The 57,671-nt window shown below is 56.1% G+C and carries 57 protein-coding genes, 3 tRNA genes and 1 riboswitch (2 of these 61 cut by a window edge); of the genes, 50 read left to right on the top strand and 10 right to left on the bottom strand.

Features of this window, described 5'->3' with window-relative positions; genetic code table 11:
• The 4 genes from fdhF to TPH_RS13520 form a co-directional block, all read right to left on the bottom strand.
• Positions 1 to 91 carry the start of a formate dehydrogenase subunit alpha gene (gene fdhF / locus TPH_RS14935; protein ID WP_081578693.1) on the bottom strand. It extends 2,594 nt beyond the left edge of the window, so 91 of the gene's 2,685 nt are visible here — the first part of the coding sequence; it begins with the start codon at positions 89 to 91; the stop codon falls past the left edge of the window.
• Positions 92 to 935: 844 nt separating this feature from the next.
• A riboswitch (molybdenum cofactor riboswitch) is annotated at positions 936 to 1,055 on the bottom strand.
• A 291-nt stretch (positions 1,056 to 1,346) separates the two neighbouring features.
• A complete protein-coding gene (locus tag TPH_RS13530; protein ID WP_015051750.1) occupies positions 1,347 to 2,543 on the bottom strand; it encodes an MFS transporter in 1,197 nt (398 codons plus the stop codon).
• 252 nt (positions 2,544 to 2,795) lie between these two features.
• On the bottom strand, positions 2,796 to 3,650 hold the full coding sequence (locus tag TPH_RS13525; protein ID WP_015051749.1) for a translation initiation factor eIF-2B: 855 nt from the start codon (positions 3,648 to 3,650) through the stop codon (positions 2,796 to 2,798).
• Positions 3,647 to 4,051, bottom strand: a complete 405-nt coding sequence (locus tag TPH_RS13520; protein ID WP_015051748.1) for an NUDIX domain-containing protein — start codon at positions 4,049 to 4,051, stop codon at positions 3,647 to 3,649. The genes TPH_RS13525 and TPH_RS13520 overlap by 4 nt, the downstream gene beginning before the upstream one ends.
• Positions 4,052 to 4,285: 234 nt before the next feature.
• Between TPH_RS13520 and TPH_RS13515 the strand changes: the two genes are divergently transcribed.
• A complete protein-coding gene (locus TPH_RS13515; RefSeq protein WP_028991270.1) occupies positions 4,286 to 5,152 on the top strand; it encodes a YwmB family TATA-box binding protein in 867 nt (288 codons plus the stop codon).
• On the opposite strand, the gene TPH_RS13510 is transcribed toward TPH_RS13515, so the two are convergent.
• Positions 5,149 to 5,715 carry a metal-dependent transcriptional regulator gene (locus TPH_RS13510; protein ID WP_015051746.1) on the bottom strand — a complete coding sequence of 189 codons (567 nt, stop codon included), beginning with the start codon at positions 5,713 to 5,715 and terminating at the stop codon, positions 5,149 to 5,151. The two genes, TPH_RS13515 and TPH_RS13510, sit on opposite strands and share 4 nt — an antisense overlap.
• Before the next feature lie 752 nt (positions 5,716 to 6,467).
• Here TPH_RS13510 and TPH_RS13505 point away from each other — a divergent pair.
• From TPH_RS13505 to spoIID, 4 genes are all read left to right on the top strand, one after another.
• On the top strand, positions 6,468 to 6,872 hold the full coding sequence (locus TPH_RS13505) for a GntR family transcriptional regulator (protein WP_015051745.1): 405 nt from the start codon (positions 6,468 to 6,470) through the stop codon (positions 6,870 to 6,872).
• Positions 6,872 to 7,033: a hypothetical protein gene (locus TPH_RS15500; protein WP_015051744.1), complete on the top strand. Its 162-nt coding sequence runs from the start codon at positions 6,872 to 6,874 to the stop codon at positions 7,031 to 7,033. Before TPH_RS13505 ends, TPH_RS15500 begins: the two co-directional genes overlap by 1 nt.
• Before the next feature lie 87 nt (positions 7,034 to 7,120).
• Entirely contained in the window at positions 7,121 to 8,161 is a 1,041-nt protein-coding gene (locus TPH_RS13500) for an ABC transporter permease subunit (protein ID WP_015051742.1), read from the top strand.
• A 255-nt stretch (positions 8,162 to 8,416) separates the two neighbouring features.
• Positions 8,417 to 9,418 carry a stage II sporulation protein D gene (spoIID, locus tag TPH_RS13495; RefSeq protein ID WP_037999155.1) on the top strand — a complete coding sequence of 334 codons (1,002 nt, stop codon included), beginning with the start codon at positions 8,417 to 8,419 and terminating at the stop codon, positions 9,416 to 9,418.
• Between the two features lie 103 nt (positions 9,419 to 9,521).
• Here the strand turns inward: spoIID and TPH_RS13490 are convergent, their stop codons facing one another.
• Positions 9,522 to 9,839, bottom strand: coding sequence for a spore coat protein (locus tag TPH_RS13490; RefSeq protein WP_015051740.1), 318 nt, complete (start codon positions 9,837 to 9,839; stop codon positions 9,522 to 9,524).
• Between the two features lie 26 nt (positions 9,840 to 9,865).
• Positions 9,866 to 10,069, bottom strand: a complete 204-nt coding sequence (locus tag TPH_RS13485) for a DUF3231 family protein (protein WP_015051739.1) — start codon at positions 10,067 to 10,069, stop codon at positions 9,866 to 9,868.
• Between the two features lie 155 nt (positions 10,070 to 10,224).
• On the opposite strand from TPH_RS13485, the gene spoIIID reads away from it, so the two are divergent.
• The 36 genes from spoIIID to ndk all read left to right on the top strand — a co-directional run bounded on the left by spoIIID (position 10,225) and on the right by ndk (position 47,121).
• On the top strand, positions 10,225 to 10,473 hold the full coding sequence (spoIIID, locus tag TPH_RS13480; RefSeq protein WP_015051738.1) for a sporulation transcriptional regulator SpoIIID: 249 nt from the start codon (positions 10,225 to 10,227) through the stop codon (positions 10,471 to 10,473).
• A gap of 110 nt (positions 10,474 to 10,583) precedes the next feature.
• Positions 10,584 to 11,612 (top strand): rod shape-determining protein, encoded by a 1,029-nt coding sequence (gene mreB / locus TPH_RS13475; RefSeq protein WP_330216597.1) that lies wholly within the window; start codon positions 10,584 to 10,586, stop codon positions 11,610 to 11,612.
• A 261-nt stretch (positions 11,613 to 11,873) separates the two neighbouring features.
• Entirely contained in the window at positions 11,874 to 12,635 is a 762-nt protein-coding gene (locus TPH_RS13470; protein WP_015051736.1) for a flagellar hook-basal body protein, read from the top strand.
• Positions 12,636 to 12,753: 118 nt separating this feature from the next.
• Positions 12,754 to 13,539: a flagellar basal-body rod protein FlgG gene (flgG, locus tag TPH_RS13465; RefSeq protein ID WP_015051735.1), complete on the top strand. Its 786-nt coding sequence runs from the start codon at positions 12,754 to 12,756 to the stop codon at positions 13,537 to 13,539.
• Positions 13,540 to 13,582: 43 nt separating this feature from the next.
• Positions 13,583 to 13,876, top strand: coding sequence for a rod-binding protein (locus TPH_RS13460; RefSeq protein WP_015051734.1), 294 nt, complete (start codon positions 13,583 to 13,585; stop codon positions 13,874 to 13,876).
• Positions 13,877 to 14,292: 416 nt separating this feature from the next.
• On the top strand, positions 14,293 to 15,525 hold the full coding sequence (locus tag TPH_RS13455; RefSeq protein ID WP_014162180.1) for an IS256 family transposase: 1,233 nt from the start codon (positions 14,293 to 14,295) through the stop codon (positions 15,523 to 15,525).
• 557 nt (positions 15,526 to 16,082) lie between these two features.
• Complete coding sequence (locus TPH_RS13445; protein WP_015051733.1) at positions 16,083 to 17,369, top strand: L-cysteine desulfidase family protein; 1,287 nt, start codon at positions 16,083 to 16,085, stop codon at positions 17,367 to 17,369.
• A 2-nt stretch (positions 17,370 to 17,371) separates the two neighbouring features.
• A complete protein-coding gene (locus TPH_RS16250; protein ID WP_269077472.1) occupies positions 17,372 to 17,506 on the top strand; it encodes a hypothetical protein in 135 nt (44 codons plus the stop codon).
• A 44-nt stretch (positions 17,507 to 17,550) separates the two neighbouring features.
• Positions 17,551 to 19,332 (top strand): sigma-54 interaction domain-containing protein, encoded by a 1,782-nt coding sequence (locus TPH_RS13440; protein ID WP_015051732.1) that lies wholly within the window; start codon positions 17,551 to 17,553, stop codon positions 19,330 to 19,332.
• Positions 19,333 to 19,853: 521 nt separating this feature from the next.
• Positions 19,854 to 21,041 (top strand): YgeY family selenium metabolism-linked hydrolase, encoded by a 1,188-nt coding sequence (locus tag TPH_RS13435; protein ID WP_015051731.1) that lies wholly within the window; start codon positions 19,854 to 19,856, stop codon positions 21,039 to 21,041.
• A gap of 323 nt (positions 21,042 to 21,364) precedes the next feature.
• The gene (gene hydA / locus TPH_RS13430) at positions 21,365 to 22,789 is read left to right on the top strand and encodes a dihydropyrimidinase (protein ID WP_015051730.1); all 1,425 of its coding nucleotides are present in this window, start codon (positions 21,365 to 21,367) and stop codon (positions 22,787 to 22,789) included.
• Between the two features lie 35 nt (positions 22,790 to 22,824).
• The gene (locus TPH_RS13425) at positions 22,825 to 24,246 is read left to right on the top strand and encodes a cytosine permease (protein WP_015051729.1); all 1,422 of its coding nucleotides are present in this window, start codon (positions 22,825 to 22,827) and stop codon (positions 24,244 to 24,246) included.
• An 86-nt stretch (positions 24,247 to 24,332) separates the two neighbouring features.
• Entirely contained in the window at positions 24,333 to 25,919 is a 1,587-nt protein-coding gene (locus TPH_RS13420; protein ID WP_015051728.1) for an N-acyl-D-amino-acid deacylase family protein, read from the top strand.
• A 533-nt stretch (positions 25,920 to 26,452) separates the two neighbouring features.
• Positions 26,453 to 27,712 (top strand): serine hydroxymethyltransferase, encoded by a 1,260-nt coding sequence (locus TPH_RS13415; RefSeq protein ID WP_015051727.1) that lies wholly within the window; start codon positions 26,453 to 26,455, stop codon positions 27,710 to 27,712.
• A gap of 48 nt (positions 27,713 to 27,760) precedes the next feature.
• Entirely contained in the window at positions 27,761 to 29,041 is a 1,281-nt protein-coding gene (locus TPH_RS13410; protein ID WP_015051726.1) for a threonine synthase, read from the top strand.
• A 60-nt stretch (positions 29,042 to 29,101) separates the two neighbouring features.
• The gene (locus TPH_RS13405; protein WP_015051725.1) at positions 29,102 to 30,463 is read left to right on the top strand and encodes a PLP-dependent cysteine synthase family protein; all 1,362 of its coding nucleotides are present in this window, start codon (positions 29,102 to 29,104) and stop codon (positions 30,461 to 30,463) included.
• Between the two features lie 315 nt (positions 30,464 to 30,778).
• Positions 30,779 to 31,081 carry a sporulation protein YabP gene (gene yabP, locus TPH_RS13400; RefSeq protein WP_201764459.1) on the top strand — a complete coding sequence of 101 codons (303 nt, stop codon included), beginning with the start codon at positions 30,779 to 30,781 and terminating at the stop codon, positions 31,079 to 31,081.
• On the top strand, positions 31,078 to 31,599 hold the full coding sequence (yabQ, locus tag TPH_RS13395; RefSeq protein WP_028991274.1) for a spore cortex biosynthesis protein YabQ: 522 nt from the start codon (positions 31,078 to 31,080) through the stop codon (positions 31,597 to 31,599). The genes yabP and yabQ overlap by 4 nt, the downstream gene beginning before the upstream one ends.
• Positions 31,600 to 31,775: 176 nt before the next feature.
• A complete protein-coding gene (locus tag TPH_RS13390) occupies positions 31,776 to 32,003 on the top strand; it encodes a sigma factor-like helix-turn-helix DNA-binding protein (protein ID WP_015051722.1) in 228 nt (75 codons plus the stop codon).
• Between the two features lie 7 nt (positions 32,004 to 32,010).
• Positions 32,011 to 32,367 carry an FtsB family cell division protein gene (locus TPH_RS13385; RefSeq protein ID WP_015051721.1) on the top strand — a complete coding sequence of 119 codons (357 nt, stop codon included), beginning with the start codon at positions 32,011 to 32,013 and terminating at the stop codon, positions 32,365 to 32,367.
• A complete protein-coding gene (locus TPH_RS13380) occupies positions 32,345 to 33,277 on the top strand; it encodes a Ppx/GppA phosphatase family protein (RefSeq protein WP_015051720.1) in 933 nt (310 codons plus the stop codon). Before TPH_RS13385 ends, TPH_RS13380 begins: the two co-directional genes overlap by 23 nt.
• Before the next feature lie 54 nt (positions 33,278 to 33,331).
• On the top strand, positions 33,332 to 33,772 hold the full coding sequence (locus TPH_RS13375) for a DMT family transporter (RefSeq protein ID WP_015051719.1): 441 nt from the start codon (positions 33,332 to 33,334) through the stop codon (positions 33,770 to 33,772).
• Between the two features lie 376 nt (positions 33,773 to 34,148).
• Positions 34,149 to 36,053, top strand: a complete 1,905-nt coding sequence (locus TPH_RS14930) for a 4Fe-4S dicluster domain-containing protein (protein ID WP_015051718.1) — start codon at positions 34,149 to 34,151, stop codon at positions 36,051 to 36,053.
• Between the two features lie 13 nt (positions 36,054 to 36,066).
• Entirely contained in the window at positions 36,067 to 36,837 is a 771-nt protein-coding gene (locus TPH_RS13365) for an NADH-quinone oxidoreductase subunit B family protein (RefSeq protein ID WP_015051717.1), read from the top strand.
• The gene (locus tag TPH_RS13360) at positions 36,834 to 38,147 is read left to right on the top strand and encodes a Ni/Fe hydrogenase subunit alpha (protein ID WP_015051716.1); all 1,314 of its coding nucleotides are present in this window, start codon (positions 36,834 to 36,836) and stop codon (positions 38,145 to 38,147) included. Before TPH_RS13365 ends, TPH_RS13360 begins: the two co-directional genes overlap by 4 nt.
• The gene (locus TPH_RS13355) at positions 38,148 to 38,615 is read left to right on the top strand and encodes a hydrogenase maturation protease (protein ID WP_015051715.1); all 468 of its coding nucleotides are present in this window, start codon (positions 38,148 to 38,150) and stop codon (positions 38,613 to 38,615) included.
• 269 nt (positions 38,616 to 38,884) lie between these two features.
• On the top strand, positions 38,885 to 39,226 hold the full coding sequence (gene hypA, locus TPH_RS13350) for a hydrogenase maturation nickel metallochaperone HypA (protein ID WP_015051714.1): 342 nt from the start codon (positions 38,885 to 38,887) through the stop codon (positions 39,224 to 39,226).
• 3 nt (positions 39,227 to 39,229) lie between these two features.
• Entirely contained in the window at positions 39,230 to 39,898 is a 669-nt protein-coding gene (hypB, locus tag TPH_RS13345; protein WP_037999159.1) for a hydrogenase nickel incorporation protein HypB, read from the top strand.
• Between the two features lie 222 nt (positions 39,899 to 40,120).
• Entirely contained in the window at positions 40,121 to 41,032 is a 912-nt protein-coding gene (locus TPH_RS13340) for a glycosyl hydrolase family 18 protein (protein WP_028991277.1), read from the top strand.
• Between the two features lie 273 nt (positions 41,033 to 41,305).
• A tRNA-Met gene (locus TPH_RS13335) sits at positions 41,306 to 41,380 on the top strand.
• 11 nt (positions 41,381 to 41,391) lie between these two features.
• A tRNA-Met gene (locus TPH_RS13330) sits at positions 41,392 to 41,468 on the top strand.
• A 4-nt stretch (positions 41,469 to 41,472) separates the two neighbouring features.
• A tRNA-Glu gene (locus TPH_RS13325) sits at positions 41,473 to 41,548 on the top strand.
• A 140-nt stretch (positions 41,549 to 41,688) separates the two neighbouring features.
• Positions 41,689 to 43,281, top strand: coding sequence for a SpoIIE family protein phosphatase (locus tag TPH_RS13320; RefSeq protein WP_015051711.1), 1,593 nt, complete (start codon positions 41,689 to 41,691; stop codon positions 43,279 to 43,281).
• 7 nt (positions 43,282 to 43,288) lie between these two features.
• Entirely contained in the window at positions 43,289 to 44,743 is a 1,455-nt protein-coding gene (tilS, locus tag TPH_RS13315) for a tRNA lysidine(34) synthetase TilS (RefSeq protein WP_015051710.1), read from the top strand.
• Positions 44,744 to 44,818: 75 nt separating this feature from the next.
• Positions 44,819 to 46,609: an ATP-dependent zinc metalloprotease FtsH gene (gene ftsH / locus TPH_RS13310; RefSeq protein ID WP_081578728.1), complete on the top strand. Its 1,791-nt coding sequence runs from the start codon at positions 44,819 to 44,821 to the stop codon at positions 46,607 to 46,609.
• A 62-nt stretch (positions 46,610 to 46,671) separates the two neighbouring features.
• On the top strand, positions 46,672 to 47,121 hold the full coding sequence (gene ndk / locus TPH_RS13305) for a nucleoside-diphosphate kinase (protein ID WP_015051708.1): 450 nt from the start codon (positions 46,672 to 46,674) through the stop codon (positions 47,119 to 47,121).
• Positions 47,122 to 47,124: 3 nt separating this feature from the next.
• Here the strand turns inward: ndk and TPH_RS15270 are convergent, their stop codons facing one another.
• The gene (locus TPH_RS15270) at positions 47,125 to 47,385 is read right to left on the bottom strand and encodes a hypothetical protein (RefSeq protein WP_015051707.1); all 261 of its coding nucleotides are present in this window, start codon (positions 47,383 to 47,385) and stop codon (positions 47,125 to 47,127) included.
• A 339-nt stretch (positions 47,386 to 47,724) separates the two neighbouring features.
• On the opposite strand from TPH_RS15270, the gene TPH_RS13300 reads away from it, so the two are divergent.
• The 9 genes from TPH_RS13300 (at position 47,725) to panD (ending at position 55,731) form a co-directional block, all read left to right on the top strand.
• A complete protein-coding gene (locus tag TPH_RS13300; protein ID WP_015051706.1) occupies positions 47,725 to 49,485 on the top strand; it encodes a formate--tetrahydrofolate ligase in 1,761 nt (586 codons plus the stop codon).
• A gap of 111 nt (positions 49,486 to 49,596) precedes the next feature.
• A complete protein-coding gene (locus tag TPH_RS13295) occupies positions 49,597 to 50,121 on the top strand; it encodes an HD domain-containing protein (protein WP_015051705.1) in 525 nt (174 codons plus the stop codon).
• A 184-nt stretch (positions 50,122 to 50,305) separates the two neighbouring features.
• Positions 50,306 to 51,526: a dihydropteroate synthase gene (gene folP, locus TPH_RS16660; protein ID WP_015051704.1), complete on the top strand. Its 1,221-nt coding sequence runs from the start codon at positions 50,306 to 50,308 to the stop codon at positions 51,524 to 51,526.
• A gap of 72 nt (positions 51,527 to 51,598) precedes the next feature.
• Positions 51,599 to 51,985, top strand: coding sequence for a dihydroneopterin aldolase (gene folB / locus TPH_RS13285; protein ID WP_015051703.1), 387 nt, complete (start codon positions 51,599 to 51,601; stop codon positions 51,983 to 51,985).
• Positions 51,978 to 52,478 carry a 2-amino-4-hydroxy-6-hydroxymethyldihydropteridine diphosphokinase gene (gene folK, locus TPH_RS13280; protein ID WP_015051702.1) on the top strand — a complete coding sequence of 167 codons (501 nt, stop codon included), beginning with the start codon at positions 51,978 to 51,980 and terminating at the stop codon, positions 52,476 to 52,478. Before folB ends, folK begins: the two co-directional genes overlap by 8 nt.
• 296 nt (positions 52,479 to 52,774) lie before the next feature.
• Complete coding sequence (locus tag TPH_RS13275; protein ID WP_201764458.1) at positions 52,775 to 53,644, top strand: Rossmann-like and DUF2520 domain-containing protein; 870 nt, start codon at positions 52,775 to 52,777, stop codon at positions 53,642 to 53,644.
• 11 nt (positions 53,645 to 53,655) lie between these two features.
• On the top strand, positions 53,656 to 54,456 hold the full coding sequence (gene panB, locus TPH_RS13270; protein WP_428837360.1) for a 3-methyl-2-oxobutanoate hydroxymethyltransferase: 801 nt from the start codon (positions 53,656 to 53,658) through the stop codon (positions 54,454 to 54,456).
• Positions 54,457 to 54,505: 49 nt separating this feature from the next.
• Entirely contained in the window at positions 54,506 to 55,375 is an 870-nt protein-coding gene (panC, locus tag TPH_RS13265; protein WP_015051699.1) for a pantoate--beta-alanine ligase, read from the top strand.
• Complete coding sequence (gene panD / locus TPH_RS13260; RefSeq protein ID WP_015051698.1) at positions 55,357 to 55,731, top strand: aspartate 1-decarboxylase; 375 nt, start codon at positions 55,357 to 55,359, stop codon at positions 55,729 to 55,731. Before panC ends, panD begins: the two co-directional genes overlap by 19 nt.
• A gap of 501 nt (positions 55,732 to 56,232) precedes the next feature.
• Here panD and pheA read toward each other — a convergent pair.
• Entirely contained in the window at positions 56,233 to 57,066 is an 834-nt protein-coding gene (pheA, locus tag TPH_RS13255) for a prephenate dehydratase (protein WP_015051697.1), read from the bottom strand.
• 14 nt (positions 57,067 to 57,080) lie between these two features.
• Positions 57,081 to 57,671, bottom strand: partial view of a 3-deoxy-7-phosphoheptulonate synthase gene (gene aroF / locus TPH_RS13250; protein WP_015051696.1) — the 3' portion only. Its footprint extends 423 nt past the window's final position; 591 of the gene's 1,014 nt are visible here — the last part of the coding sequence; its start codon lies off the right edge, out of view — the gene reads right to left on this strand; its stop codon occupies positions 57,081 to 57,083.

The raw sequence follows: 57,671 nt of genomic DNA, 5'->3' as shown, positions 1-57,671 counted from the left end.
GGATCCCCGCTCGTTCCGCCGCCTCCAGGACCGTGATCCCTGCCGGAACTTGAACCTCCTTTCCGTCTATGGTTAGCTTGACGAGTTCCATCAATACCACTCCTTTCAAATTTTGGTTGGTCGATAACACCATTCAGGCGATCTGTTATCTCTTCGGGACACAACAGCTGTCATGAAAATACCTTTCGGTTTATCCTTGCGCTTGCTCCCGGACTCCGGTTTAACTCGCCCTAAGACTTGTCGCAGACGGCAGCCGACCGGCTCCTATGCGCCTTCCCTGGCGCAGAGTCGCCTATCTCGACATCCTGTCTCGATTCGGCTGCCGTTTGCTGCTCCTTCGTCAAGGGCGAGTAACAACCTCCGTCAGGTCGCTGCGCCGGCAAGGATAAACCCTTTTTTCGTTCCTCTGTTGGTGCCGCCAGAGGCGGCGTGAGGGTCTGCCCTGAAGATAGATGTTGGAGGCCTGATTTCAGAGGATTGCTGGAATTGTCTAAAGCCGGTTCCCAAGCAACCCCGTACAACCTGACTCCACCCTGTATTGACGTCATTCTGATGGTGTTGCCGCAAGCGGTAAGGGTATCGGGCTCTGATCGAGTTTATCGGGAAAAGTGCAACTCCGGCTTTCTCAAATCGCAGAGATCTCTCGACCGTATCAGGCAAAAAAAGTTCCCGGGTTGTCTTTCCTTCCGCCCAGAAGGAAAGACAACCCAAGTATGGGAAAAGGAATGTGAGAACACGGGAAAGCTGTTTTTTCACTTAAAGGTGCACCTGCCTCCGGATAAACCCGGCGCTCCCGCCGCCGCAGCGACTGCCGGGACGGTTGCCCCGGAGACGACCTGGCAAGATAATGGCACTGACCCGGTTGGACATCGAGCCCCCCTAATTATGCGGCGATTAAAAAAACCGGGGTGCGGAAATCGCACCCCGGCGAGCGAACGCTTTTGCCGTAGTCTCCTTTCCGCACTGGGAGGCGCACCCGTTTCCAGGTACACCCTATCGGTTCGACCGCCATAGCAAACTGCCACAGGACGGTGAACTCGGAGAATTGAATTAATATAGAAAAAATAATTCGCCAGCTTCACAAGAATTCCTTCCTCGGAATCAATTTTTTCGATATTGAGTAGTCCGCCGCCTCTATCGCCGGGCAGTAGAATCGGTAGAGAATGGTGCCGTGGGCGCTTTAAAACTGAGGATGGCAGGGGCGAACCGTGCAGCTATGCTGGGGAGACTGGGAATGAGCCCTCTCCGGTAGAATTGCTGAATCTACTAAAACCGCAGTGGATTAAACGTCAAGGAAGTCAACCAGCAGGACGCGGCTGCGTTTACTGCCTCGTGCCGGAGGATGCTCACGAGGTTCCTCTGAGCTGTTCCCTGGTTGTAATCAGGACCGGCACCGCGGCCAGCTGGACGACCACCGAGAAGATTACCAGAGTGGGGATCGAGCTTTCGTAGAGAAATCCCATCAGGGAGCTGCCCAGAAACCAGAAGAGGCCGTACCCGGTGTTAAAGATGCCGTAAGCGGTGCCTCGCTTGTTGGCCGGGACCATCTCTGAAATTGTTGCCCGCAGGACCGATTCCTGGGCGGCCATTCCGATCCCCCAGACCGCCATACCGGCGACGGCAAGCCCGCTGCCGCCCAGGAAGACCAGGGGGGCAAAGAGGGCCGAAAGGATGGCTGAAATGATCAGGGAATTTATCCCGATGCGGTCGAAGAGGCGCCCGAAGATCAGAGCGGCGATAGCGTCAATCCCCATGGCAAAGGCGTAGAGGAGGGGTACCATCTGATCACTGAAGAGGGAGGCCTTCTTGAAGTGGAAGGCCACCAGGGCGAAGTCGGCATAACCGGCGGCAAGGAGGGCAGTGGCAGCCAGGTAGAGCCAGAAGGCCCGGGGCAACCCCTTCCCCTGAAGGATCGTCCGTTCCCGCTCCAGGTCGCGTGGGCTGGGATAGAGCACCCGGGCGGTTACCAGTACCAGGATGGCCATGACGGCAGGGATAAAAAGGACGGCGAAGCTGCTGCGGTAGCTGCCCCGAAAGTACATGACAGCGGCGATGAGCAGGGGGCCCAGCAATGCCCCAACCTGGTCCAGGGCCTCGTGGACGGCGAACCCCCAACCCCTCCCGACCTCGGAGGTGGCGTGAGAAAGCATGGCATCCCGTGCCGGAGTGCGGATTGCCTTCCCGAAACGCTCGGCGATGACCAGGAGGGCGGCTACCTGCCAGGAACCCGCCAGGGCCAGGAGGGGAACGGCGAGGAAGGTCATGATATACCCTGTGAAGGCGATTACCCAGTATTTACCCGTTTTGTCGGTGAGAATTCCGGAGAAGAGCCGCAGGGCGTATCCCACCAGCTCCCCGAGCCCTGCCACAACTCCTACTGCGGTGGCGCTGGCTCCCAGGACGGCCATGAAGGGGCCGGTGATGCTGCGTGCTCCTTCGTAAACCACATCCCCCAGCAGGCTGACCAACCCCAGCAGGAGGATAAACCTCATGGCGTTTTTCCTGCCCTGTTCCTGCCCGCTCCTGTCTTTATTTTTTTCCATTATGTACATCTCCCCTCTGAATTGTTCTGAGGCAGAATGTCCGATGTCGGAAGCTTGAAGAAAATCTCCTCTCATCCAGCATAGTTACTCTTGATTCTGTCGGCTTACTTTCAGGAATTTAGTAAGATTAAGTTTCGGGTGGACACCGGGTTCGCTCGGGCCCGGCGCAAGGGTTCTCATCTTCACCCGGTTGAGCCTGCTTAAAAAAGGTTCCCGGTCGGGAGTTTCCTGCCTCTATTGATGGAATAAATCTCAGGTGGCCGCAGGGCCGGCTGAGTATTCGGCAACTCGGCCGGGGTCAATAATCCCTTCTTCGCAGATGATTCCCTTAATCATCCAGGAGGGTATAAGCTGAAACCCTTCTTCCAGGGTGATGGCGCCTCTGGGATGGAATTTCAGGGATTCGCAGACGGCGTAGAAGGGCACCCTGGGGTGGCGTTCCGCAGCCGCCGTTGCCAGCTCCAGGGTGGGGTAGCCGTTGACTAGAGAACCGTCCGGAAGAACGGCGTCAGCTCCCACCAGGATGAGATCGGCCTCTGCGACCGCTTCTCTTGCCCGGTCGTCGGGTATCACCCGGCAGTTGATGCCCTTTTCCCGCAGCCGGCAGGCGGTTATTTCCCCGTAGCTGTAGGCGCCGAACCGGGATTCCAGCACCGTTACCGGGAATCTTTTCTCCCGGGCGGCCTGCTCCAGCACCTGCAGGATGGTAGAGCTGTAGCTGCAGGTGACCATTCGTGTGCCGTCAGCAAAAAGACCGGCGGCAGCGGTGACGGCCTGCCCCTTTGCCGAGGAGATCTCCTCCATGATCTCTGCTGCAGCCCGGACGGCGAAGGTTCTCAGAGACTCGATGTCCTTTTCCCTCCCGGCATATTCCGTCAGGCGGCGCCGGAACCGGCCCACGGAGCTGGCAATGATCGCCATCGAGGGACGGGCCGCGATCAATTCCCGGCAGATGACCCCCATCTCCTCCAGGAAGCCGGCGGTGGTAGGGGAGCGGTTTTCCTGAGCCGCCTCCCTCAGGATTTCCAGTGCCCGGCGGGAGAGTTCTCCGGCCCCGTGGGTGCGGTCCTCCCTGATGGAGTTGATTCTACCGACCAGATCCTTCATTGGACTCTCTCCCAGGCTTCCCAGAGGCCGGGTACCGTTTCCAGATCCCGGATCTCCGCGGGGTTGACCCAGCGGCACTCGGTGTGCTCCCAGTCTAAGGCTATTTTCCGCCTGTCTTCTAACCGGAAGCGGAAGGGGTGAACCACCCACTTAATAGCGAGTTTTTCGTCCACGACCTCCAGGGGTAGGCCGGCTTTGACCAGCGCGACGCTCTCCTCCTGAAGTCCCGCCTCTTCCCGGAGTTCGATGAGCGCCTGTTTCGATGGGGCGTTACCCTCTTCAATGTAGCCGCTGATGCCGGCCCACCGCTCCCGGTAGGAACCCACCCGGCTGCTGCGCTTGAGCACGAGAACCTCCCCGTCGTGCTCCAGAAAACAGGTAACAACATGGTTTTCCCGCAATTCATTCTCCCTCCCGACCAATAGTTATCGCAGATTCCGGCACCGGTTTTTATCCACCGTCACTTACCTCTGCAGAACCCCCGGCTTGGTAAGGCTTTACGTTGCCGCAAGCAGTCGGCTTTCTCTAAGGCGGCCAACCGGGTGGCAAAATGAATCTTTTGTAGCAGTTTTTCGCTGCAGTTCATAATTAAATTATACATCAGTGGCCGCTGCTTTTTTTGAAGAGCCGTGGAATTGCGCGGAGATTTTTGTGAGGTTGCCGTTGCAGCCCGGAAACTAAACCATTCCGGTGTAAGAATAAAGCGGCTGCTCCCGGGGGAGACTGGAGGTAGAAAATGGAACACGAGAGGTGTTCTGGGGATGAAAACGCCTGCGCTGATAAAAAGGGCTTTGCCGCTGATTATTCTCGCCGGAGCAATCCTGGCGGCAGTGGGCCCGGGGAAAAGGCTGACCCTTGCCGAACTCTCCTCCCTGCTCGCAGAGGGGGGAGTGCTGGTGGAGGGGTATGAACTGGAGGGGTGGTCGGTGCTCGAATCCTCCGGGGAGCTTACCGCTGTATGGGAAAAAACGGGGCTGGAGGAGGCGCTGGGAATTGCGGATGCCGGGATAGAAACCGTTCCTACTTCCTGGGGGGACCGCCTTCAGGTGACGTCTTCAAAGGATGGGGTTGCCGTCCGGGCCGCCGTTCAGAGAATTGCAGGAACCGGCGGGCGGGATCTCTGCTGTATTCTGGTCCGGTGCACGCTGCCGGCGGAAACGACGGGGATCCCCGACTGGGAGAGGAAAATGAAGAGGGCCTTTTCCTCTCTGGGAGAGGATGGCGGAATCTCGATGACGATAAGGGGGAAAATTCCCGTCCCCCTCGGTGACGAGGCGCAGCTTGCCTGGGGGCGGGCGATCTTCCGGGAGCTCCGTTCCCCGGTGACCGGAATCCTCCGGGAAGGCAGCTACCTGAGCCTGACCGGCTACTCCTCTCTGCTGCCGGATGCCGTGAAGGTGTCCGGAGAAAAAATAAATATCAATCTGGCCCTGGTTGGGTCTGAAAATGAGCGGGAAACCCGGGTTTATCTGGGTACGCCATTAATATCCTGCGAATATTAGAGAAAACCGATTTTTTCGGAAGGGGATACGCCTTCTTTCAGGTCCGGGCAAACAGGCCTGTTGCCGCTGAGGGCGCTTTTCTGCGCTGCCTTTTGATTATGATTTTTTCTGAACTGGTCAAACTGTTCCCGTACGTAGGAGTTTTCTGTCAGAAACTCGTTGAAAAGGGACAGCAGCTGGAGGGTATGGACGCTGATGTGGTGTTCGATGAGCTCCGTTTCTATCAGCAGGTTTTCCCCGACCCCCAGGAATTTCAGGAATTTTTCCACGATGTTATGCCTTTCCAGAAGGAACCTGCCCATTTCCTGTCCGCTCTCGGTGAGGAAGATGATCCCGTACTTCTTGTAATCCAAAAGCCCCAAGGCCGTCAGTTTCTGGACCATTTTTGATGCCGAAGAAGCCTGGACGTTGAGGAACCGGGAGAGGGTGGTGATGCGGATATAGCCGTCTTTAAGGCTTGCCCGGTAGATCATTTCCAGGTAGTCCTCCATGGAGGATGTGAGGACCTTTTTCTTCTGTTCTAGAAGCTGATAACCGCGCACCGTATGAAAGTGTTTCTTCACCTGATCATCCCCCCGGATTGTTGATTGAGCGCAAGACCTGCAATCTCTCACCGATTCGGAAGCGCCTTTCGGGCTTAACCCGCTTGGAACGTTTTTTTATATATATTCAGATCAGACGGCATAATTTCTCCCCGGCTTGTTATAATGATCTTTTTTATGGCTTCGCCCACCCGGGGCGGCGAAGGCAATTAAAAGATGGCCGGAGTGTATTGACACCGTTGTGTCGGTCGAGGTATTATATGTGTACTATAACATATATGACACATAGTACGCTATATAACAGCGGAGACCACCATGCCGCCAGCGGCGGCACCAACAGAGTATGAAAATACCCGACGGGTCTACCGGCGAGCGACCCATGGAAGGCCGGGTAACAGGACAGGCGAAGCGGGGATGACAGGTCGGAATGCGAGTACAGACACCTTAAGAGTTTCAACGGAATGGATTTGCTGCGAGGCCAAACGCTGCGATTGGCAGAAGCAATTCGTAACATGTTACGCAGCATCCCAGAGCTGTCCCGAAGCGAGCCGTCGTCCTGTTCGGCCTGGAATCGGGAGTCGAGCGGTAGACCGGCAGGTGAACTTGATGTATTTTCAGGGCAGAATCTGGAAAAGTGGCGCTCGGTCGGAGCAAGGACTGTTCTCATTGCCTGTTGGGTCCGGAGGTTAACGTCAATGTGGAGAGCCAGGGGGCAGGTTCGGGCGGGTGGAACGGCTAGGAGATAGCGGTGGCTGCAGGCAGCAGGGAAGGGAGTGAAGGAATTGTGGTTTGATATTGATCAGAGGTCGAGCATACCCATCTATCAGCAGCTGGTCGACAAGATCAAGGAAGCGGTGGCCCGGGGGATCCTCTCCACAGGGGAAAAACTCCCCTCCGTAAGGGAGCTGGCGGCGAGGATCGCCATCAACCCCAACACCATAGCCAAGGCCTATCAGGAGCTGGAACGGGAGGGTGTTATTGAGACTTTACGAGGGCGCGGTACCTTTGTCGCCCTCTGGAAAAGCCGGGTGAATGAGGAGGCGAAACGCAGGGTGATCAGGGAGATGACTGAAAAGATGCTGGTGGAGGCATTCTACCTGGGTCTTCCCCGGGAGGAGCTGCTGGAGATCATTGAAGAAACGGTGCGGGAGTGGTACAGGGAAAGGGGTGGAGATTGATGATGGAGTGGGCAATTGAAACGGAAGGATTGACCAAGGTCTTCAACGGAGAGGCGGCGGTGGATAATCTCGACCTGCAGGTACCCGAGGGGTCGGTTTTCGGGCTCATGGGGCCAAACGGGGCAGGGAAGGGAATTTCGAAAGGACACTGGAAAGAGTGAAACAACTCCGGCCGGTCTACCTGGAGGTGCTGGACCTCGACCTGGAGGACATTTTTATCAACATCATGGCAAAGGAGGGTTACAGCCGTGAGGCTCTCGTTCTGGAATAAGGCCCTGGCCTGGAAGGAGTGGAGGCAGAACAGGTGGAAGTTCTGGGGGATAGGTGTGCTCATGAGCATGACACCAATCCTGGGAACAGCATTCTATTTTATAATCAGGGCCTGTTTTCCCGATGCTTATTGGGGGGGTGCGGGAAACCCATCCCTCTGGTCACGGCATCTCGACTCAATGATCTACGTAAACCCTTCATCTACTTCAATGGGCATGCTGGCCATCATCATGGCGCTGGGTTTGGGGGCCATGCTGATAGCCGGGGAGCGTTCCCCCCATACCCTGGAGTTCCTGGCTGCTTTGCCCTTGAGCAGGAGGGAGATTGCCGGGACGAAGTTCCTGGTGGGCGCCGGTACGATCCTGGGGATCATGGTGGTCAACCTGGTGTTCATGCTGGTGATGGCATTGCTCTTCCCTGCCGGGTACACGCCGGCGGCAGCATGTACCTGGTTCGCCGTGACCACAGGGGTGCTTCTGGCTCTTTACAGCCTGGGTTTCCTGGTGGCGGTGATGACCGGCAACCTCCTCGCCTCCTTGATCGGGGCGTTTGCCGTGGCCTATTCCCCGGCAGTGATTGCCGAACTGATCAGAGAACTGCTTGAAGTCTTCGGGCTGCTCCCTGTGGATTACCCCCATCCGTTGAGCCAGGCCCTGACAGATATCGGGTTATATCTCACTTTGCCTTCTTATATTGTCAATTACCAATGGAGCTTCCGAAACGCCGTCTGGCTGGTTCCGCTGCTGCTCCTTGCAGGGGCGGCCCTGTTCTCCCACGGGGTGCAGCTTTTCCGGCGCAACCCCCTGGAGCGCACCGGGCAGGTCCTCATGTTGGGCAACGCCAGGAGGATTTTCCAGGTGGGTATTTCTTTCTTCGGTGCCGCCTTGGCCGCTATTATCGCCGGCAATATTTCCTCGCTCTCCGATACCGGTCTGCAGTTCGTTGTGTTTCTGGGAGTGTTTCTCGTCACCTGGGCGGTGATTGACCTTTACTGGAGGGGTAGGAGCAGGCTGGGGTAGGCCGGGTTCTAATGCGCTCCTTGTTTTCATAAATATGGAAGGAGGGCGGGGCTGAGGTTTATACGGCGACCTTCCGAACGTCGTCGCCTCGCCTTTGATGAGAAGCGGCAAAGACATCAGAACTAAACAGGATGTGATGCATAAGCGGCTCTGCACCGGAGAAGGCGGATAGGACCACTGCCGTTGACGAAGCATTAGCGGCGGAGTCCGGGAGCAAGCACAAAGTGCAACCGGAACATCTTTTCAGGGGAGGGGATGAGAGTGGCGAAAGGGCTGCGGGGATACCGCCGGTTGGGTTTTGCCGTGCTCATCCTGTCTTTTATCCTGGTCGGCCTTCCGGCAATCCTGGTGCGGGGGTGTGACTGGAAAGGGCAGCCTTCGAGAACGGAGAGGGATACCCTGGTGAAACTGCAGCTGGCGGAGGGGAATGTGCTTACCCTTCCCCTGGAAGAGTACCTGATCGGTGTGGTGGCGGCGGAGATGCCCGCCTCCTTTCATGAGGAGGCACTCAAGGCCCAGGCGGTTGCGGCACGCACCTATGCCCTGCGCCGGTTGCTTTTGGAAAAACCCGACGGTGACCACCCGGGGGCACACCTCTGCGCCGACTCCACTCACTGCCAGGCGTGGATTTCCACCTCCGAGATGCGGAAAAGGTGGGGTATTATTCATTTTCGCTATTATTATAATAAGGTTTGTGCGGCAGTCAGGGAGACGGAGGGGGAGGTGTTGGTTTACGCAGATGAATTGATCGACCCGGTTTACCACTCCAGCTGCGGGGGAAGGGGGACCGAGGACGCCCGGGACGTCTGGGGGGAGGATGTGCCCTATTTGAAGAGGGTATCCTGCACTTTCGACCCGCCGCAGAGGCAGGAGCCCGTAACCTCCCGGTATCGGCTGGCGGATTTAGTCTCCCGGATGGGGCTTTCAGGGGAGGCGGTTCCTGCGGCGGCGGGCACATCCTCCTTCATTCGGGTCAAAGAGCGCACTGCCGGCGGAAGGGTAAAAACCGTGCTGGTGGGAACCCGGACCTACCGGGGAACGGAGCTGCGCAAAGCGCTTGGCCTGCGTTCCACAGATTTCACCGTTGAGGTTTCCGGCGGAGAGGTCACCTTTCGTACCCGCGGCTATGGGCATGCCGTGGGGATGTGTCAGTACGGTGCAGAGGGGCTTGCCCAAAAGGGGGTTCCTTATAATAAAATCCTGACCTACTATTACCGGGGTGTCAGCCTGAAAAAATGGTTGCCGGAATCGGGGTGATGAACTGCCCAGTATTGCCTTTCGAGCAGAGACAGCCTGAAAGGAAGGAAGCAAAAAAGGGGGAATTTCTTCCCCCTTGATTTTAGATATTGAGGATGCCGGTTTAGAGGAACTGCCTCTCTTCTCTACCTGCCCCACCGGGCATCCTTGCCTGTCCGCCGATCTGTTGTTGAGCCTTCATCCGGGCGTTGTCGATCATCTGCGGATCGGCCGGGGAAACCTTGTACCAGCCCTTTTGACTCATGTAAGAGAAGACTTTTTGGGCGGCATCCTGTTCCTGGCGCTGGATTTCCATCAGATCTTTGCGCAGCTTCGGATTGGCCGCTTCCTGAACGGCCGTGTTATAGTTGCTGCTCAAAAATTTCTGGCTGGACAGCACGTCTTCAACGCACAGCTGGTCGTCAAGCTGGTTCTGTGTCAAGTGAGAAACCCCCTTTCTAGGTTTTTTCACTGCATTTTCGATGCTTCGTTGAGGTGCTTCATGAGGATGTCTGTGTGCGACTGGTGCAGATCGCGCAGCTGCTGGCAGAGATTTTTGATTTCCGGATCCTTTACCTGATTAGCGTACATATTGTACTTTTGCACCATGAGGTGCTCCTGCCGAAGGTTGTCTTCAATAAGCCCCAATTCCTTTGTTGTCAAACCGGCCAAATGCGTTCACCTCCCTGTTTTGTTTGCTAGTATGTGCGCCTTCATTATTGTTTATGCAAATATATCCTGCGGCTTTCGGGCCTGTCCGTTAGTCTTTTTCCCCCTTGGGTTCATATAAATGTAGTGAAACCCAAACCATCGTCGGGGGGAGCAGAGTGCAGGAGTACATTCGCCGCCGGGTCCTGGAGATCAGCGCCTACGTTATCGAGACATCGGCAACAGTGCGCGGTGCCGCTAAGGTTTTCGGCGTCAGCAAGAGCACGGTTCACAAGGATTTGACCGAGCGCCTGCCCAGAATTAACCCTCAAATGGCCAAGCAGGTGCGCTTCGTTCTGGATATCAACAAGGCGGAGCGCCACCTGCGGGGAGGGGACGCCACCCGAAAAAAGTACCGGGGAGAATAACAGACGGGTATTGCGACAGGATAATCAAAAACAGTGTCGAATATCCTCTAAAGGCATTATTATCCTGGCTAAAACGGCAGGCACTATTTTCAGGAAAGGACTGCTGCGTCATTATGTTATGGACTGAGGATATCGGCATCGACCTGGGGACGGCGACTGTACTGATCTATGTGAAGAACAGAGGGATTGTTTTAAATGAACCTACTGTGGTGGCCATCGATAAGAACACGGGCAATCTGATAGCAGTTGGTGAAGAAGCGCGTCAGATGCTCGGGCGCACCCCCGGTAATATCATCGCCATGCGACCGCTGCGGAACGGGGTGATCGCCGATTATGATGTCACCGAGCGCATCCTTCGCTACTTTATCCAAAAGGCAACGGGCCGGCGCTTCTTCTTCCGGCCGCGCGTTATGGTCTGCGTTCCCTCCCGCATCACCAGCGTGGAAGAGAGGGCGGTGCGACAAGCCTCCCTGCAGGCGGGAGCCCGCCAGGCCTATTTGATTGAGGAACCGCTGGCCGCGGCTCTGGGAGCCGGGATACCTATTCACGAGGCAAGCGGCAATATGGTTGTCGATGTGGGGGGAGGCACCACCGATGTTGCCGTTTTAAGCCTCGGAGGTATCGTCTGTACTCAAACCCTCCGGGTTGCCGGTGATGAATTCGATGAGGCCATCGCCAGGCATGTGCGGAAAGAGTATAATCTGATGATCGGCGAGCGCACCGCCGAAGAACTGAAGATCAAGATCGGCACGGCTTACCCTGCGGCAAAGGAGCCCGGAACGGTGATGGAGGTTCGCGGCCGTGACCTGGTGACGGGGCTGCCGAAGACGATCGCCGTTAGTGCTGAAGAGATTGCCGTTGCCCTCCAGGAACCGGTGGCACAGGTTGTCGGTGCCGTTAAGGAGGTGCTGGAGCGCACTCCTCCCGAGCTGGCAGCAGATATTGTGAATAAGGGGATCGTCTTGACCGGCGGCGGTGCTCTTTTGCACGGCCTCGATCTTTTGATCAGCAAGGAGACAGGCCTTGCGGTGCATATCGCCGAGGATGCCGTTTCTTGTGTGGCCAGGGGGACGGGAAAGGCCCTGGATATGCTGCATGTTTTAAAGAATTCCCGTCACGGCCCCCGGAAGCTGCTTTAAAAAAGCCTGCGGCCTCGATGAGGTCGATAAAAAGGAATTAAAAAGCCATTGCTGAAGTGAAGGGGGTAATTGCCGAGGATAAGACTTGGCTTTAAGGTTCGATTAAGAAAGGATACGGGATTTTGCCCTCTAATTTCGGACATCAAGTGAAGGATGATGGCTGCCGGTGTCGAAATTATTGGACACTTTAGCAGGAATTTCCCTTATTTAGGCAGTATTTATTAGATACGGTTTAAGAGCGCAGGGGAAGGGGGTGACATTATGGTGCGCGGGCTCTACACCGCTGCTGCCGGGATGATGGCGCAGCAGGCGCGGCTGGACACGATCTCCAATAACCTGGCAAATGCCGAAACCACCGGCTTCCGCAGGGATGAGGCTGTTTTTCGGTCCTTTCCGGAGATGCTGCTCTGGCGTTTGGAGAGGGATGGCGGACCGATCGGCACTGCGGCGACCGGCTGTGTTGTCGAGGGGGTTTTTACCTCCGGGCGTCAGGGTGGTTTGCGGGAAACCGGCAATGCCCTTGATATTGCTCTCATCGGGGACGTCTTCCTGGCGGTGCGGGGAGGGGATGGTGAGGTCTACTACACCCGTAACGGGAGTTTCACCCGTGATGGGAGCGGGCGTCTGGTGACCGGTGCTGGGAACCCGGTGCTGGGTGTTGTTAACGGCAACCTGGAGGAGATCTATCTCCCGGATGGAGAGCTGGTGGTTGATACGGACGGGGCGCTCTCAGGGGCCTTCAGCGCGGCCGGGGAGGCGGTGGAGAGGCTTGCCCTGGTTCGCAGTGGGATCGGGCAGGGCTGGCGTAAGGTGGGGGATTCCCTTTTTCAGGGGCAGCCCCCTGCCGAGGAGCCGGATGATTATCAGGTGAGACAGGGGTACCTGGAGGCGTCCAATGTTAACCCGGTGGAAGAAATGGTCGGAATGATCGCCGCGATGCGGGCTTATGAGATGAATCAAAAGGCAATCCAGGCCGCCGACGTCACCCTGGAAAAGGCGGTGAATGAAGTCGGTCGGGTTTAGTCGGCTTTAATCGGCGGGAAAGAGAAGGGGGCGGACTGCCTGGCAGGAGCCTCCTCCGGCGCCGAACGACAGAAGCGCCGGGCTTTCTTAAGCTCATAGACCAAGGAGGCGAATCTGTATGCTGCGCTCACTCTATACTGCAGCGTCCGGAATGACGGCGCAGCAGTTTCACATCGACACCATTTCTCATAACCTGGCCAATGTCAACACGACCGGGTTCAAGAGGGTGCGGCCGGAGTTTCAGGACCTGATCTATCTCGCCATCAGGCGCCCCACAGCGCCGGAGGCGGAAGGGGCGGGACGGCCGGTAGGCCTGGAGATCGGGCTCGGCGTATGCACTGCGGGGACGCACACCATCTTCCAGCAGGGAAACCTCCAGCCGACGGAAAACCCTCTCGATGTTGCCCTTTCCGGCCCCGGTTTCTTTGTCATCAGGGGCCCCGGGGACGAGGAATACTACACTCGCGACGGAAGTTTCAAGCTGGATGCCGAGGGGAACCTGGTGACGACCGAAGGATACCGGGTCGAGGGGGTAGAATCCATCCCGGCCGGAGCTGCCGATATCTCTATAGCCAGGGACGGATCCGTCAGTTATCTGGACGAAGAGGGGGAGGAGCATTCGGCGGGAAAGCTGGCGATCGTTCGGTTTGCCAATCCGGCCGGCCTGGAGAAGGTCGGGCACAATCTCTACCGGGCAACTGCCGCTTCCGGTGAGGCGCTAGAGGTTGACGGCGATTCAGGAGAGGCCGTCAGCGTGGAGCAGGGCTACCTGGAAGCGTCCAACGTCCAGGTGGTCGAGGAGATGGTTAAGATGATCACCGCCCAGCGCGCCTACGAGCTGAACTCCAAGGTCATCCAGGCCTCTGATGAGATGCTTTCTATCGCCAGCAACATCAGGCGCTGATGATCTGCCGGGTGAATGAGACGCTGGTTGAGGGGTGAGAGCGATGTCCTCTTTGACCGTTGACAGGCCTGTGCCGGACGGAAGGGAGCTTACGCCTCCCGGGAACGGACGGGAGGAGGCCAGGCTGAAGGATGCCTGCCGTCAGCTGGAGGCCGTTTTCTGGCAGCAGCTGCTGCGGGCGATGCGCAGGACCATCCCTGCAGGGGGGCTGCTGGGGCGTTCCTACGCCAGGGATGTCTACACAGATCTGCTGGATGAGCAGTACGCCCTGATCCTTGCCGGACAGGAGCGGGCCGGACTGGGGAGGCTGCTGTACGAGCAGCTGCGGGGAAAGTAGCTGTTGGTGATTGACGGCCTCGGTCGGGTTTGCTCTGGGGCGCTTACCTCCTGGCTCACGGCAGGTGAAGGATTGCCGGTGGTTGGGGATGTTGGTAGGTAACTAAAAACAGAAAGTGTTGAGCCGGGGATGCCTCAGCAGCCTGAGGCGGAACCGTTGGATGATTTTCTGGAACGAGTGCAGGGTTTGAGGATACCTCATACCCTGTTTTTTTTATCGAACCCCTGCTGGCACCTTCGGTATTCAAAGGTGCCAGCTGCCGACAGCTTCCCGTTGAGCAGAGGGGGTTAACTTCGGCGGGGGAAGAAGTAGTGTCCATTATGATGGTGTAAAATTGATGGCTTGAAGCAGGAGAGCCACCCCTCCCTCTGGTAGATAAGAAGTGGCTTAATCTTAATCATCAGGAGGGAGAAAAGATGGCTCACTACCAGGTTACCGTAGACTGTGATCTCTTGCAAGGATTATTTATTCGGGATGATGGATTGGCTCGGTTGGTGGAGAACATCGTGAATCAGATACTCGATGCTCAGGCTACCGAACAACTCAGGGCCAAGCCATACGAACGTACCGAAGAGCGGCAGGGGTACCGCAACGGGTATCGGGATAAGCTGCTCAAGTCTCGCGTAGGAGAACTTACGCTTATGGTTCCCCGTCTCCGGAGCGGGCACTTCTCCACGGAGCTTTTCGAGCGGTACCAGCGGAGCGAGCAGGCGCTCTTGCTGGCCATGGTCGAGATGGTCGTGAACGGCGTATCCACCAGGAAGGTAAGGGCGGTTGTTGATGAACTATGCGGCACGGAGTTCTCCAAATCCACCGTATCCAGCCTGTGCAAAAGACTGGACGACATCGTAAAGGAGTGGAACGAGCGAGATTTGAGCAGCCAGGAATACCCATTTCTCCTGGTAGATGCCATTGTCATCCGGGTGCGTAAAGGCGGCCGGGTACGGCTTTCAAGCGTACTTCTCGCTACAGGGATCAACCGGGAGGGATACCGGGAGATTTTAGGGCTTATGCTCGGGGATAGCGAATCAGAGGCTGCTTGGTCGGAGTTCTTCGGCCGGCTCAAGGAGCGCGGTCTCAAGGGAGTGGACTTGGTTGTTTCGGATGATCACAAGGGCTTGATCAATGCGATAGAAACCCACTTCCAAGGAGCGACATGGCAGCGGTGCCAGACCCACTTTATCCGGAACATCCTGGACGCCTGTCCTAAGAGCCTCCAGGGCGACCTGCACGGGCGACTGCGGTTGATCTTCGACGCGCCGGATATGGAGACGGCCAGGCGGTTGCTGAACGAAACGATAGAGGCCTTTGGCGCCCGGGCGCCAAAGGCGGTAGAGCGACTTGAAGCTGGTTTCGAGGACGCAATGGCGGTGATGGCACTACCAGGGCGCTACCGGAAGCGGCTGCGCACCACCAATGGAGTCGAGCGGCTCAACCAGGAGATCCGCCGGCGGGAGCGGGTGATCCGAATCTTCCCTAACGAGGAGTCGGCTGTGAGACTGATCGGAGCAGTGCTTGTAGAGATCGACGAGGTGTGGACCACAGGAAAGCGCTACTTTGATATGGCAGAGTATTGGGAGTGGAAGGCTAACACAGAAAAACAGCAGAAGGAGGTGAATAATGCCGATACCCAGGTAAATGTAGCTTAAAACGGGGTGATCTTATCTGCCAGAGGGAATTTACACACAAATTTGGACTTGACCGGGGGAAGAGGAGATTTTATGATTGCTGATAGGCGACACTGCCGTTTATTATCACAATGATAAAGCACGAATAATTGTGATAAAGGACAGGCGGCCGGAGCCCTCATTGTTAGCCGGAGAAGATAACTGCCTTCTTTCCTTGAGGAGGGAGGAGTGGAGGTGCCGAAGTTGAGGCGAGGAAGGTTCAGAGATGAACGTTCCTTGTTGACGGCGGTGATTTCAGGGGTTGAGCACCAAGCCGTTTATCATTATGAGAATAGCTTACAGGGCTTCCATCCAAGCCGTAAGCGGCAAATGCCCATAAAGCGGCGGTGTGGGCAATGCCTTCCCGTAAGGAGTGCGGCAGGCATCGATATTGCTAGTATGTTGAAATGTGACGTTGCTGACAGTTAATTCGATTCCTTAGCAGACCCTCACGCCGCTGGGACGGCACCAACAGAGCATGAAAATACCCGACGGGTGAACTTGATGTATTTTCATAGCAGGAGTTTGGAGGTTGGATAATGGCTGGTTGTGGCGAAGAGGTAGTTGATTTTTTGAAAAGACAGGTGCGGCCTGCCTTGGGCTGTACCGATCCCGGGGTTATCGCCTTAGCTGCGGCAACGGCCAGAAGGTATCTCTCTGGAACACCGCTCAAGATGAGGCTTGTCTTAAGCGGTAATCTTTTCAAAAACGCCAGTGGAGCGAGGATCCCCCGGCTGGGAGAGGCCGGTATTCCGTTGGCAGCCCTCTTGGGGGCATTGGCGGGGGATGCTGATGCCGGTTTGGAGGTGCTGAAATCGGTAACCGAGGAGGATGTGGTTCGAGCCAAAGAGCTGTTAAAGCGCAATCCTGTGGATATTGAAGTCAGAGAGATCTGCCCCGATCTATTCGTGGAGGCGCACCTTTTTTCCGAGGCGGGGGAGGTTCTTGTAAGAATAGAGGATGACTATACCAACGTCACTCTTGTCAAAGTGGATGGGGAAACGCTTTTTCAGCGAAGAGGTGATGACGAGGATTCGCCATTGAGCCATTGTGATTGGGAGCGCCTCAAGGAATTTGCCAGCAGCGCCCCCCTGGATAATTTTGGTTTTCTTTTGGAAGGCCTTGAGATGAACATGTCCCTTGCCTTATTGGGCCTGGAGGGGCGCTATGGTCTGGGGGTGGGTAAGGCGCTGCAGTCGCTTGGTGAGAAATACCGCTTCGCTCAAGATCCTTTGACAAGAACAAGGCTGCTTACGGCTGCAGCGGTGGATGCCAGGATGGGTGGAGCGGAGCTGCCGGCGATGTCAACCGGGGGGAGCGGCAATCAGGGGATCTGCGCTTTTTTGCCTATTGGAATTTTGGCAGAACACTTTGGTATTGATCCTGAGAGAAAAGTGAGGGGATTGGTGTTCAGCAATCTGTTGACCCTGTACGCCAAGGAATTCATAGGGCGCCTCGGTGGCGCTTGCGGAGCGGCAATCTGTGCCGGTATAGGTGTGGCGGCAGCTGCCACCTGGATGTTGGGCGGGGGTGACAGAGAAATCACGGCTGCGGTGAACAACCTGGCAGGAAATCTCAGCGGTATGGTTTGCGATGGAGGAAAGCCTGGCTGCGCTTTCAAGGTTTCTACAAGCGCTTATGAGGCAGTATTGGCCTCTTTGCTGTCGTTGAACGGGGTTGAAATCGGGCGAACTGACGGCATCGTCGGGGGGAGCATCCGGGAAACCATGGAAAACGTCGCTATGGTGTGCTCTAAGGGGATGAGGGAGACGGACAGGTGTATTTGTAAGATTATCGAAGGTAAAGTGATCCCCGAGAAAGGTTAGGGTTGCTCTGGGTTGCCGTCTGGTGGCTGGTGATCGATGAGGAATTTGTTGTTTTCGGAAATGATTTCCCGGCCCCGGCAGGAGGTTTTGCGGAGAAAAATGTCGAAGTAACTGTGAACGGCGGCATTTGCCGGTGAGTTCTTCGGCCGTTGTCATTAAACCGTGACCGGGGTGGTCAGGCATGGTTGATTTAATGAGCATTCAAAAGAACGCCCAGCAGATTGCTGAGGCAATAGCGTCGGTATTGGGGATCGACGTAGAGATAGCCGACAACAACCTCATTCGTGTCGCAGGAACGGGTATCTACCGGGATTATGTGGGGCAGTCGATGGCGAGCCAGGGGTACATTTACCGGGAGGTAATGCGCCTCGGTTACGAGATCGTGATCGACAATCCCGGGAAGCATGAGCTGTGCCAGCCGTGTGAACAAAAGGGGCATTGTTCGGAAAAATATGAGATTGTCTACCCGATCAATGTCGACGGCGTTTCTATAGGGGTTATCGGTCTTTTGTGCTTTGACGATGAGAAAGCGAGGCGTGTCAAGCAGAATCAGGATTCTTATCTGACCTTTTTAGGAAAGATGGCGGAGACCCTGGCGTTGAAGATTAAGGAAGAGAATTATTTAAAGGGTCTGGTTTATTCCAACCGGTATTTTAAATCGGTTATCGACTGCCTGGAAGAGGGATTGATTACGACCGCTCTCGACGGAAAAATCGTGCATTACAACAAGACCGCTCAAAATCTCTTAGGAAAAAAGGTCTCTTCCTCCGATGCTTCCCTGGAGTTGCTGTTCGGTTCGAAGAGGGCTGAGGAGATCATCGATGTTGCCGGCAAGGGGCAGAAGGTGCTGGAGAAGGAAATCAGGTTGGATGCGGGGTCCGAGAAGTTGCAGTTAATGATTCACGCCCGGCCGATCACCGCCGAAAGGGGGGTGCAGGGTATCGCCATTGCCCTCAATCATTTTACCAAGATCAAGCGGCTGGTGAACCGTTATTCCGGAAATGAGATCAGTTATACGGTGGATGATATTCTGGGGAGCAGTGAAGCGGTAAGGCGGCTGCGCGAAAAGATTAAAAGCATTGCTTCCAGCAATTCCACTGTGCTGATCAGGGGGGAGAGCGGCACTGGTAAAGAACTGGTGGCCAGGGCGATCCATAATTGCGGTTCCAGGCGCCAGGGCCCCTTTGTTGCCATCAACTGCAGCGCCATTCCGGAATCCCTTTTAGAGAGTGAATTGTTCGGCTATGAAGATGGCGCTTTTACCGGCGCCAGGAAGGGCGGTAAAATGGGGAAATTCGAGCTGGCCGATAAAGGAACGCTGTTCCTGGACGAGATCGGAGACATGGCGCAGTATTTGCAGGTCAAGCTGTTGAGGGTGCTGCAGGAGCGGCAGATCGAGCGCATCGGCGGCCTTTCCCCAATTCCCGTGGACGTGCGGGTGATCGCCGCAACGAACCGCGATCTGGAAAAGATGATCGCCCAGGGTGAATTCCGGGAGGATCTCTATTACCGCATCAACGTGATCCCCATTGATGTTGCCCCTCTGCGTGAGAGAAAGGAGGATATCGAGGTCCTCTGCCGGCATTTTATCGAAGTTTACAATCAGCAGCTGAACAAGGAGGTCAGGGGAATGACGGAGGATTTTCGCAGGAAGTTGTGGGAGTACTCCTGGCCCGGCAATGTCCGGGAACTGCAGAATGCCATTGAATACGCTATGAACCTGGCCGATGGGGATGTATTGAGCGTTGAGCACCTGCCGGTAGCGATCCGGGAGGCCCAGGAGCAGGATGAGGAAGAGACATTCAAGCTGGATATGCTGGAGCGCAGGACGATTGTTCGCTGCCTGAAGCGGTACGGCACAACGGTGGAGGGGAAGAAAAAAGCGGCCAAGGCCTTGGGGATCGGCATTGCCACCCTTTACCGGAAGATGGCGCGCTACGGGATCAAGGATGTCGATGTGTGACTTATCATTGCGATAAATTACTTCTCATTATGATAATGCAAAGGCGAATTTTTAGTTGGGGGAGGTTGCTCTTCTGGTTCTCCCCCTCCGCTCAGGAGGAGAGCAGATGACTGCCTTGGGTGGCGGTTGTCTGCTCCTCGTTTTGAAGCCGGTTTTTGTCGTCAGATCCTCTTAGGTAGAATCTCAACGATTGGCCGGTGGCGATAGGAGGGTTTGCTGCTGGGAGGGTCTGGTTTCCCTGAATTATATCATTATGATATGAAAGCAGCGAATCCGTCATTGTATTTTCGAAAGCACAGCCCTGGGGAAAGAGTAACGGGGAGTATCATCGAGAATGATGCCGTCTGCGTGCAAGAGAGTGATTAAATTAGGAGAAACAAATGTATATATCCGAAATGCAATAAAGTTAACAAAGGCCAACTGCAAGAGGTGGCATGATTATTGCTTGGATTATCAAGTGTATTTGCGGTTAATAAGGGGTGGGGATCTTCCAAAATAAAGCTGATGAAGGGTGGTAAGTTATGCTGACTGAAGAAAGATCAATGTTATTAATTGAACTGTGCCGGAAAATGTTGAAAACCCCCAGCCTTTCGGGACAGGAATCCGAAGTGGTCAAGCTCATTGAAAACACGATGGAATCGTGGGATTTTGATGAGGTTGTGGTCGATAAGTACGGGAGTGTTATTGGAAGGATCAAAGGTAAAAAACCCGGCAAGACTTTGCTGCTCGATGGCCACATTGACACAGTAGATGTTTCCGATAGAAAGCTCTGGCAGCACGATCCCTATGGGGCGGAGGTCGTTGACGGGAAGATATTCGGCCGCGGTGCCACCGACATGAAGGGCCCCATGTCGGCAATGATCGCCGCAGCTGCTTTCTTCGCCAGGGATACGGGGAGGGACTTTTCGGGGGATATTTATCTTTCCTGTACCGTTCATGAGGAATGTTTTGAGGGGATCGCCGCCCGGGAGATTTCCGCCCGCGTTAATCCGGATTACGTGATAATCGGGGAGCCCTCTGGGTTGAATTTAATGCGGGGGCAGAGGGGAAGGGCTGAGATTGTCGTTGAGACGTACGGAAAAACGGCCCATTCGGCTAACCCGCAGTTTGGGAAGAATGCCGTTTATTATATGATGCGGGTTATTCGGGCAATTAAGGGGGTCAGACTAGAAAGGCAGGAGGTGTTAGGTGAGGGGATCTTAGAGTTGACGGACATTATTTCCAGTCCTTATCCGGGAAAGTCGGTGGTTCCTAACCTCTGTCGGGTAACTTATGACCGCAGGACTTTGGCGGGAGAAACAAAGGAGTCGGTGATATCCCAGATTGAGGAAGTAATCAACAAGCTGGCTGAAGAAGACCCTGAGCTGGAAGCCAAGGTCTACTTTGCCCGGGGGGAAGAAAGGTGTTGGACGGGAGAGACGATCAGGGCGGAGAGGTTTTACCCGGCCTGGCTGCTGGACGAACAGCACGAACTGGTGCAGACCGCTTTAAAGGGGCTCGTCAGCGTCGGCCTCAAGCCCGAGGTATCCCACTGGTCGTTCTGCACCAACGGGAGCCATTTCGCAGGAGAGGCCGGAATCCCGACCGTTGGCTTCGGACCTTCTTACGAGCATTTAGCGCACATTATCGATGAGTATATCGAGGTTGAGCAGTTATTGAAGGGCTGTCAGGGTTATTATGGGATTATTTCTGCCCTCCTTCGACAGTAGACCACCATGCCGCCAGCTGCTGCACTAACAGAGGAAGGAAAAAAGAGTTTATCCTTGCCGGAGCAGCGACCGTAGGGGGGTTGTTACTCGCCCTTGACGAAGGAGCAGCAAACGGCAGCCGAATCGAGACATGATGTCGAGATAGGTGACTCTGCGGCAGGGATGCCTTCATAGGAGCTGATCGGCTGGTTATCTATCGACGAGTCTTAGGGTGAGTTAAACCGAAAGATCCGGGAGCAAGTGCAAGGATAAACCGAAATGTATGTGAGGGCAGGTTATAATTCCGTAAAATAAGCTTTCAAAGGAAAGGAGAAGGGTATCGCATGTACGATTTGATTATTAAGAACGGTTGGGTAGTGTCCGATTCTTCAACAATCAAAGCCGATATCGCCGTTAAGGATGAAAAGATAGCGGCAATTGGTAATGCGGCCGATTTCGGCGAGGCGAGAAGGGTTATCGATGTCCAGGGCAAGTATGTTTTGCCCGGCGTTATTGATGCCCACATGCATGTGGAAGCTCCTTTCGCCGGCTGTTTTGGGGCAAATGACTTTTATACCCAAAGCATTTCTGCCGCTTTCGGCGGGGTCACCACCTTCATGGATTTCACAAATACCTTTAAAAATGATTCCGTGCTGGAAAAGATCAAGGTCAGGCACGAAGAGATGAGTAAATCTGCTATCGACTACAGCATCCACGGCAAATTCGTTGAAGCTCCGCAGAGAGTAATAGATGAAATAGAGAAAATAGTGGATTATGGCTGCCCCTCCTTTAAGCTGTTCATGACTTACAAGAAGGAGGGGGTAATGGCTGACGATGAAACACTGATCAAGGTGTTTGCAAGGTCCAAAGAGTGCAACGCCTTGCCGATGGTTCATGCCGAATGCAATGCCATTGCCGAACTCAATATTGAGAAGTTCAGAGAAGAAGGGGATTTAAGCTGGCCGAAGTTTGCGGAAGCAAAGCCCGTCCTCTGCGAAGCGGAAGCAGTGAGCAGGGCAATTTATTTCACCAAGTATGTGGGCAATGCCTTATTGATAGTTCATACAACAAACGGAGAGGCTTTGGAAATAGCCAAAAGGGCTCAGGAGCAGGGCTACCCGGTATACATTGAGACATGCCCTCATTATTTGACCCTATTCCAGGACATTTATGAAAAACCTGAAGGGTTCTTAGCCATTTGTTCACCACCATTGAGGACACCCGAAGAGGCAGAAAAATTGTGGAAAGGGATTCAGGAGGGAGTGATTTCGGTAACCGGCTCCGATGATTGTACCTATTCCATCCACGAAAAAACCATGTTCTTGGAAAAGGATGAGGAGGGTAATATCATTCCCGATTTTACCAAGGTGGTAAACGGGCTTTCGGGTATAGAGACCAGGCTGCCGATTCTGCTTTCCGAGGGAGTGAACAAAGGGAGAATCTCCATTAACAAATTGGTGGCCATCACCAGCACAAACATTGCGAAACTCTTGGGATGTTACCCCCAGAAGGGGATCATTGCCCCAGGCAGTGATGCCGACCTGGTCGTTGTCGATTTAGAAAAAGAGGTAACGCTGAGTGCTCAGGTTCTGCATAACAATATCGATTATTGTCTGTTTGATGGCATGAAAGTGAAGGGATACCCTGTGATGACCATATCCTGGGGCAGCGTGATCGTGGAAAACGGCGAATTCAAGGGCAAAAAGGGAGCCGGCAAATTCATCCGGCGCAGCATCAACCCTGAGTATCTGAAGGAGTTCAGCCTTTAATTGGGTGTTCTAATAATACAAGGGGGTAGTTATTGATGGCGGAAGCCAAAGATAGTATTTTGAAAAATCCCGAATTGTTGCCGACTACAGATGATGGAAGAAAGATGTCATTGGGTGATTATACCATTCTCTGGGCCGGGATGACCATCAATATCGTTGGTTTCTCTCTGGGTGCTCAATATTACAACAACGGTAAAGGTTTGTCGGCCTTGACTTTGGTCCTGGTGGTGTTGCTGGGCTACGGCCTCGTTACGGCGATGACCGCCATGATCGGCGATATCGGTACCAAGTACGGCATCCCCTTTGCTGCCTATATCCGGGCGCCGTTCGGCTATAAGGGCGGCAGCATAGCCGCCGTCCTGCGGGCCATACCCGCTTTGTACTGGTTTGGCTTCCTGACCTGGGTCGGAGCCAGCGCCCTCAATTACATTATGGGCATGTTCATCTCGGGTTTTGACAATTTGACGCTGATGATAATCCTGTTCGGAGGCCTGCAGATCTTGAACGCCATGTATGGTTTGAAGGCGATGGCCAAGTTTGACTGGCTGGCCGTGCCGTTACTGGCTATCTTGTTCGCGGCGATTATTGTCACCATCACCACCAAATTCGGGGTTTCCATTCCCGATATCATAGCCACCCCTGCCGAAGGGCAAATGTCCTTTGCCTATGCGGTAGCCGGTATTGCCGGCGGGTGGATCACCATGGCGCTCAACGGCCCTGATCTCTCGCGCCAGATAAAGCGCGACCCGGACTATGCTTCCCAGTGCTTTTTCAGGCGCAACAGGAGAGCCTTTATCGGTCAGTTTATCGGTTTGATGATCGTCGGTGTAGTTCTCATGCTGATCGGTATGGCTGCCGGTATCGTCACCGGTGAGTGGGATCTCAACAAAGTCTGTCTTCTCTTGTTCGAAAGCCGGTTGAGCCTGGTCTTGGCTTTCATAGTAATAGTGTTTGCGCAGTGGTCCACCAATACAGCCGCCAATCTGATGCCGCCGACCTATATTTTGATCAGCCTCTTCCCTAAGCTGAAGTATTGGTCTGCCACCGTCATTGCCGGTGTTATCGGTCTCGGCATCATGCCGTGGAAGATTCAGAGCTCCGGTACTTTTCTCGTGGACGTGCAGGTGTGGATCTCTACTATGCTTGGGCCGATTATGGGTATCATGCTGGCAGACTATTTCATCATTAGAAAAAGCCAGCTCAATGTTCATGATCTCTATACCCCCAACGGCCAGTATCAATACGAAGGCGGCTATAATATCAGCGCTATGATCGCACTGATCTCAGGCTTTGCGCTGAGCTTCCTCAGCAGTAGCTACGCTTTCTTCATCGGTCTGGTCACCAGCCCGATCATCTACGTCCTTTTGATGAGAGCTTACACGCTGAAGAAGTACGACCAGAAGATCGGCCAGTCCATCGAGCTCGACATGGACAAACTCGGCTCTTCGACCGTCTAAACGCGGATGCCTGCTGCGCCGGTCAAGTTGCGCTCTTGCCTTTTAGCAGTTGACCGGCGCCAAAATTTTTAAGGGGAAGTGAAAGCATGAGTATTCTCATCAAAAACGGTATGATCATCGACGGCAGCGGTGCACCTGCCTATCGCGGTGATCTGCTGGTCGAGGGGGATCGGATCGCAGAGATCGGGTTTTTTGACCGGCAGGGGCAGGCTGAGCAGGTCATCGATGCCACAGGTCTGGCTGTGGCACCTGGCTTCATCGACACCCACAGCCATTCAGATCTGAAAATATTATTGGATCCTTATGTGGAACCGAAAGTGCGGCAGGGAATAACGACGGAGATATTAGGGCAGGACGGCATTTCCATGGCACCTCTGCCGCCGGAATATGTGGCGCCCTGGAGGAAAAACCTGGCCGGTTTAAATGGCGACAGCGACGAAATCGGCTGGGACTGGAAGGACACGTCGGGATATTTTGAGCTTCTCGAAAAGAATAAAGTCGGGCCGAATGTGGCCTATCTGGTGCCGCACGGCAATATCAGAATGGCGGCAATGGGGCTGGACAACAGAAAGGCGACGGCAGCCGAGCTGGAATTGATGAAAGATCTGCTCAGGCAAGCCTTAGAGACAGGGGCGGTGGGCCTTTCTACGGGATTGATTTATATGCCCTGTGCCTACGCCGACACCGAAGAGATAATTGAGCTGTGCAAGGTGGTCAGGGAATATAACCGGGTCTTTGTAGTCCACCAGCGCAGTGAAGCCGACACGATACTGGATTCTATGCAGGAAATAATCAGGGTAGGCAGGGAAAGCGGGGTAAGGGTCCACTTTTCGCACTTCAAAATCTGCGGCATCAAGAACTGGGGTAAGATCGATAAAGTGTTAGAACTCTTGGAGAAGGCCAAGCAGGAAGGGATCAGGGTTACCTTCGACCAGTATCCTTATATAGCTGGAAGCACCATGCTGGGGGTTATCCTGCCGCCTTGGGTGCATGATGGGGGAACGGAGAAAGTCTTGGAAAGATTAAAGGACCCGGAATTGAGGAAGAGAATGGCCGAAGATATCAGGAACGGCATACCCGGCTGGGATAATTTCATCGACTTTGCCGGTTTCGATGGAATATTTGTCACCAGCGTCAAGACGGACAAAAACAGGGACTGCATCGGCAAGAATTTAAGGGAAATAGCCGAAATGAGAGGAAAGGACCCCTTTGAAGCCACTTTTGACCTGCTGCTGGAGGAAGAAAATGCCGTCGGTATGTACGACTACTACGGTAAAGAGGAACATGTAATAGCATTCATGAAGAGACCGGAGCAGAATGTCTGTACCGACGGCTTGTTGGGCGGCAAACCCCATCCGCGGGTATACGGTTCGTTCCCTCGTGTTTTAGGGAAGTATGTCCGTGAGGAGAAAGCGTTGACGCTGGAAGAGGCAGTCAACAAAATGACCCTCAAGGCGGCTGCCGCTTTTAACATAACAGACCGTGGTTCTTTAGAAAAAGGGAAAAAAGCCGATATAGTGATCTTTAACCCGGATACGGTAATCGATACCGCCACCTTTGAGGAGCCAAGGCAGTTTCCTAAGGGCATTGAAACGGTTATCATCAACGGAGTGGTTGTCCTGCACAAAGGAAAAAGATTCGATCAATTGAGCGGTCAGGTTATTAAATTGTAATTCTCCTTACGGGCGGCGGTACGCATCTGCAGTGCAGGGGGAAAGCCGCTATTTATAGGCCGGACGGCGGGGCAACCCCTTACGAGGGCGGTGCCGAGGCAGTAATGACAGGGATCTGTATTATCATAATGATAGATCGCTATCATAATGATAAAGGCGCCTGGCCCGTCTTGAGCACTGACCATCCTTCACATAAGAAAGGCTGCCCTACAAAAGGGCAGTTCTTTTTGCTGCGCTTTTGCAGGAGTGACGGCGGAGCGGGCAGTAGGGCCGGGGGAAGGTTTTATCAAAACGATAGAAAAACGAACCTGATTGAACACCCAATTCGCCTCTCGTAAACGATTGTCGGGGTTCTGCAGGGGATTTTCCTTTAAGGCGTAGAGGCTGCGGAATGGTTAAAGGCTGGGCTAAAAAACCTCGCCCGGGAGCGGCAGAGAAATCGTTAGAATTGATAGTGAATTCAGATTGGGGCTGGCATGATAATTGCTTATGCCTGTTAGTACCAGTATTGAAAATAGACGGAGAGGATCTATATGCATTATCCGGAAAAACTCGAATGGTTGGAGCGAACAGACCCGGAAATAGCGGCTCTCATACGTCGGGAACGCAACAGACAAGAATGGAAGATCGAGTTGATTGCTTCGGAAAATTTTACGAGCCCGGCCGTGATGGAGGCCCAGGGAACCGTATTGACCAATAAGTATGCGGAAGGTTATCCCGGGAGACGCTACTATGGTGGCTGCGAGTACGTTGACCAGGTGGAAGACCTGGCCCGGGAGAGGGCGAAGCTGCTCTTCGGCGCAGAGCACGTTAACGTGCAGCCCCATTCCGGTGCCCAGGCCAATACGGCGGTTTACTTTGCCGCCCTGAAGCCGGGGGATACGGTCTTGGGAATGGATCTGGCTCACGGCGGGCACCTGACCCACGGGAGCCCGGTGAACATCTCCGGGAAGTACTTCAATTTTATACCCTACGGCGTGAGTCGGGAAACGGGGACCATTGACTATGAAGAGGTGAGGGAGCTGGCCCTTCGGCATCAGCCGAAGATGATCGTGGCCGGGGCCAGCGCCTACCCCAGGATCATCGATTTTGAGGCCTTTAGGGAGATAGCCGATCAGGTAGGGGCTTTGTTGATGGTGGATATGGCCCACATTGCCGGGCTGGTTGCCGCGGGGCTTCATCCCTCTCCTGTGCCCCTGGCCGACTTCGTGACAACGACGACCCATAAAACCCTGAGGGGCCCCCGGGGTGGGATGATCCTTTGCAAGCAGGAGTATGCAGAAGCCGTCGATAAGGCGGTTTTCCCGGGGATCCAGGGCGGCCCTCTGATGCACGTCATTGCCGCCAAGGCGGTTGCTCTCCAGGAGGCCCTGCAACCCGAATTCAAGGACTATCAAAAGAGGGTTGTCGCCAACGCCAAAGCACTTGCCGCAAGCCTGATGGAGCACGGTTATGACCTCGTTTCCGGCGGCACCGACAATCACCTGATGCTGGTCGATCTGCGCAGCAAACACATGACCGGTAAAGAAGCGGAGCGGCGCCTTGATGAAGTAGGCATCACCGTTAATAAAAACGCCGTTCCCGATGACCCGAAGGGGCCTTTTATAACCAGCGGTATCCGCATCGGCACACCTGCAGTGACGAGCCGCGGTTTTGACGCTGAGGCCATGAAAGAGATCGCCCAGATCATTGACATCACCCTGACGGGACAGGGGCGCGGTGACGAAGCCCGCCGCCGGGTGCAGCGCCTTTGTGAGCGCTTTCCGCTGTACGGCAGGGATGGTTGTTGCTGACGGACTCTTGCTCGGACAAGTTGTCGAAATAATTGCGAGGGACCAAGAATGTTCGAAGACAGCGCTTTTGACAACGAACGGAGGGATTTTGTTCTCGGGCTTCGCTGCATAAGCTGCGGCAGAGAATTAGCAGCCGGGCCGGGGGTGTACACCTGCCCGGCGTGCGGTCCGAAAGAAGGAATCCTCGATGTTATCTATGATTATGAGCGTATCAAAAGAACCGTTTCCCGGGAGCAGGTGACGGGGTCGACCGATTATTCCCTGTTCCGCTATCTGCCTTTTCTTCCGGTGCGACCGGATACCCCTCGTCCCCACCTGCGGGTCGGCTGGACCCCCCTCTACCGTCCTATCGGGCTCGCCCGCCAGCTGGGGATCAGCAGAATCTACGTTAAAGACGACGGCCAGAACCCGACCGCCTCTTTAAAGGATAGGGCTTCTGTGATCGCCGTTATCAAGGCCGTTGAGGAAAGGATGACGACCGTCGCCTGCTCCTCTACGGGAAATGCGGCTTCCTCTCTGGCCGGGAATGCGGCAGCAATGGGTCTCCGGACCTTCATCTTCGTTCCCGGCAGGGCTCCCCAAGGGAAGATAGCACAGCTGCTGATTTTCGGCGCCAACGTCATCAGCGTTCAGGGTTCCTACAGCGATGCCTTCCGGCTGTCATCGGAGGCCATTGAGCGGTGGGGCTGGTATAACAGGAATGCCGCCATCAACCCCTACCTCGTAGAGGGGAAGAAGACCGTTGCCCTGGAGATAGCCGAGCAGCTGGGCTGGGAGGTTCCCGACTGGGTGGTTGTATCTGTAGGTGACGGCTGCACCATTGCCGGGATCTGGAAGGGCTTCTGCGATCTCTACAGGGTCGGCTGGATTGACAGGCTGCCTAAACTGCTGGGCGTGCAGTCAACAGGCTGCAGTCCGCTGGCGGACGCCTTCCGAGAGAACAGGCCCTGGTGCCCGGCGGAGGAGAACACCCTGGCGGACAGCATCGCCGTGGGCGTGCCGCGCAACCCGGAAAAGGCCTTGCGGGCAGTGCGGGAGTCGGGAGGTAAGATGGTGGCGGTGCCGGATGAAGAGATTCTCGCCGCCATGCGGTTGCTGGGAAGGAGCAGCGGTATCTTCGCCGAGCCGGCGGGCGCGGCGGGACTGGCGGGGCTGCGCTCTCTGCTGGAGAAGGGGGAGATCGGCCGGGAGGAGAAGGTCGTCGTCGTTGTTACCGGTAACGGGCTCAAGGATGTCAAGAACGCCATCGCCGCCGCCGGGGAACCCATCAAAGTGGAGCCATCTCTTGACCGGCTGTTTGACGAACTGACAAGGCGGAAACTGGTATAATCGACACCGGCATTTATTTTCACCATTTATTTTCACCATGATTTGACTGGAGGCAAGAAGATGGACAGAATACCATTTGGTCCGACCTATACGGAAATGCTAAATCCCGAAACAATACCTCCGGATATCCGCCAGAAGGCGCTGGAGGTCAAGGAGACCGATGAGCTTAATCCGCTGAACCTGTTTAATATCACCTGGAAGGATGAACACAACTCTGTTCGCAAGATCGTATTGCCTAAGGAACTGACCAGGACCAGAGCAAACATCATCGTTCTTCTCGGGAAGGATTTTCCTTCAGGTTCCCACAAAGTCGGTCCAGCCTACGCAACTTTGATCGAAGGATGCGTTGACGGCAACATCCTTCCAGGTGAACACACCATACTCGGCCCTTCGACGGGAAACTTCGGAATCGGCGTTGCCTATATCTGCAGGCTGATGGGCTATGAGGCGGTCATCATCATGCCGGACAACATGAGCAAGGAGCGCTACGATCGCATCCGCAGGTACGGGGCCAGACTCGATCTGACGCCCGGCACCGAATCCGATGTCATCCTTACTTTGAAGCGCACTTACGAATTGAAGAAAGACCCAAAGAACCGTGCTCTCGCCCAATTCGAACTGATGCCCAACTACCGTTTCCACCGTTATGTCACAGGAAATTCGGCCATTGAGGCTGTTAAGGGTATCGGCAACGGCCGCATCGCCTGTTTTGTTTCCGCTCCCGGATCGGCGGGGACGCTGGCGGCCGGTGATGAGATCAAGAAGGCCTTTCCCGAAGCCAAAGTAGTGGCTCTGGAACCCTACGAGTGCTCCACCCTGGCAACAGGAGGCCGCGGGCAGCACCGGATCGAGGGGATTGGAGACAAGATGTGCACCCTCATTCACAACGTCCTGAACACCGATTTTGTTGCTCTGATCCACGACGAAGATGCCGTGCGTGGCCTGAAGATCATCCAGGATGGGGCGGAGGCCCTGGCCGAATTGGGTGTTCCCCCGGAAAAAACTGCGGCCTTGAAGGGGCTCTTCGGTGTCTCCGGCATCTGCAACATCCTGGGTGCCATCAAGATGGCCCATTATCTGCGGTTGGGGCCCGGCGACAATGTGGTGACCGTCGCCACCGACGGCTTCGACCGCTACCCTTCGGTGCTGAAGGACCTGGAAAGGCGCTGCCTGGAAATAGAAACGTTTGTTCTGAAGCGTTGGGCGAGGGACATCTTCTTTAATATCAGCGAGGAGCACATCTACGACTTCCGGGATCCGGAGGTAAAAGAACTGCTTTTCCGCCAGAAGGAAAAGGACTGGCTGCCCTTCGGGTACACGAAGGATTACCTGGACAGCATGCGTAATCCCGAGTTCTGGGAGGAAGAATACGCCAAGGTTAAATATTACGATCAGAAGATCAAGGAGCTGCGGGAGCTGTAATGCGACTTCAGGGTGCGCTGACAACCCCGGATTTTCCGGGGTTATTTTCCTTTCTGTACTGGATGATGGTAAATGGCAGATAACCAGGGGCTAAAGAGGGGAAGTTATTGAAGGCGCCTCGGCGGCAGCCCTGATTTGGTTGGGGTTAGGGACCGCAATGGCGGGAAATAACCCCCTGGCCGGAACGATTGCCCGAAGGAGCTGTTGGCTCTTTTATCGAGACAGGAGGGCGGTATGAACCGGATTTTGTTATGCCGAACAACGGTAGTGAGGGAGGGTCTAAACGCCCCTCCCTCTTCATATTATGAAAGGAGGATGGAGGAAGGGAGGGGAGCGGAGATGTCGCAGTCTGCTCAGGATTTAACGTTGACCAACCGGGAGCGACTGGAAGCGACGGGGGTGCAAAAGGTGGTCAGCTTTGACGAACGGGAAATAGCCCTGGAAACTGTGATCGGCTCTCTCATTCTGGAGGGGGAGGGATTGCATATCACCCACCTCGACCTGACGGCGGGGGAACTGGTTGTTGAAGGTTTGATTGTCTCCATCAAGTACGCCGAAGATAGGGGAAAGAAAATCAAAATGAAAGGGAAGAATATTCTCGAACGCCTGCTCAAATGAGCCGTACTGTAGCCCAGGAGCTTTTGATGCTGGTCGCCCTAACAGCGACGGGGATGGGCGTCGGCCTCTTCTTCGACTGCTACCGCCTCCTGCGCAGATACACGAAGCCGGGTTATTTCTTGACCCAGGTAACAGACCTCCTCTTCTGGGTTATCAGCGCCGGGGCGGCGTATTACGTCTTTATGATACTTACCGGCGGGGAGGTACGCCTCTTTTCTATCCTGCTGATTCCCGCCGGGATGGGGATTTATTTGAAATTATTAAGCCCTTTTGTGCTGTGGCCGTTATTGTGGTGCTTTCGGCAGACAGGGCTCTTCCTCGGCTTCCTTTGGAGGGCGTTCGTCTTTTGCTGGCGAACCCTTCTGTTTCCCTTTTGCTTTGCCGTTTGTCTCCTCGGTTTTAGCCTGCAGTTTCTCTGTGGGGTTTTTCGCCTGTTGCTCCTGCCTCTGCAATGGGGCTGGCGCACCCTCAGGCGCAGCTTACTGGAGTGGTGCCGGAGGCGGAGGAAAAAGCCCTGAAAATCCCCCTCGTGGAGGCCTGCCTCGCCCTTCAACGGCAGCTTTTGAAAAAATGTTCCTTAGATTTGGGCATCTGGGAAGGATTTTCACCCCGGACAGAGAATACTTATCCAAAAAATATCCACAATATGTCCACAATATGTGGATATTTTGTCTCGAGGTCCGGTGGGAAAAGATTGCATCTGGAGATTCGTGGTGCCGAAAAACTCAGTTTCCGTGAAAAACAGGCGGTTGTTCTCAAGGAAACCGGCTGCAGCAACGAGGAAATAGCCAGGAGAATGGGCATTAATGCGGCGACCGTAGCCACCCTCCTGAACCGGGCGCGCAGCAAGGGTTATGAGGTTGTAATTGTGATCCCGACCACTCTCGGTTTATTCGGGGGGGAGAATGATGAGGAGGCTTAACCATAAGTTGCGGAGGAGAAGCGTCGGAAACTCGGTGAAGAGGAGTAAAGGGCCGAAGTGGAAGCGGAGAGCCGTCTGGTGGGTTCTCGCTGCCTCGGCTCTGTTTCTGATCATCCTGCCGCCGCAGTTGAAGATCTGGAAGCTGCAGGGGGAACTCCGGGAGTATCAGCGCCAGGAGCGGGCCCTGCGGCAGCAGAGGCAGGAGATTTTGGACAAGATCCGGTATTATTCCAGCGATGCTTATATAGAAGAAGCGGCGCGGAGGGAGCTGGGGCTGGTTAAGCCCGGTGAGGTGCTGCTACAGCCTGCAGTTCCCGGCTATGTGCAGGAGCCTCCGCAAAATGAACGGCAAATCCGCGACTAGGGGTATCTTCATGTCAGCTTACGGTGAGCGCTATGCGGCAATCGATGTCGGCACCAATTCCTGTCGTTTGTTGATTGCGGATATCAGAGAGGGGCGCCTCGTCCCGGTGCTGTTCACCCTGAGGATGACGCGCATCGGGGAAGGCCTTTCCGAAAAGGGTTATCTGCAACAAGAGCCTGTGCGGCGGACGGTAGTTGCACTCCAGGGGTTCTTATCTCTAGCTAGAAGCTACGGGGTTTCTCGGATTCGGGCGGTGGCGACAAGCGCCGTGCGGGAGGCTGCAAATGCTGCCTTTTTTTTGGAGCGTGCCCGGGATGAAGCCGGCCTGATTGTGGATGTCATCAGCGGTGAGGAAGAGGCCCGCTTGAACTATGTCGGTGTCTGCCGCAGTTTGTCGCTCGGGAGAAGGGCGGCCGTCATCGACATCGGTGGTGGGAGCACGGAATTTACCTATCCCCTCGCCGAAGGAGGAGGGGATGCTCTTTCTTGCCGCAGCGTTCCTCTCGGTGCCGTCCGCCTTACTGAGCATCCCCTCCTTCTGCCGGAAATCCTCGGCTCTCTCAAAAGCGCCCTGGATGATCTAAGGGGGTTCCGCCAGGACCTGGTTGGGGTGGGCGGAACCATTACGACACTGGCAGCCGTGGATCAGGCCCTGGAGAGATACGACCCCGGGCGCATTCAGGGGTACTACCTGACAAGGGCGGCGGTGGAGAGAATAATGTTTTCCCTTGCAGCTAAAAATAGTGAGGAGAGAAAGAGGGTGCCCGGGCTCCAGCCGGAACGGGTGGACATCATCGTCGCCGGGACGACCATCCTCTGGGCTATTCTCACCTATCTAGGGGCACCGGGGATTACCGTCAGCGAGGCCGATCTCCTGCAGGGGATTATTCTGGAGATGATCTCACTCTAGCGCAGCAAGAATCGGAGCAGCAGTTGCGAAATAAGATCGCGGAAGGGGTTTTCAATGGATATCGCTCTTGTTCCTCTCTTGGTTGCGGTTGTTGCCGGTGTTTCCATGGCTCTCCAGGGCTCTCTGAATACCTGCTTGAGCAAGGTTATCGGTCTGCTGGAGGCGAATTTCATCGTTCATGTAATAGGAGCAGCTGCGCTGGTAGCGCTGCTGCTGTTAAAACTGGGGCAAGGGGATTTAAGCAGGATCGGAGAAGCCCCCTGGTATGCCTATCTGGGGGGCATCTTGAGCGTTGTCATTATCTACACCGTCATGTTCAGCATCTCCAAGCTGGGCGTTGCCGTTGCGACAACATCCATTATCGTCGGCCAGGTTTCCACGGCGTTGATAATCGATCATTTCGGGCTGTTCGGCCTGAAAGAGATCCCCTTCACCTGGTGGAAGCTGCTGGGGATTGTTCTCCTGGCCACCGGGGCCAAATTAATGCTGAATTAGAACAGCAACAAAAAGGCCTGCCATCCTTTCCCCCCCCCTTCTTTCGTAACCATATCATCCCGTTTCCATCCATTATCATGTTATCCCAAAAAACCTCTTTGTTCCCGCCATTTGCGCCTTTCTTGTTCATGCTCTTTAATCTGCACTCTGTTCCGCGGCAAGAAAACTCTATTTTTTCCATGTTCGCCGGAAGGATTTCCGGCGCCGATGTAGAAGTGATCAATCACTGTTTATCGGTTGAAATTTGAGCTAATCTTCTGGAAAGACACAATTAAGGGGGAAATACGGTTCAGGGGGGTGTGGCCGGAGAGTATTGATTTTGGGGGCGAAAGATTGGTTCGCGGGAAAAAGCATTTGTGGGAGGTGTATTTAGCCAGTGGAAGCATTTGTGCTCCCGAAAGCGGAGTTAGGTAGTTTTGTGGCAAAGCTGAAAAAGGACTATGAAGTTGTGGGCCCGGTTGCCAAGGGCGAAAAGTTCGTTTTCGCTGCCATCGATGACACGGAGGCGCTGCGTCTTGATTATGATACAACCATTCTTCCGCCGACGAAGAAGTTCATCCATATGCCAGGAGAGGTCCTTTTCGAGTTTGAGGGAGCCGTTGAGAAAAAGAAGGATGTGCCGGAGGTAGGGAAACGGGTACTCTTTGGGGTGCATCCCTGTGACCTGAACGGGCTGCTGAGCCTGGATAAGGTTTTCCTGGAGACCTATCCCGATCCGTACTACAAGGCTCGCCGGGAAAACACAGCAATTGTTGTCTTGAACTGCGTGGCGCCCTGTGAGAATGGTTTTTGCGGTTCCTTCAATACAGGCCCGGAAGCGGATTATGGTTTCGATCTTTCCTTGACGGACATCGGAGATAAGTATGTTGTTGTCGTCGGGAGTGAAAAGGGGAGAGAGCTAGCAGCGGGGCTGGCTGCTGCCGCCGATGAGGATCTCGTTGCCGGGAAAAAGGCGCTGCGTTCCTGCCAGCACGACATGACGCGGCGCATCAGTGTAGGCGGCGATCTGGGAACATTCCTGCATCAAAACTTCGACCACCCGGTCTGGTTAGAACTGAAAGAGGAATGTCTGGCCTGTGGCTCCTGCACCACCGTTTGCCCCACCTGCTACTGTTTTGGGGTCAAGGATTATGTCGACCTGACTTTGGAGAAGGGCGAGCGGCAGCGTTATTGGGATTCCTGTATGTTTTACGAGTTCTCCCGGGTGGCGCTGGACCACATCTTTATGCCGGACAGGACTGCTCGTTTGAAACAGAGAATGTATCATAAGCTGGCCTACTACAAACAGCAGTTCGGTGTTAACGGATGTGTGGGCTGCGGCCGCTGTGTAACCGCCTGCATCAAACACATCGATCCGGTGGATGTCGTGGCCAGGATTCAGTCCAGCCCCGGCCCGGCTAAGGAGGTCAGGCTCTATAAACCGCCGGCCAAGAAGGTGGTCCCGGAAATCAACCCGTGGGAGCCTCAGAAGGCCGTAATCAAGTCGATCAAGCAGCAAACACCGGATGTGCGAACCTATACCTTCTCCTTTGTGGACCCCAAGGTTCAGGAAGCCTATACGTATGACCCCGGTGTTTTCAACTTGATCAGTGTCTTCGGTGTGGGTGAATCTGCCATCTCCATCAGCTCCTGCGCCGATGTCAAAGGATCCTTTGATCACACCATTCGCGCCGTTGGTAATGTGACCAATGCCCTCGCCCAGCTCAAAGAGGGGGATATCGTCGGTATCCGCGGCCCCTTCGGCTTCGGCTGGCCGGTTGAAGAGATGAAGGGGAAGGATGTCCTCCTGGTAGCGGGCGGTATCGGATTGGCTCCTCTGCGGCCGGTCATCAAGTATATCCAGGCCCGGCGTTCCGAGTACGGCACCTTTGAGATTCTGTACGGCTGCAGAACACCGGAGGGCATGCTCTTCACCGATGAGTATGATGAGTGGCGCCGAATTCCCGATACTAGGCTGCACCTGACGGTGGATTTCTGCCCGCCGGGAGTCGAGTGGGGGCACAGCATCGGTGTGGTTACCACGTTGTTCGACAAGATCTCCGTCGGCAAAGAGAACACCATAGTTGTCACCTGCGGCCCCGATATCATGATGAAATTCGTGGTGCTCGACCTCTTGAAGCGCGGCTGGAGCCCCGAGCAGATCTATGTATCTCTGGAGCGCCGCATGAGCTGCGGAATTAAGAAGTGCGGCAACTGCCAGATGGGGCCGGTCTTCGTCTGCCAGGATGGTCCCGTCTTCAGGTATGCCGATATCATGGACATTCCCGGCGGGGTCTTTTAAGGAGGTGTGCTAGGTGGCGAAACCAAAAGTTGCATTCTTTAAGTTCAGTTCCTGTGCCGGATGCCAGTTGTCGGTGCTCAACCTGGAGCCTGTGTTGCTGGACGTTGTCGGCGCGATCGATATCAGGTACTTCGTTATGGCCAAACGGGAGAACCATGAGGGCCCCTATGATATTGGATTTGTGGAGGGAGCTGTCACCTCTCCGAGGGAGCTTCTGGAGCTTAAGAAGATCCGCGAGGAGTGCAAAGTGCTGGTGGCCATGGGCACCTGCGCCTGCTTCGGTGGCGTCCCATCCATCAAGAATTACTGCGGCATGACCGAAAGAGAGGTTGAGGAAAAGGTCTACACCGAGCTGTGGGATCTGAAGTCGATTCCGGCTCACGGCATTGACTACTATGTGAAGGTGGACGCCTACCTGCGCGGCTGTGCCATCGATCTAGGGGAACTGGTAACCCTTGTGAAGTGCGCGCTTCAGGGGACAAACCCGCTCTTCCGGTACCACAGCGTTTGCAATGAGTGCAAGCTTAAGGAGAATGAATGCCTGCTTCTCACCAAGGGCAAACCGTGCATGGGTTCTGTGACCGCTGCCGGTTGCGGTGCTCTCTGCCCCAGTCTGGGACGGCCTTGCGAGGGCTGCCGCGGCCCTGCCAGCGACTGCAACGCGGCCTCTCTGGCCAGAACCTTTGCCTCCGAGCTCGGTTTGTCCAAGGCGGATGTGGTGCGGAAGTTCCGCAAGTATGCGGGGAACACACCGGAGTTTAGTAAAGGAGCTGAAGCGCTATGAACGAGAGGAGGATATTTGTCGATTACATAGCCCGCACTGAGGGGGACGGCGCCATTGACATCATTCTTGGACCTAACGGGGAGATCAAAAAGGCTCGCTGGGAGGTCTGGGAACCCCCGAGGTTCTTCGAGGCTTTCCTGATCGGCAGGAAATATGATGAGATTCCCGAATTAGTCCAGCGGATCTGCGGTATTTGCCCTCATGCCCATCACTTGGCGGCAGTCAGGGCGGTGGAAGCGGCCATGGGAGTCAAGGTCAGCCTGCAGACTAAGCTGTTGAGAGAGTTATTGCACTACGGGGACTGGATCCAAAGCCATACCCTGCACGTCTACTGCCTGGCGGCACCGGACTTCCTGGGGTATGAGAGCGTTCTGGCCATGGCCGGAGATCCGGAACTGCTCCCGGTTGTCAAGCAGGCCCTGGCTCTCAAGCGGCTGGGGAACGATATGAGTGTAGTAATCCAGGGCCATGAGATCCAGAACAGGACCTCTGTTGTCGGGGGCTTCACTTCTGTTCCGTCCGGCTCCGATCTCAGGAACTTGAAGGAGCGCCTGAAGGCCTCCAAGGAGTTCGCCATTGCTTCGGTGAAGCTGGCGGCGAAGCTGGCCTCCCAGCCTCCGTACCCGGATCTCGTCCGGAAGTGCGAGCATGTGGCCCTCCACGATGACAACAGGTACGCCATCAACGAAGGGCGGCTCGTCTCCACCGAAGGCCTCAATGTTCCGGAGTGGGAGTATCCGGAATGGCTCATCGAAAAACACGTGCCAGGCTGCAACTGCAAGCACGCCGTGATCAAGGGACGGGATTCCTTCCTGGTAGGCCCGCTCGCCCGGGTTAACAACAACTTCGATCAGCTTTCCGCCGATGCGAAAGCGGTGGCCAAGGAGGTCGGCTTCCAGGCCCCGGACTTCAACCCCTTCAAGAGCATCGTTGCCCGGACCATTGAGATCGTGCATGCCATCGATGCTTCGATCGCTCTCATCGATGAGATCGGCGAGCCCAAGCAGGAAGAGCCGAAGTACGAGGTCAAGGCCGGCGAATCCTATGCCGTTACCGAGGCCGCCCGCGGCATCTGCTGTCACGGTGGGAAGATCGACAAGGACGGCGTCTGCCAGAAGTGGGATATCGTCGCTCCAACCGCCAGAAACGTCTACAACCTGGAAAAGGACTTTCACGAGTTTGTTCCGAAGCTGCTCGATCTGCCTGATGAGGATCTGAAGCTGAAGTGTGAGATGATGGTTCGGAACTACGACCCGTGCCAGTCCTGCGCGACGCACTCGATAAAGGTCAATATCCGCCGGGAGGGCTAAATGAAACCCGAACTGCTCATCGTCTGCTGCGGCAACCGCTACTCGTCCGACGACGCGGTTGGGCTGCACGTGGCGAGGAGGCTGAAAGAGGGGCAGATCCCGGAGGGGATTGAAGTGCTTGAGGCCGGTACACCCGGCCTCAAGCTGCTTGATCTCTGGGAAGGGTTCGATAAGGTGATTGTCGTCGATGCGGTTATGAGCGGGGCCGAGCCGGGAACCATCCATGTCTTCGAAGGAACATCCCTTCCACCGCGGAACTTTCTCCCCCTCTGCCTGCACGGTTTTAATGTCATTGATGCCATCACCATGGCCGGAGTGCTGGGCAGGTTGCCGCGGGAGCTGCGGATCGTCGGCGTCGAGATCCTCACGGAAGAAGCCTACTGTGAAGGCCTCTCCCCCAGGGTGGCGGCGGCGGTGGAACCGGCCTGTGAGCGCGTGCTGGCGGAGGCAAAAAAGATGATCGGCTGATTTCGGCCAATGGGAGAAGAGAACAGGGGCGTTTCCCTATCCTCTATCCCTGTAGTTGCCGGTGCTTCCATGGGCCAGCCATCCGTTCCGTTTGAGCCCTTTCGTTGTCGAAGGCGTGATTTCAGGATGACTATCGGCGGATGCCCTGCCTGTCGGGATGGGGCGCTCTTTTCTTTTTACCCGACGAGGCAGTGGGGATTGCGTGGGCGGCGGGTTTTGTTTACAATGAAGGAGGTGCCGCTTAAGGTGCAAAGGATGGTGGTGTCCCTATGCACGAGCTTTCGCTGATGCAAGGGGTCGTCAACCTGCTCAGGAAAAGCGCATCAGAGAACAACGTCAAGAGAATCACTAAGGTCTTGCTGGTGGTCGGAGAGATGACCATGGCGGTGCCCGATGCCCTGCAGTTCGCCTTTGAGTCCTTCAAGGAGGAGGAGCTGTTTCGCGATGCGGTTTTGGAAATCCGCATGGAACCGGTGCGGGGAGAGTGCAGGGACTGCCACCGCAGCTTTGACATTAAGGATTTCGTTTTTCTCTGCCCCTTCTGTTCCGGCCCTAATGTGAAGGTGGCCTCCGGAAGGGATCTCTATATCGACTACTATGAAGGTGATTGAAGGATGGTAAAGGTACGGATGGCAGCACCGGTGCTGCAGCAAAATGACGAGGTGGCCGCGGAGAACAGGAAAGTGTTTCTCCAAAAGGGGGTCTTTGTGCTCAACCTGATGAGTTCCCCCGGCTCGGGAAAGACCAGCGTCCTGGAGCGGACCATCGAAGGTCTTTCTGGACGCCTGAAGCTGGGTGTGGTCGAGGGGGATATTTACACCACCAGGGATGCGGAGCGCATTGAGAAGTACGGGGTACCCGTGGTGCAGATCAACACCGCAGGGGCGTGCCACCTGGATGCCAGGATGGTTAAACCAACCCTGGAGGACTTCGACCTTAGGGAGATCGATCTCCTGATCGTGGAGAATGTGGGAAACCTGGTCTGCCCCGCGGAGTTCGACTTGGGTGAGGATGCCAGAGCAGCCGTTTTGAGCGTCACCGAGGGGAATGACAAGCCTGTGAAATACCCCCTGGTCTTTCGGGAGTCCCGGGCCGTGCTGATCAACAAGATCGACCTGCTGCCCTATATCGACTGCGATGTCGATCAGCTGGAAAAGGACTTGAAGCAGATCAACCCGGAACTAATGCTCTTCCGCGTTTCGGCGCGCTCAGGCGAGGGCTTCGAACCGTGGCTCTCCTGGCTGGAGAATCAGGTACAGGAAAAGCAAACGCAAAAAAGGTAATAGGGAAGGGGGGTAGTGGCCCCCCTTCCCTATCCTCCCACCGCGACCTGCCCTCATCGGCAAACGGGGTATAAAGAAGATAAGAGGCCGGGCAGCCGCAGCCCTTAGCGATGAGGGGACGAACCACTGGTTCTGCCCCAGCTGGGCGTAACATAATGAAAAACCCTGGCATATAATGGTACAGTGAGCGCCGAGAGAACATCAGAATTTGAGGTGATCGCACTGGAACGGCTGTGGTTTTATGTCAATGTGCCTGATGCCAGGTCGAGTTTTTTGCAGCACCTGGATAAAATAGATGCTCTGGTACCCTTCTGGTTTGGGGTTACCCAGGAGGGAGGACTGCTGGACCAGTCGGCTCCGGACGTGGAGAGGACGGCAAAAGAGAACGACGTGCCGATTATCGCTATTGTTCACAACTACTCCGACCCTCAATTGGGTGCCATCATTCACGATCTGCTGGTCGATGCAACCCTCCGCCGCCGGCTGGTGGATAGTATCGAAGTGGTGCTGGCATCCAGATCCTTCGCCGGGGTCAATATCGACTTTGAATTCGTCCCTCCCGCGGACCGGCCGTACCTCAACGCCTTCATGAGGGAACTTTATTCACGGCTTGCCCCCTGGTTTCTCGTGACCATATCCGCGCCGGCCAAACTCTCCGACGACCCCCAGCACCCCTTCTCCGGTGCCTTCTCCTACGCCGCCCTGGGGCAGTACAGCCATCAGGTTTTTATTCTTGCCTATGATGAGCACTTTACCGTGCCTGGGCCCATTGCCTCGATCGGCTTTGTGCGAAGAGTGCTCGATTTTGCTCTGACAGAAATTCCCCGAGAGAAGATTAAGCTGGGAATGGCTGTCTACGGTTATGACTGGCAGGAGGAAGGAGGGTTTCCGGAAACCCTTTCCCACGCCGAGGCCGTTGCCCGCGCCCGGCGCTACGGAGTTCCCATCATTTACGACGAACAGGCACAGGAGTCAACCTATACTTACACTGCCGACGGCACCCGCCATATTGTCTGGTTTGAGGATGCCCGCAGCTTCGCGGTCAAACTCGGCCTGATCCGGACGCTGGGCCTGCCGGGATTTGCTGCCTGGCGTCTGGGGCAGGAGGACGCCCGGATCTGGGGGCTGATCTAGGCTATGCGTCTGATCTTTATCAATGCTGCCGGGGCAGTGTAATATCTCAGGTAGGCTCTTGAAACGACAAAGCATTAGACGGGGCTTGTTATTAGATTTTCGAGGGCAAAAAGGTTTTTTACACCACAACCATAATAATTTAGAGATACCTACTTTTTGCAATATCTTTTTTAACCGACCAAAGTGCTGTGAACGAAACTCTGGTCGTTCTGCGGACGCCTCCTAATTGCTCTTGACAGAGTCCATATTTTTATGCATAATGTTAAGTGTCGATGCGGGGTGGAGCAGCGGTAGCTCGTCGGGCTCATAACCCGAAGGTCGATGGTTCGAATCCATCCCCCGCTACCAAAATCGAAAATGGCGGCGTAGCTCAGCTGGTCAGAGCATGCGGTTCATACCCGCAGTGTCGCTGGTTCGAATCCAGCCGCCGCTACCAGGCTGGCCCGTTAGTCAAGTGGTCTAAGACACCGGCCTTTCACGCCGGTAACAGGGGTTCGAATCCCCTACGGGTCACCAGCGTCGAATCCCACCGCAAAAAGGGTGGGATTTTTGCTTCTCCGTGTCGTCGTAAAAAGGCTATCCCTGCCAAAAATCCCCAATATTTTAACCAATGTTGAATTATAATATTGGGGATTAAGACGGCAGGGGGGGTAGCCGTGACCGTATTGGTCGGCCGGCTAAGGCAGCTGGCAACGATTTTGGCGGCAGCAAATGTCGCGCCGGGGTGGTACCTGTTTTATTTCCTAATCGGGCTGTCTGCCGGTCGCGCTTTGCTCAGCGACCTGGCTCCCTTGACAGTTCCTCTGGTGGTGACGACGGCCGTTCTTCCCTCCCATCTTTTCTGGCCGGCGCTGGCCGGTGTTTTTCTGGGTGTGGGGAGCAGGCCGCCGTCTGCTTTTTCCGGAGGGTTGATCGGGGATTTGCTTGTCGCCGGGAGTGCTGCCCTGCTGGCTCGGAGGGGGAGGGCAAGGCTCAGAGAATCCAGGATTTCCGCCGCCCTGGTGGCGGGAGGAACGAACCTTGCGGTTAAATACGGGTGTTTCCTTTTAAATGGACCGAAGCCCGGATTTTTGCCGGGCCTGATCGCCGAATCGGTGCTGGCCGGGCTGATTGTGATCCCCATCCACTTCCTTCTGAATAATTACAGGAGGGAAAAGAGGCTTTCCTTTTACCTCCTGATTGTTTGCGTCATTCTCGGGCTCGGCGATCTCCGGGTTGGGCCCGCCCTGATCGGGGATGTTTTGGGGCGCGGCGTTCTCCTGCTGGTTGCCGGTACTTTCGGAGCCGGCTGGGGGGCAGCTGCGGGAGTGGTTATAGGGCTGCTTTCCGGCAACTTCTGGAGCCTGCTGCAGCGCACGGGGTTTTACGCGGCTACCGGATTTTTTGCCGGCCTTTTCAAAAACTGCGGACGGGCCTGTGTGATCGGGGGATTTTTGCTGAGCACTCTTCTGTTCGCCGCCTTTTACGGACAGCAGGAGGGGCTGGTGGGGCACTTCTGGGAAAGCATCCTGGCGGTGGGATTGTACCTGATTGCAGGGCGCTTCCAGTCCATCTTAGGTGAAGGGAAAGAAGCCCCCCCGGCCCGGCCGCTTCATGCACAAGTCGGGTTTGCCCAGCGCCCGCGCTTTAGTGAGACTTTGTGTGGGGACAGCCTGGGTGTGGCCCACCTGGAGTCCCGCCGCCTTCTCATGACGCTCAGCGACGGGATGGGGGCTGGGATTAATGCTGCCCGCGAAAGCAGGATTGTGGTAAAATTAATGGAGCAATTGCTAAGCTATGATCTGGAACCAGGGGCAGCGGCCGCAATAGTAAATACCGCCCTCTATCTGCGGGGAGGGGAGGAAAGCGCCGCCACTATCGATCTCGCCCTGGCCGACCTTGATGCCTGCTGCTTAAAGTTTTTGAAGGCAGGCGCTCCTCCCAGCTATCTTAAGAGGGGTGATCAGGTGGAGATCATCAGGTCGGTCTGCTGGCCGGCGGGGATTCTGGAGGATGTCGATCCCGAAGTTCTCGAAAGGCGGATCTTGTCCGGGGATATTCTGATCATGGCAACGGACGGGGTAACCGAGGCCGGTGGTCATGAAGGCGCCGGTGGCGACTGGCTCTATAATTACCTGCGGGGGCTTGTACTGGAGGATCCCCAGGTGATTGCCGACCTGGTGTTGAAGCATGCCTTAAAGGCGGCCGGTTATCAAAACCGGGACGATATGAGCGTGCTGGTGGCGCGTTATTGTGTTGAAGTGGAGTGAATAACGGGTGTCCGATCTGCCTGAGAAAGTAAAGAACTTCATCAGAAAATACGAGCTGCTGGAGCCGGGGATGAGGGTTGTGGTGGGGGTTTCCGGGGGGGCGGATTCGGTAGCCCTGCTCTCCGTTCTCAACGAGATCTCCCGCTCTTTTCCCTTAGAACTCCATGTGGCCCACCTGAACCATCTGCTGCGCCAGGAGGCCGGGGAGGATGCCGCTTTTGTCCGGCGGTTTGCCCGTGAGCTGGGCATCCCTGTTACCGTCGGTTATGCCCGGGTCTCCCGCCTGGCCGCAGTGAAGAAAATGGGGATCGAAGATGCCGGGAGGTGGGCGCGCTACCGGTTCCTCCACCACGTGGCGGAGAGGGTGAATGCCCAGAGGATCGCCGTCGGGCACCATGCCGGGGATCAGGTGGAGACTGTGCTCTTGAATATTCTGCGTGGGGCGGGCCCAAAAGGTCTTTCCGGAATGCCGCCGCGCCGGGGGATGGTAATCCGCCCTTTTCTGGATGTGACTCGAAAGGAAATCGAAGAATACTGCGGTGCCCGCCTTTTGACCTGGCGCACCGATGCTTCCAACCTGACGACGGACTACCGGCGCAACCGCCTGCGGAGGGAATTGCTGCCTTATCTGCGGGAGAAGTTTAACCCCGGAGTTGACCGGGCGATTCTGCAGCTGGCGGAAATTATGGGAGCCGAGGACGCTTTTCTGGAGGAATTGACCGGGCGAATACTGCGCAGGGTTCTCTGGAAGCGGGGAAAAGGGGAAGCGGTGCTGAACCTAGAGGATTTTCTCTCCCTGCCTCCGGCGGTATGCAGGCGCCTGCTGCGCCGGGCGATCAGGGAAGCAGGTGGGAGTCTTAAGGATCTCGGTTACAGGCACATCATCAATTGTTTGGAATTCCTGAGAAAAAACCTCCCGGGAGGGGAGCTCCAACTGCCGCACGGGGTGAGGTTGAAAAAGGGCTATGATAACTTCCGGGTTATTGTCAACGGTCGCCATCCTCATCCTGCAGAGGACCCAACGAAAAGCGGGTTGCAGGTGGTTCTGCAGGTGCCGGGAGAGACGCCGGTTCCCGCTCTGGGATTTCTTTTTCAGGCGGAGGTCCGGCAGCGGGAAAACTTGAAGGGTGATGGTGATATCCGCTGCCTTTTCTCCGAGAACTACCAGGTATGTTTCGATTATGATAAAATGAAGCTGCCTCTAACAGTACGAACGCGGCGGGCAGGGGATCGCATCCGGCCTTTTGGCCTTAATGGCACCAAAAAGCTCAAAAAGCTGTTCGGCGAGCTGCGGATACCTCCGGAAGAGAGGGATAGGGTGCCTCTTGTGACGTCGGGTGAGGAGATCTGTTGGGTTGTTGGGTACAGGAGGGGGTGTGCTGCTCCGGTGTTACCGGAAACCCGGCGGATCCTTATTTTGCGGGCCAGGAAATTGCCTGGGGAAAATAAGCTCGAAAATTGAATGTAAGAGCGGAAATATGATAAAATATTTTGGATATGCGGATGATGAGAAAGGGGGATGAGGGTGGGGCGCATTATGAGAAATTTGTCTATTTATCTTGTCCTGGTTTTGTTCGCCGCGCTGGCCTTAAAACTGGCAATGCCACCCCAGGAAGAGACAAAATACTGGACTTATAATCATTTTCGAGAAGTCCTGGCCGCCGGTAAGATTGAAAAGGTTACCTTGAAGGCTGACGGAGAAGGCGGCTACCATATAGAAGGGGTGACGGAGGAAGGGGAAAAGTTCACCCTTTACGCCCCTGCGAATGACCAGAACCTGCATAACCTGCTGGCGGAAAAGACGATGGTCAACTACCTGCCCAGTGAGCGGACGCCGTGGTGGGCGGGGCTGCTGTCTACGCTGCTGCCGATTCTGTTGATCGCCGGTTTTGTTTTTTTTATGGTTCAACAGACCCAGGGCAGCGGCAACAGGGTGATGCAGTTTGGCCGCAGCAGAGCGCGCATGCTCGACCCCGAAAAGCAGAAGGTAACTTTTAAGGATGTAGCCGGGGTCGACGAAGCCAAGGAGGAGCTTCAGGAAATCGTCGAGTTTTTGAAGGACCCGAAGCGTTTCAGCGAGATCGGAGCGAGGATCCCGAAAGGGGTTCTTCTCTACGGACCTCCTGGCACCGGAAAGACCCTGCTTGCCCGGGCTGTAGCAGGGGAAGCGGGGGTACCCTTCTTCAGCATCAGCGGTTCCGATTTCGTGGAGATGTTCGTGGGAGTGGGAGCTGCCCGGGTGCGCGATCTCTTCGATCAGGCCAAAAAAAATGCTCCCTGCATCGTTTTCGTGGATGAAATCGACGCCGTCGGCAGACAGCGGGGTGCCGGGCTCGGCGGCGGGCATGACGAAAGGGAGCAGACCTTAAACCAGCTGCTCGTGGAGATGGACGGCTTCGATGCCAACGAGGGGATCATCATCCTGGCGGCTACCAACCGGCCGGATATCCTCGACCCGGCGCTGCTCAGACCGGGGCGCTTTGACCGCCAGATCGTCGTCGACAGCCCCGATCTCAAGGGGAGGCTGGAGATCCTCAAGGTGCACCTGCGGGGTAAGAAGCTGGCCGAGGATGTGGATCTGGACGTGCTGGCGCGCCGCACTCCAGGCTTTACCGGGGCGGATCTGGCCAATCTGGTCAATGAAGGGGCTCTCTTGGCTGCCAGGAGAGGTAAGAAGAGCATTACCATGAAAGAACTGGAGGATTCGATTGAGCGGGTGATCGCCGGGCCTGAGAAGAGATCCCGGGTGATGAGTGAGGAGGAAAAGAGGCTGGTGGCCTACCACGAAGCGGGGCACGCGGTGGTGGGGAGCATGCTCCCCAATACCGATCCGGTGCACAAGATATCCATTATACCGCGCGGGCGTGCCGGCGGCTACACGTTGATGCTGCCGACCGAGGACCGCCACTACCTGACCAAGTCTCGCCTTCTCGACGAGATCACCACCCTGCTCGGGGGGCGGGTCTCGGAGGACCTGGTTTTAAAGGATATCAGCACGGGCGCCCAAAACGACCTGGAGCGCGCTACCGGCTTGGTGCGCAAGATGATCACCGAGTACGGCATGTCCGAGGAGCTGGGGCCGCTTACCTTCGGAAGGCCGCAGGAACAGGTTTTCTTAGGTAGGGATATTGCCCGCGACCGGAACTACAGCGAGGAGATCGCCTACTCTATCGATAAAGAGGCGCGCCGGATCATCGAACAGTGCTATCAGAAGGCGAAGACGATTCTGGAGGAAAACATCCAGAAGCTGCACCTGGTTGCCAACACCCTGATGGAGAAGGAAACCATTGACGCCAGCGAATTTGAGATGTTGATGCAGAGCGCTTGAAATCCCGGCTTCTTTGGGAATAATGATAGGAACGCTATAATTGTTTAAAGGAGAGATAAAGCGTGGAGCGCACCTTTGTGATGGTCAAGCCTGACGGAGTTCAGCGCGGGCTTGTCGGAGAGATCATCGGGAGATTCGAAAGGAAGGGTTTGCAGATCGTCGCCCTCAAGATGATGCGGATCACACCGGAACTGGCCGCCAGGCACTACGCCGAGCACCGGGAGAAGCCCTTCTTCAAAGGGCTGGTTGAGTACATCACCTCGGGCCCGGTTGTGGCCATGATTCTCGAAGGGAAGGACTGCGTCGGTGTGGTGAGAGAGATGATGGGGGCGACCGATCCGCGGAAAGCTGCCCCCGGCACCATCCGGGGAAGCTTCGGGATGGACATCGGCAGAAATGTCATCCACGGTTCGGACTCCAGGGAGAGCGCGGCCAGAGAAATAGCCCTTTTCTTCACAGAGTCGGAGATCTGTGAGTATTCTCTAAACCTTGCCTCTTGGATTTACGAATAATCTTTAGGCGGCCGTCCTCTTAGCAGGATGAGCCGCCTTTCTGTCTATCTTTTTATTAGACCACCATGCCGCCAGCGGCGGCACCAAAAGAGCATAAAAATACCCGGCGGGTCTACCGGCGAGCGACCTACGGAAGGCCTGGTAACAGGACAGGCAACTTGTTACGCAGCATCCCAGAGCTGTCCCGAAGCGAGCCATCGTCCTGTCCGGCCTGGAATCGGGAGTCGAGCGGCAGACCGGCGGGTGAACTTGATGTATTTTCACGGCAGGTACACCTCCAATTCCAGAATAAAATAATTAATCTATTAGTAGGAAAAATTGAATTTGTGGCGAATAAAAATAATCATAGTGTCTTCCTTAATTGGAAGGGTTAAAACAGAAGCTGTGCTTTTAGATCCAGTAATGAAAAACTGCATTCAAGGTTAGAATAGACCGGGATGCAGTTACCACAAAAACGAAATTGAGGGGGGAAAAAGGACAAGGAGGTGTTGCTCTCGGAAGAAGGGGGCCAATCGATTCAATCCTGTATTGTGGTTGAAGCTGCTTGGTGATTAAGAGAGAACTCTAAGCGAAAAGTTAATCTTGGAAGGGAGTTGTGAGTAGATGCCATTTGATCCTACTAAAATGAAAGATTGGCAGATCGCCGAAGAAGCCGAAAAGACTATGCCGACCCCGGAAGAGTGGATCGATAAGCTGGGGTTGGAGAAGGACGAGCTGATACCTTACGGCAGAACGCCGAGGATCGATTTTATTAAAGTGATGAATCGCCTGAAGGACAGGCCGGACGGCAAATACATTGAAGTGACCGCCATCACCCCAACCCCTCTTGGAGAAGGCAAAACCACCACCACCATGGGGATTATGGAAGGCCTCGGCAAGAGGGGGCAGAATGTCGGCGGTGCCATCCGCCAGCCCTCCGGCGGACCCACCATGAACATTAAGGGTACCGCTGCCGGCGGCGGGAATGCCCTCTTGATCCCGATGACCGAGTTCTCTCTTGGACTTACGGGGGATATTAACGACATCACTAATGCCCACAACCTGGCAATGGTGGCCTTGAACGCCAGGATGCAGCATGAGGCCAATTACGATGATGAGCAGCTGGCCCAGAGGGGTCTGAGAAGGCTGGACATAGACCCGAAGAATGTGGAAATGGGCTGGGTTATCGACTTCGCCGCCCAGGGGCTGCGCAACATCATCATCGGCCTGGGCGGGAAGAAGGACGGCTTCCTGATGCAGTCCAAGTTCGGCATCACCGTCAGCTCCGAGCTGATGGCCATCCTGGCCGTGGCCAAAGACCTGGCGGACCTCAGGGAGCGCCTGAAACACATCGTCGTTGCCTATGACAGGAAGGGCAACCCGATCACCACGGCGGACCTAGAAGTCGATGGCGCGATGTGCGCCTGGATGCGCAATACCATTAACCCGACGCTCTGCTGCACCGTGGAGCATCAGCCCTGCTTTGTCCATGCCGGCCCCTTCGCCAACATTGCCATCGGCCAGTCCTCCATTATTGCCGACCGCCTCGGGCTGAAGCTCTTTGATTACCATGTAACAGAGTCCGGATTTGCCGCCGACATCGGGTTTGAAAAGTTCTGGAATGTGAAGTGCCGCCTGAGCGGCTTAAAGCCGAATGTCTCCATCCTGGTGGCCACGGTACGCGCCCTCAAGATGCACGGCGGCGGCCCGACCGTCGTTCCCGGCCGCCCGATTCCGGAAGAGTACACCAAGGAAAACCTCGCTCTTTTGGAAAAGGGCTGCGAGAACCTGGTGCACATGATCAATGTGGTCAAGAAGTCCGGGATTAAACCGGTGGTCTGCATCAACAGCTTCTACACCGATACCCCGGCCGAGCAAGCTCTTGTCAAGAGAGTTGCCGAGCAGGCCGGCGCCCGGGCAGCTGTATCCGAGCACTGGCTCAAGGGAGGCGAGGGTGCCCTCGAACTGGCCGACGCGGTTATGGATGCCTGCAAGGAGGAGGTCGACTTCAAGTACCTCTATCCGCTTGAGATGCCGCTGCGGCAGCGTGTTGAGCTCATCGCCAAAGAGGTTTACGGTGCGGACGGCGTCGACTGGGCTCCGCTGGCCGAAGAGAAGGCCAAGAAGTTCGAGTCCGATCCCAAGTACGCCGACTACGCCACCATGATGGTCAAGACCCACCTGAGCTTGAGCCACGAGCCCACCTGGAAGGGAGTGCCCAAGAACTGGAGGCTCCCGATCCGCGACATACTCGTATACGGGGGCGCCAAGTTCCTTTGCCCAATGGCGGGTGCCATCAGCCTGATGCCCGGCACGAGCTCCGACCCGGCCTTCAGGCGGATCGACGTAGATGTCAACACTGGCAAGGTTATGGGACTGTTCTAAGAATAAGGAGAAGATACTCATTAGGAAAAGCCTCGCCGAGTCGGGGCTTTTCCTAACTTTTTGGATTATCTTTAAGCTGCCCTATGGGCAGAAAAAGGAAGGAGAAGAAGGATGGAACGCATCGATGCCATTGTCCGTGACCCCTTGTTTCAAGAGTGCCTTGCCAAAACCGCGGAAATAGAAAAGGAGAGGGAGTTTTGTAAGCACGATCTCCAGCACTTTGTGGACGTGGCCAGGATTACTTATATCTTGATTCTGGAGTCTGGCGCTCTGTGGAGTTTTATCAAAGACAACGACCTTAAGGGGACGCGGGAGGCCAAAGAGGTTGTTTATGCGGCCGGCATCCTCCATGATATTGGACGCTGGAGGCAGTATGAGACAGGGGAGGATCACTCTGCAGTCGGAGCTCGCTATGCCGGGGAAATTATGGAGCGGGCAGGGTTCACTCCCAACGAAATCAGGATCGTCACCCGGGCGATTTTGGAGCACAGAGAGCACGGTGACCAGATGACCCTGCTGGGGGAACTCCTGCACCGGGCGGATAACCTCTCCAGGGCCTGCCATGAGTGCAGCGCCCAAAAGAAGTGCTATAAGTTTCCAACTATGGAGACGGGGAACTTGGTGTTGATATATTGATGTTCCTCACCGGGGAGGGCCTTTCTGCGGGAACATCCTTCTTCGTTAGATCCTTCTCTGCGGCCCGGTTATCCCCGCAAGAGGTGGTCGGTCGGCAGCCGGTCGGCGCTACGGTCTTTATCCCCGTTCCATCATCTGCTGTGGCCTGCCGTGGGGAAACAGAGCTGAGAATATCGGAAAAAGGATGGTTGAGGTGGAAAGACGAGAGGGGAATAATCTGCGGGTTCAAATTGTTATCGATTCTGAGGATGCTAAAAGGGCGTTGGAGGAGATCGGGGTTGACTCCGGCGGGGTGCGCTGGATGGCACCTAAAGCGCTGCACTACATCATCAAAGTGAAAAAATTAGGTACCCCGGCGGCACTTATCCTGAAACAGGAGATGCTCTCCCGGGGGGGAGAGGCTGCTGTCAGCAGGAAGGCCGGAAACTTCTCCGTTCAGGAGACGGACGTCCTGCTCATGGGGACCCTGAGGCAGTACGACGAGCTCTGTAAAAAGATCAAGATGCAGCCCTTTGGGCTGCGCAGGCTGGCCGATGAGATTCAGGATGTCCTTCGCAACTACGGAAAGAAGGAGGTCCGAACCCTCCGCTGCCGTGACCTTTCCCTCACCCTGGGGGAGCGCACCCTGGTGATGGGAATTCTCAACGTGACTCCCGACTCCTTTTCAGACGGCGGGAAGTTTTTCGACCCGTCGGCAGCGGTGGAACATGCCCACAGGATGGTGGAGGAGGGAGCGGATATCATCGATGTGGGGGGTGAGTCTACCCGCCCTGCTACCTGGACCCAGGAACCGCTCCCTGCTGAGGAAGAGATCCGGCGCCTCAGGCCGGTCCTGGAGCGGCTGGTGAAGGAGCTTAAGGTTCCTATTTCGGTAGATACCTACAAGGCGGAGACCGCCCGGGCGGCACTGGAGGCCGGAGTGCATATCATCAACGACATCTGGGGTTTTCAGCGCGATCCCGGAATGGCTAAAGTTGCCGGTGAATACGACGTTCCGGTAGTCCTCATGCACAACAAGAAGGACACCGCCTATCGGGATATGATGGGGGAAATCATCGCCTTCCTGCGCAAGAGCATCAGAATTGCGGAGGAGGGAGGGGTGAGCCCGGAGAACATTATCATCGATCCCGGGATCGGCTTCGGGAAAACTACCGAGCAGAACCTCATCGTTCTCAGGCGCCTGGCGGAACTGCGGTCCCTGGGTAAGCCGGTGCTCCTCGGCACTTCCCGCAAATCGGTGATAGGCAATACCCTGAACCTCCCCGTCGACCAGCGCCTGGAGGGGAGCATCGCCACCGTGGTTTGGGGAATAGCGCAAGGAGCGGCTGACATCATCCGTGTCCATGATGTGAAAGAATCCGTGCGGGCGGCGCGCATGACCGATGCCATTATGAACAGCCGTTAGGATTGGTAACCGGTGGTTTGCTTCATTCCGCGGGTTTCGGTAAATCATTGTTCTAGGGGGTTTTTGTGATCAATGAGCGGGAAGAAGAGCTGTGACCGCATTATTATCAATGGAATGGAGTTTTACGGCTACCACGGGGTTCTCCCTGCAGAGCGGGAGCTAGGCCAGCCTTTCATCATTGACCTGGAGATCTCCTGCGACCTAAAGGAGGCGGGGGAAAGCGATGACCTCGCCAAGGCAGTTGACTACAACAGGGTTTTTGAAGCTGTCAAGAAGATCGTCACCGGAGAGCCTTTCTCCCTCATCGAGGCCCTGGCGGAGCGGATTGCCGAGGCGGTGCTGGCAGAGTATCCCGTTGCCGAAGTGCTGGTGCGGGTGAAGAAACCGCACGCCCCTTTGAAGGGCACCTTCTCCTATGTGGCGGTGGAGATCAGCAGGGGAGGTGAGGGGTGTGGCTGAAAGGCGGGTATTCTTAAGCCTGGGCTCCAACCTGGGGAACCGGAGCGCTTACCTGGAAGCGGCCTGTCGGGAGCTTGCAGCACACCCGAAAATCAGGCTTCTACGCCGTTCCTCCCTTTACGAAACCGAACCTGTCGGCTACCGCGACCAGGGGTGGTTCCTCAATCAGGTGGTGGAGGTGGCGACGACCCTGGCGCCCCTTGAGCTGCTCCATGTGCTTCAGGGGATCGAAAACAGGCTGGGGAGGAAGCGCCTGATCCGCTGGGGGCCCCGGGTGATCGACCTGGACGTCCTTCTTTTTGGGGATCTGGTTCTGAAAACCCCGGAGCTGATCATTCCTCATCCCAGGATGTACGAACGCAGCTTTGTGCTGGTGCCGCTGCAGGAGATCGCCCCCGACCTTATCCATCCGGACGGGCGGACTACCAGGGAGCACGCAGAAGAGCTTCAGGAAAAGGGCGAGGGAGGGGAAATCCGGTTGTGCCGGGGATAGGCCTCGTGTTATAATAAAAACGATAAAAACGGCGGTATGCGGATGGGACGGAGCACCATACCGGAGGATCCGCCTGAGAAGTTGAGAGGAACTTTACACAACCAGCCGCTTGTACCTCTTGGGGATGAGACGGAAGGTAAAAGAATAACAACGTGAATGGCCGACTGCCTTCTGGATCTCAGAAGGCTTTTGTTTTTTGTGTCTGCTCAGAAGCGATGGTTGCAGGTTGTCGATCCTCAGTCCGGCGGCATCGGTTCCGGCGCCGAAAACGATGCTGTTGCCGGCTTTAGGAGGGGGTGTTGCCTTTGAAGCTGGGCTTCATCGGGGCCGGTAAGGTGGGTTCTGCCTTTGCCGTTCTGCTCCAGCAGGCGGGATACGAAGTAGTCGGGGTGGCCAGCAGGTCGCGGGAGTCCGCGGACAGGCTGGCGCAGCGGCTGGGAGTTCCGGTTTTCCCTAAGGAGGAGCTGGCCAGCAGGTCGCAGGTGCTCTTTCTCACCACCTCCGATGACGCCATTGCCTCCGTGGCGGCGGAGCTTGCCGAAAAAGGGGCCATCCATCCCGGGCAGATCCTCCTCCACATGAGCGGTGCCCATTCCTCTCAGGTGCTGGCGCCGGCGGCGGAGAGGGGGGCGGTAACCCTTTCGGTGCATCCCATCCAGTCCTTTGCCTCTGTGGATCAGGCCGTCGCCCTCCTCCCCGGCAGCTATTTCAGCATCGAGGGGGACGAACGGGGGTACGGTTTCGCCCGGGAGATGGTGGAGAAACTGAAAGGGAAGCACTTCATCCTCAAATCGGAGTCCAAGGTGCTCTACCACGCCGCAGCCTGTACGGCCTGCAACTACCTGGTGGGGCTCCTAGATGTGGCCGCGCAGCTTCTCGAAGCTGCCGGTGTTCCGGGTGAGGTGGGGCTGCCGGCGTTTTTTCCGCTGGTGGAGGGGACTTTTGAGAATGTCAAGAAACTCGGAATCCCCGGCGCCCTGACGGGCCCCATATCGCGGGGGGATCTCGGAACGGTGGCAAAGCACCTGGCAGCCCTGGAAGGCCTGCCACAGCTTTTAGACGTTTACAAAACCCTTGGCCTGGTTACGGTAGAGGTTGCCTTGAAGAAGGGAACAATAGATGAGGAGCGGGCGGCCGGGTTGCGCTCGCTTCTCCAACAATCTTAACTGGAGGGCTGATTATGTCGCGCGTCACGACGGCAACACTGCTTGAGATGAAGGAGCGGGGGGAGAAGATCACCCTGCTGACGGCTTACGATTATCCGTCGGCCCGGCTCCTCGACGAAGCCGGCATCGATATCCTGCTGGTTGGGGATTCCCTGGGGAACGTGGTGCTCGGTTACGAGAACACGCTGCCGGTCACCATGGAGGAGAGCCTGCACCACACCAAGGCGGTTGCCCGCGGTGCCAAACGGGCGATGGTCGTCGGCGATATGCCCTTTCTCTCTTACCAGACGACGGTTGCCGATGCCGTGCTGAATGCCGGTCGCTATCTCAAGGAAGCAGGGGCGCACTGCGTTAAGCTGGAAGGAGGCCGGGAGCACGCAGAGGTCGTCCGCGCACTGGTGGAGGCGGGAATCCCGGTGATGGGCCACCTGGGCCTGACCCCACAGTCGGTCCACGTATTCGGCGGCCACCGCGTGCAAGGAAGAACCGAAGAAGCGGCGCAGCGGCTGATCGAGGACGCCTTGATCCTGGAGGAAGCGGGGATCTCCTCCCTGGTTCTGGAGTGCATTCCGGCGGAACTGGGGAAGGAGGTTACCGCCCGCCTGAGAATCCCGACGCTGTCCTGTGGAGCCGGGCCCTACTGTGACGGGCAGGTGATGGTGCTTCACGACATGCTGGGCGTCACCGGCAAGAAGGTGCCGAAGTTTGTGAAGCAGTACGCCAACCTGCACGACATCATCATGGACGCCCTGGCCACCTTCAAAAAAGAGGTGGCAGAGGGGGTATTCCCCGGGCCTGAACACTGTTATTGATTTAAGAATTGCCCGTAAACTCCACGATTAAGGACGGTGTTTTTATCTGATGGAAGTCATCACAAGGGTTGCCGCGATGCAGGAGCTCTGCCTGCATCTGAAGCGGTCCGGGAAGAGCATTGGACTCGTGCCCACTATGGGCTATCTTCACGAGGGGCACCTGAGCCTGATCAGGGCTGCCAGGGGAGAGAACGACATCGTGGTGATGAGCAATTTTGTGAACCCCCTTCAGTTCGGCCCAAAAGAGGATTTCGCCACCTATCCCCGGGACCCGGAGCGGGATAACAGGCTGGCGGAGGCTGCAGGTGTGGACTACGTCTTTGCTCCCTCCGGTGCAGAGATGTACCCGGAAGGATACAGCACCTTTGTGGAGGTCAAGGGTGATATCGCCGAGAAAATGTGCGGTAGGTCGCGTCCCGGGCATTTCCGCGGGGTCACCACCGTCGTCCTGAAGCTCTTCCTCATAACGCAGCCGGACCGCGCCTATTTCGGGCAGAAGGATGCCCAGCAGGCCGTTATCATCAAAAAGATGGTCGCCGACCTCAATATTCCCGTTCGGATCGTCACCTGCCCCATCATCCGGGAGGCCGACGGCCTGGCCTTGAGTTCCCGCAACACCTATCTCTCCCCGGAGGAAAGGAAACAGGCTCTGGCCCTCCCCCGCGCCCTGTCCGCCGGTAAGGAGATGATCCTCAAAGGGGAGACCGATCCCCGGCGGGTGCGGCAGGAGATCCTGCGGGTGCTCGAGTCCTCACCCGGCATCCGGGTAGACTATGTGGAGGTTGTGGGAGGCGAGGATCTGGCAGAACTAGGGGAGCTGAAGGGCCGGGTGCTGCTGGCGGCGGCGGTCTACGTGGGAAAGACCAGGCTCATCGACAACATCGACCTGGAGGTGAGACCGTGTACCGCACCATGTTGAAATCGAAGATCCACCGGGCGGTCCTGACGGAGGCCGATCTGAACTACATGGGGAGCATCACCATCGATCGGGATTTAATGGAGGCGGCGGACATTCTTCCCTATGAAAAGGTGCAGGTTGTCAACAACAACAACGGCGCCCGTTTTGAAACCTATGTCATCGAGGGGGAGCGGGGGTCCGGTAAGATCTGTCTGAACGGGGCGGCGGCCCGCCTCGGACAGCCGGGGGACATCCTGATCATCCTCTCCTATATTCATATGGAAGAGAATGAGGCCCGTCATTACGAGCCCCGTGTGGTCTTCGTGGATGAGAAAAACAGAATCACCGGGAAGGGAGCGACGGCTCCGGGCTGTTGATAGATAGAGGCGGCGCCGGCCAGAGGTCTGAAATGCAAGTGATTGAGCACTGCGGGGGAATGAGCCCGGCGCAGGCCGGCTCTTCTCCCGCTATTTTTGTCTTAGACCACCCATACCGCCAGCGGCGGCACCAACAGAGGAACGAAAAAAGGATTTATCCTTGCCAGCGCAGCGACCTGACGGAGGTTGTTACTCGCCCTTGACGAAGGAGCAGCAAACGGCAGCCGAATCGAGACAGGATGTCGAGATAGGCGACTCTGCGGCAGGGATGCCGTCATAGAAGCCGGTCGGCTGCCGTCTGCGACAAGTCTTAGGGCGAGTTAAACCGGAGTCCGGGAGCAAGCGCAAGGATAAACTGAAGCGTATTTTCAGGGCAGCCGGTTTTTTGTTAAGGGTGGATGGTGCAGGGTTCCAGCCGAAGGGACCGGGAGCTACCGTCAAGAGGCCGCCTAAGAGGAGAGCCTCCGGACGCCGGGAAGCCGTTCGCAAACAGGCGTCTTATTATTCCTGCTCTACATGGTACGACCCCAGAACTCTCAGCGTGGTGGTGTGTTCTTCTGTCAGGACGTCGAGCATCTCCTTCACCACCGGGTCGCCGGCGGCCCCTTCAAAATCCAGGAAGAAAATATAATCACCCAACCCCTTCTTCGATGGGCGAGATTCGATGCGGGTGAGGTTGATTTCCCGGATGGCGAACTCCCGCAGTACCCTGTAGAGGGCGCCGGGCCGGTGCCGGACCCCGAAGATCAGGGACGTCTTGCAGGGGGGTACCGGGGAGAGAACCCTTTTCCTTCCGAGCGCCCAAAACCGCGTCTTATTGTGTGGGCAGTCGTTGGCTGCGGGGATCAGTACCTGCAGATTGTAGCGAGAGGCGGCGGAGAGGGGGGCGAGGGCGGCCCAGGGGCGCCTGCACCGTGCTGCCAGCGCCGCTGCCGCCGCCGTGCTGGCGCATTCCTGGAGTTCCACCCCCGCCAGTTTTTGGCGGAGAAAGGTGCGGCACTGGGCGAAGGCCTGGGGGTGGGAGAGAACCTTCTCCACCATCTCCAGTTTTACTCCCGGCGGCACCAGCAGGCTGTGGACGACCTGCATCACAACCTCACCGCGTACGGTCAGCTCAGGGTGTGCTGCCAGCATGTCGAGAACCACACTGACTGCTCCCTCACTGGAATTCTCCACCGGCACCACCCCTTCCTCGAGCAACCCCGTTTCCAGCCGGGCGAAGACCTCTTCCAGAGAAGCGCAGGCCACCAGTTCTCCTTCCCCGTTGCCCCGGTGGCGGCGGGCGGCCTCCTCGGAGAAGGTGCCCGGCGGCCCCAGGTATCCGATTCGTTTCACTGCCTTCCCTCCTTTCAGGCGCTGCGCCCTACCGCAGTAGCGATCCGCTGCAGTTGCCCCATCAGGATGTCGAACTCGTCGGGGGAAAGGGACTGCGGGCCGTCGCACAACGCCTGGGAGGGCTGCGGGTGGACTTCGATGAGCAGGCCGTCTGCTTCCGCTGCCACTGCCGCCAGGGACATGGGAGTCACCAGGTGCCGGTTCCCGGTGGCGTGGCTGGGGTCGACAACCACCGGGAGGTGGCTCAACCTCTTGACCAGCGGGACGGCGCTCAAGTCCAGGGTATTGCGGGTGGCCTTTTCAAAGGTGCGGATTCCCCGTTCACAGAGCACCACGTTCTCGTTTCCTTCGGCGACAATGTACTCGGCGGCCATCAGCCATTCGTCGATGGTGGCGGAAAAGCCGCGTTTTAACAGGACCGGCTTGCCGGAGCGCCCCACCGCCCGGAGCAGGCTGAAGTTCTGCATGTTTCTGGCTCCCACCTGGAGCATATCCACATATTCCACTGCCAGCTCCAGGCTGGCTTCGTCAACAACCTCGGTTACGGTGGGAAGACCGGTGACCGAGGAAGCCGCGGCCAGCAGCTTCAGCCCCTCGACTCCCAG

This window comes from Thermacetogenium phaeum DSM 12270 (assembly GCF_000305935.1).
GTDB classification, from domain to species: Bacteria; Bacillota; DSM-12270; order Thermacetogeniales; family Thermacetogeniaceae; genus Thermacetogenium; species Thermacetogenium phaeum.
This window is presented reverse-complemented; position numbering and strand designations above follow the sequence as displayed.

Coding starts and splice junctions, on each gene's coding strand:
- TPH_RS13530 (WP_015051750.1), bottom strand. CDS start 2,543: ATGGAAAAAAATAAAGACAGGAGCGGGCAGGAACAGGGCAGGAAAAAC.
- TPH_RS13525 (WP_015051749.1), bottom strand. CDS start 3,650: ATGAAGGATCTGGTCGGTAGAATCAACTCCATCAGGGAGGACCGCACC.
- TPH_RS15500 (WP_015051744.1), top strand. CDS start 6,872: ATGATGGAGTGGGCAATTGAAACGGAAGGATTGACCAAGGTCTTCAAC.
- spoIID (WP_037999155.1), top strand. CDS start 8,417: ATGAGAGTGGCGAAAGGGCTGCGGGGATACCGCCGGTTGGGTTTTGCC.
- TPH_RS13470 (WP_015051736.1), top strand. CDS start 11,874: ATGGTGCGCGGGCTCTACACCGCTGCTGCCGGGATGATGGCGCAGCAG.
- flgG (WP_015051735.1), top strand. CDS start 12,754: ATGCTGCGCTCACTCTATACTGCAGCGTCCGGAATGACGGCGCAGCAG.
- TPH_RS13460 (WP_015051734.1), top strand. CDS start 13,583: ATGTCCTCTTTGACCGTTGACAGGCCTGTGCCGGACGGAAGGGAGCTT.
- TPH_RS13455 (WP_014162180.1), top strand. CDS start 14,293: ATGGCTCACTACCAGGTTACCGTAGACTGTGATCTCTTGCAAGGATTA.
- TPH_RS13445 (WP_015051733.1), top strand. CDS start 16,083: ATGGCTGGTTGTGGCGAAGAGGTAGTTGATTTTTTGAAAAGACAGGTG.
- TPH_RS13440 (WP_015051732.1), top strand. CDS start 17,551: ATGGTTGATTTAATGAGCATTCAAAAGAACGCCCAGCAGATTGCTGAG.
- TPH_RS13435 (WP_015051731.1), top strand. CDS start 19,854: ATGCTGACTGAAGAAAGATCAATGTTATTAATTGAACTGTGCCGGAAA.
- hydA (WP_015051730.1), top strand. CDS start 21,365: ATGTACGATTTGATTATTAAGAACGGTTGGGTAGTGTCCGATTCTTCA.
- TPH_RS13425 (WP_015051729.1), top strand. CDS start 22,825: ATGGCGGAAGCCAAAGATAGTATTTTGAAAAATCCCGAATTGTTGCCG.
- TPH_RS13420 (WP_015051728.1), top strand. CDS start 24,333: ATGAGTATTCTCATCAAAAACGGTATGATCATCGACGGCAGCGGTGCA.
- TPH_RS13415 (WP_015051727.1), top strand. CDS start 26,453: ATGCATTATCCGGAAAAACTCGAATGGTTGGAGCGAACAGACCCGGAA.
- TPH_RS13410 (WP_015051726.1), top strand. CDS start 27,761: ATGTTCGAAGACAGCGCTTTTGACAACGAACGGAGGGATTTTGTTCTC.
- TPH_RS13405 (WP_015051725.1), top strand. CDS start 29,102: ATGGACAGAATACCATTTGGTCCGACCTATACGGAAATGCTAAATCCC.
- yabP (WP_201764459.1), top strand. CDS start 30,779: ATGGAGGAAGGGAGGGGAGCGGAGATGTCGCAGTCTGCTCAGGATTTA.
- yabQ (WP_028991274.1), top strand. CDS start 31,078: ATGAGCCGTACTGTAGCCCAGGAGCTTTTGATGCTGGTCGCCCTAACA.
- TPH_RS13380 (WP_015051720.1), top strand. CDS start 32,345: ATGAACGGCAAATCCGCGACTAGGGGTATCTTCATGTCAGCTTACGGT.
- TPH_RS13375 (WP_015051719.1), top strand. CDS start 33,332: ATGGATATCGCTCTTGTTCCTCTCTTGGTTGCGGTTGTTGCCGGTGTT.
- TPH_RS13360 (WP_015051716.1), top strand. CDS start 36,834: ATGAACGAGAGGAGGATATTTGTCGATTACATAGCCCGCACTGAGGGG.
- TPH_RS13355 (WP_015051715.1), top strand. CDS start 38,148: ATGAAACCCGAACTGCTCATCGTCTGCTGCGGCAACCGCTACTCGTCC.
- hypA (WP_015051714.1), top strand. CDS start 38,885: ATGCACGAGCTTTCGCTGATGCAAGGGGTCGTCAACCTGCTCAGGAAA.
- hypB (WP_037999159.1), top strand. CDS start 39,230: ATGGTAAAGGTACGGATGGCAGCACCGGTGCTGCAGCAAAATGACGAG.
- ftsH (WP_081578728.1), top strand. CDS start 44,819: ATGAGAAATTTGTCTATTTATCTTGTCCTGGTTTTGTTCGCCGCGCTG.
- TPH_RS13300 (WP_015051706.1), top strand. CDS start 47,725: ATGCCATTTGATCCTACTAAAATGAAAGATTGGCAGATCGCCGAAGAA.
- TPH_RS13295 (WP_015051705.1), top strand. CDS start 49,597: ATGGAACGCATCGATGCCATTGTCCGTGACCCCTTGTTTCAAGAGTGC.
- folP (WP_015051704.1), top strand. CDS start 50,306: ATGGTTGAGGTGGAAAGACGAGAGGGGAATAATCTGCGGGTTCAAATT.
- folB (WP_015051703.1), top strand. CDS start 51,599: ATGAGCGGGAAGAAGAGCTGTGACCGCATTATTATCAATGGAATGGAG.
- panC (WP_015051699.1), top strand. CDS start 54,506: ATGGAAGTCATCACAAGGGTTGCCGCGATGCAGGAGCTCTGCCTGCAT.